The organism is Parabacteroides hominis (genome assembly GCF_014287585.1).
In the GTDB taxonomy this organism is placed as follows: domain Bacteria; phylum Bacteroidota; class Bacteroidia; order Bacteroidales; family Tannerellaceae; genus Parabacteroides; species Parabacteroides hominis.
Genome location: NZ_JACOOJ010000018.1, coordinates 1 through 57,671, shown reverse-complemented (window position 1 = coordinate 57,671; position 57,671 = coordinate 1). Strand labels below are relative to the sequence as shown.

Here is a 57,671-nt window from a genome sequence, read left to right as displayed (position 1 = left end):
CAAGTGCGCAAGGCGATATTTTTGCCAATACCAGCAGAGCTTTGCAAGCAAATGCAAAACATGCGTTCGGCGGTGTCAATCTGAAATATAGCTATCAGCAATTATTCGACATCAACCTGAAAGGTGTTTACAATAATTGGAACGTCGATGATATCGGAGCTGCTTACGGCAAACCCGAAATGGAATTGACAGCCGGCATCACCGTCCGCCCGATCAGCCAGGTAACTGCTTCTTTGGATTATTATTTAGCAACCGGACGTAAGGCTTTCTTAGGAATACCGGAAGGAGAAAAGATGAAAAACATCAACGAACTCAACCTGACCGGTTCCTACACCCTGAACGACACCTTCGGACTGTATCTGAAACTGAACAATGTCCTGTTCCAGAAATACGAACTCTATTACGGCTATCCGATGCAGAGTTTCAGCGCGATGATCGGGGTAAACATCAATTTCTGATAAAGCCATTGGCTCTCTTTTGCCGCCTGCTGAAACAGCCGGATTAATAAAATAGCAAAGCCGGATTCCTTCGTGGGTTTTAATCCCATTCAGGAATCCGGCTTTGTTTTATGCGTCTTAATAATAATCCCTGTTCCCGCACCTGATGCGGAAACAAGACAATTACCGTATCACCACTTTATACACCTTGTCCGCCACTCGGACCATATACAACCCAGCCGGCATTCCGATCTCCGCACTTCCCGTCACCCGTTGTTGCTTCAGCAGATATCCGGTGAGAGTATAAACAGAAACCCTTTCTTCTTTCGGAGTGTATATATATAAGGTAGAACCGGCTGCTCTCACCCATATATCTCCTTCGATCTCCGCATTTGCTGTCGGGTCCTCGTTCAGGACAATACCGGTGATAGAGACGGTAATGTCTTCCTCTACGTTGCTGATGCGATAGCGACCGTTGGCATCCGCTTCAAGCGTCTCGCCACGGCTGGTCGTGACTTTCGGGACGGAAAGGTCATACCCAGCATCGAGCGTCAGAGTGAAAGTGAAGTTGTAGCCCTCTTCGACCGTGTAGTCACCGGGACGTTTACTAAGCGTCACGCCTTTCACTGAAGGTAGAGTGACGGTGTAGTAAGTGGTAACCGGCGGGACGTAAGCCCTCAACACCAGCGGGATGCTCGTCTGGTTACCAGCCACGTCGGTGACGACAGCGGTATGCGTGCCAGAGGAACCAGTACTGCTATAGGTAGTTGCGCCGGGTACAAGAGGAATAACATCTCCATCGACTTTCAATGTCTTGACACCGCTGGTTGCATCACTGAAAGTGAGAGTGTACGCCAGATTGTTGACCTGGGCGGTAAGTATCGGGGCTGTCTTGTCGAGCTTCACGTTTGCCGTCTTTCCATACACGACCTGTGTCGTCGTGCGACGCAAGTTATAGGTGAGGGTGTAGCTGCCATCGGTGTCCCAAACAAAACTTTCACCATAGGCAGGCGTAGACTTCAAGTCGGAGCTTCCGGTCAGAGCTGCTTCGAAATTATCAGCCTTAAAGGTAATCTCGCTCTTATGCCAACCGTCATTACCGTCCGGAGTCAAAGTAACATCCACCGATGCGGGATCTTGATCGATATAGGTGAAAGTAACACCCGCAAGATTCAACACTGGCGTATAGTTATTGTCATCCGAAGCAAGCGTTCCCATCTCTATTGTCCAAGTGCCGCTACCGCCATCCGTCAAAGCCAGTGCACCCGTCAACGAAGGAGTATCCCCTCCTATTGCTCCCGTATAATCGTAAAGTACCGGCTCTCCTCTATAAAGGACTTGACCGGACTTCGGAGTAACAGTCAGTCCTGCCGGGTTGATGTTGAAGGTTACCTCTACCGGATCCCCATACAATGCACCCAATTCGGACGGAGTAACTGTAACCTTCCCTGTTCCCGCATTGGTGTTGTCACTGTACGCAAAGGTATAATCCGTAATTTCCGTATACGAATTAAGAGTAATCGCCGGTTCGATCACTGAGCCGGTATAGGTCTGATCATCTATTGCCTCTACCATATTGTTCTCTAAAAGCACCAGATCTATTATCGTACCTGTCAGCTTATCTCTCTCGCTTATCGTCCCAGCAGTCCGGATCGTCCCAGCATTAGTCAATGTCCCGTCATTCTTAAGCGTACCGATATTAGTCAGGTAGACCCCCGTATTCAGCGTTAAAGTCGTTCCCGCAGGAATTGTCAGTGTCGTATCTTTACCGATCTTGAAGTTAGACGTGAGAGTCTGGTCTCCATAGACCTGTCCAGTATTACCCTCTACAATAATACCCTCCCAAGCATTTTTATTGGTTTGATCTATACTGTTTGCAAAAATAACAGGATCGCCGGTTATCGTAGCCGTTCCGTTTATGCCCTTCATACTTCCTTTCCCTGTGGCCGTCACCACTCCTCCGGTTATAGTTATCGTTGCAGTGCTGCCGCCCCTACCACCAAAGCCAATGCCGGAACCGGCTGAACTATAAAACTCACCTCCGGTAGCCACCACTTTACCTCCGGTAATGGTTATTATTCCGCCATCACCAGCGTTTCCGCCACCAATACCGGCACCCTCGCCTGAACCTTCAGCAATCACGGTCCCTCCGTTGATCGTGATCGTACCACCATAGCCTCCGTTATTAGAACCGTTACCGCCGCCACCGATACCGGCAGCTCCCCCTATATCATATCCTTTCACTTCAACGTAACCGCCGTTGATGGTTATTTCACCTGCATTTTTTGCATTTGCTCCATTGCCGACTCCGATACCAGCTCCATATCCATTAGACTGAAGCAATAAAGTCCCGCTCTCAACCGTTACTTTGCCACAGGTCTCATCCCTATCTCCACCAATACAAGCTCCACCATTACTTAGACCTTTAATATTCAATTTTCCATTTCCTTTGACCGTCAGAGTCGCACCCGGCCGGACACGCACTCCAGGAGCATCAGAAATCAGTTTATTCTCCTTGTTTCCCAACGTCAAATTCACTGTTGTACCAGCAGATAAAGAAATAGGGGATAATCTTTCTTCCTCAATCTTAATATTCACCCCTTCCAATGTGATATCAGTACCACCTGCAGGGCTACTCAGTATTTGGATCGAATCACTGGTACTGTTATCAGCATCCGTTTGAATTATGGTATAAGCACCGGTATACGGGGTTATATCAATATCGTCACCTTGTTTATACCCTTGATCGGTAATCGTAATACAGCCATCATTAATGTCAAGTTGTTTATTTGTACCTTGCGCCCCCGCGCTGGCATGAAAAAAAGCGATGGCGAAAAGAAGTGCCATTGCCTTACGGATTGTTTGGATGTTGTTTGTTTTCATTATTCTTGTATGATATAAATTTGTTTTTTAATAATAGGTATATCAATCCTTACTTGAATAGGTATACCAATGCTTAGGTGAATTGGGGTATCCATGCTTAGCTTAATAGGTATATCCATGCTTAGGCAGATGGATATACCCATTAAAAAGATACCTCTACAGGCAGTTATAATTCGCCTGGGCGTTCCTCTTCTCCCCCATTGGGAATTAGTGTACCGTCGGTGCATTTCAACTGCGTGTTGCTAAAGGCTGTGCGAGGCGATTTCAACAACTGTGTCGTGTTACCGCTTGCGCTTGCCTGCGTGATATGCACCAACTGGTACATCTCATTTATCACCAACCCTCCGGGAACCATGAACATCAGGCGTTTCGGCTCATTGTTCAGGATAACGGTAGCCTTGATGCGGGTGTTGTCCGGTTCGCCCACCTGCTGAAGGTAGATGCCGACCGAGGGGTCGTCGCCTTTGATCGGGAGGTTAACGCCTTTCACTTCGAGCACCTGTGCGGAAGTGACACTCTTGTTTACTTCGCCGTTCACGGTGTTGATGATAGTGTCCATCTGGGCGTAATGCTGGGCGGGCCCCATGTTTTCCACCATTGTCTCTTCCATCGCCTTCCTTACGTCCGGTCCTACGGACATCGAGGCGGTGACCTCGTGCTTAGGCCGCATAAAGGCTTCGTTGGCAGAGTTGAAGACGCCTTTTACGCCGAACGCGAGGCGGAAGTACTCGTAGTTGATGTTGTTGCCCATCAATCCCATTTCGATACCCTTTTCTGCAATAAGGCGGAAATTTCGGATGATTTGTTCTTTGGAGTCGGTTGTCGTCCCGTCCTGAACGACCAGTTGCCCCAACTGATCCAAATCGTAGCTCATGCCGCCGATTATACTGAGCGTATAATCGTTTTCATCGGCTGTTAGGTTGTTCGGGTTCGTGTTGCCCCGGAGTTTGCCTGGTTTGACTTTTTTTGCCATGATCCTGATGTTTGAAATTTATATTAGAAATAATTTCCTCTGATAAAATGACTAATGAAAACGTACGTTTTTTTTAGTCATTTTTCGGGAGGTTTTATAAGGTTTACACCTTTAATTGGATAATTTCATGTAAGCATTGTAAATAAATGGTTTATATCAAATATTATCTTCAATATTTTTTGATTATCATAGACAAAATCATAACTTTGCAAATGACTAAAAAAAACGTACGTTTTCATTAGTCATTTCAAAACAGCTCTACAACCCGCATCAATACAGGGTTTTACCATCTTAAAACGACTTATTTTATACCCACTTTTTGAAAAGCTAACATACTGATAATGAGCATAGCGTTTTGGCGTATTTTGGGCATTTTGCAAAAACAGGGGTAATTTTGGGGTAAATCAGGCTATTTTTTAGGAGCGACTGATGGTAAACTATTACCCCATTCGTCATAACCAGATTGAGGGGAGTATAATTATTTTTTCCATAAACAATGGTATCTTTGCAGCCAAATACGAAACGAACATGCAAGGGACAAAAAATCTGACGGAAGGGCCTATTAAAAAACAACTATTCAACCTGGCGCTTCCCATCATGGGGACCTCTTTTATTCAAATGGCCTACAGCATCACCGACATGGCTTGGGTGGGACGCTTAGGTAGCGAAGCAGTAGCCGCTATCGGGGCAGTCGGGATCCTGACCTGGATGACGACTTCGATCTCCTACCTCAATAAGGTAGGGGCGGAAGTCAGCGTGGCACAAAGTATCGGGGCACGTGAAGAAGAAGGCGCCCGCGCTTTTGCTTCCCACAACCTTACGATTGCCTTGATTATCTCGATCTGCTGGGGCCTGTTGCTGTTCGTACTGGCAAATCCTGTCATCGGTTTCTTCAAGCTCGACACGGATATTTCCGCCCATGCAGTGTCCTATCTCAGGATTGTGGCGACAGGGTTTCCGCTCATTTTCCTGTCGGCAGCCTGCACAGGAATTTATAACGCGGCAGGACTGAGCAAAATCCCGTTCTATGTCAGCGGCAGCGGATTGATTATGAATATGGTGCTCGATCCGCTATTTATATTCGGATTCGGGATGGGGACGGATGGAGCAGCCTGTGCGACCTGGCTGTCGGAGGCGACCGTGCTGGCCATTTTTATCTACTATCTGAAAAAGAGAAACCGGCTGTTCGGAGGATTTCCATTCCTCATCCGGTTGAAAAGTCGCTATAGCAAACGAATCTTCCAGTTGGGACTTCCCGTAGCGTTGCTGAACAGCTTGTTTGCCGTTATCAACCTGATGATGGCGCGCACGGCATCCACCTATGGCGGGCATATCGGGCTGATGACGATGACGGCCGGCGGACAGATCGAAGCGATCGCCTGGAACACCTCACAAGGATTCAGCACGGCTTTGAGTACGTTCGTGGCGCAGAACTATGCCGCCCGGAAAAAAGAACGTGTCTTAGGCGCTTACCACACGACACTCCGGATGACGGCTCTGTTCGGAATCTTCTGCACGCTGCTTTTCGTGTTCTTCGGCAGCGAAGTGTTCTCTCTGATCATACCCGAAAAGGCCGCTTATGAGGCAGGAGGCGTTTTCCTTCGCATCGACGGCTATTCCATGTTGTTCATGATGTTGGAAATAACGATGCAGGGATTGTTCTACGGAACAGGCCGTACGATTCCGCCAGCCATCATCAGTATCACGTTCAACAGCCTGCGCATTCCGATGGCGATCGGGCTGACAGCCCTGGGACTGGGTGTGGCGGGTGTCTGGTGGGCAATCAGCATCTCCAGCATGCTGAAAGGAGTCGTCGCATTCGTCTGGTTCCGTATTTTACAGAAGAAGATATTGTGATACAAACAAACTATTCCTTATTTTTGCCGGATAATAACAAATACATAGTAAAACATTATCATAATGAACAATTCATTAAAGCCGGAAACCCTCTGCGTGCAGGGAGGCTGGCAACCGAAAAAGGGAGAACCGCGCGTCCTGCCCATCTATCAGAGTACGACATTCAAGTATGACACCAGCGAACAGATGGCCAAACTCTTCGACCTCGAAGAAAGCGGATATTTCTACACCCGCCTGCAAAACCCGACAAACGATGCTGTCGCAGCCAAGATCGCCGCTCTGGAAGGGGGCGTAGGCGCGATGCTGACGGCTTCCGGACAGGCAGCCAACTTCTATGCCCTGTTCAACATTTGCGAGGCAGGCGACCACTTGGTTTGCTCTTCCACGATCTATGGCGGGACGTTCAACCTCTTCGGCGTGACGGCCAAAAAATTAGGTATCGAGGTGACATTCGTCGACCCGGATGCTGCGGAAGAAGAAATCTCGGCCGCTTTCCGTCCAAACACAAAAGCATTGTTCGGCGAAACCTTGTCTAATCCGGGCATGAGCGTGCTGGACATCGAGAAGTTTGCCCGTATCGCCCACAGCCACGGTGTTCCTTTGATCGTCGACAATACATTCGCGACGCCGATCAACTGCCGCCCGTTCGAATGGGGAGCCGATATCGTGACGCATTCTACAACCAAATATATGGACGGCCATGCGACAAGCGTAGGCGGTGCTGTCGTGGACAGCGGCAATTTCGACTGGGATGCGCATGCCGACAAATTCCCCGGCCTGACCACTCCGGACGAATCCTATCATGGCCTGACCTATACAAAGGCTTTCGGCAAGATGGCCTACATGACAAAGGCTACGGCACAGTTGATGCGTGACCTGGGTTCTATCCAGGCTCCGATGAATGCCTTCCTGTTGAACTTAGGATTGGAAACATTACATCTGCGTATGCCGCAACATTGCAAGAACGCCCAGCAGGTTGCCGAATGGCTCGAAGCAAACGAGCAGGTTGCCTGGGTGAACTTCCCCGGATTAAAGAGCAATAAGTATTACGAACTGGCACAAAAATACATGCCGAACGGGACTTGTGGCGTAATCGCCTTCGGTCTGAAAGGCTCCCGTGAAGATGCGACCCGCTTTATGGATAACCTGAAAATGATCTGCATCGTAACCCACGTAGCCGACGCCCGTACCTGCGTCCTCCACCCCGCCAGCCATACGCACCGCCAGTTGACGGACGAACAGCTGATCGAAGCCGGAGTCGCTCCCGACCTGATCCGCCTGTCTGTCGGCATCGAAAATGCAGGCGATATTATTGCGGATATCGAGCAGGCTTTGAAATAAACAATCCATTTACGGTTCAAATTTGTCGATACTACAATAGATTTTAGAAAACGACTATCATACCATGCAGGTATGATAGTCGTTTTCGCAATCAATAACTTGTTTGCAGAATAATAGGACAATTGTAAGAAGGTTTGAAACAGCCGAATGGAGATTTACAATCGTCAAATCGATAACGATTTTCCTAACCGGCATATCCATCGGGTTGATAAGCGATGCCACAAGGAAGAATAGGTTTCCTCCATCAATAAGTCCGGGCGGAACTCACGCAGGATCAACCAATCCGCCTGCTTCACCCAATGAGAAAAAGCAAGATCCGGCTGATGTGTTTGCGACAGTTGCAACAAAGCATTCAGATCGAACAGATCCGCAATAACGCCTGCCCCGGCATGAACGGCGTCGAATGCATTGCAGGCTTGTTCGATATGAGTCGGAACCATCAGGACAGGTTTACCCAGGTACATGGCCTCGCAGACAGACTCGAAGCCCGCAGTCGTGGCATAGGCTTTCGCTCCTGCCATATAACGGACAAACAGCGTGTCATTTAATTGATGGAAAGAAAGTCTGGAATCCACTTTTACTTCGGGGAGCGCCTCTTTTTTATCCCAAAAGATATGCAGCTCGATACTTGGATGCGCCTTGTGCCAGGAGCGTATCTCTTCGCTGAATCCACTATTCAACAAATAGCCATGCAGGTAATCCCCTTTTGTCGGTGTCATTTCTAAAACTTCCTTACGCAAAAGAGGAGGAACCACCACGATTCCGCCAGCCGGAACCTCCCGCATCTTACGGAAAGACAACGCCAACTTCTTAGCGGCCCCGATAGCCGTAATACGGGTAAAGAACTTCAGGAAAGCAAGCGACAGACGGTTCTCTTTCGGAAAAACAAAATCCGGATGCAGGAATAAATACTGGTGCGCAATGCAAACCATGACAGCTTTTGGCCGGCAGAACAGATAAGTCAGCCCGGTCAAAAGCTCATAAAAGTTTACGACTACATCTGCCCCCGTCTCTTTTATCATCCGGTTGATATACCGGATACTGGACATATATTTGTGCAACCGGAAAACATTATAGGCTACGCTTTTAGCCAGATTGACCCGTTTATTCTTGGCGGAAGGCAGGAAGTTAGGACTTTCAAACGGATAAACAGGCACTTCGATCTTCTCGCTAAAGAAATCGGGAAGGCGGCGGGCAGGGCTTTTGCCAACCAGGACACCGACTATATCATGCCCTTCGTCCGTCAGTTTCTGACGGAGAGAAAGCGCCTGTGTCAGATGACCTCGGCCTTCACCTTGTATGATAAACAGTATTTTCATATCACTTCGGCATAGTGTAAGACGGAAAGTTGCATTTCTTCCGCTGCATACTCCTCCCTATTATAAGAAACAATATTCCACTCTCCTTGTTCATTTTCGACAAGTGCTGTAAGGCTTTCCACCCAGTCGCCGGAATTCAGATAATGGATATTCCCGTACCGGACATTAGCAGCCTGATGAATATGCCCGCAAATAATACCGTCCAGTTTCTTTACTTCCGCCAGTTTGACCAGCTCTTTTTCAAAATCCGAGATGTAGGAAACAGCGCTCTTCACTTTATGCTTGACATGCTGGGAAAGGGAGAAATAAGGCTTTCCGTTTTTTTCCCTCCGCTGGTTGTATATCCGGTTCAGCCACAACAGGAACGTATAGCCGATATCTCCCAACATCGCCAGCCACCGCATATTCGTCGTAACCGTATCGAATATGTCGCCATGTGTAACCAGATACCGCTTCCCGTGCGTATTCAAAATATAATCTTTCACGATAGATAAGTTGGAGAAAGAAAACGGAACGAGGTTATCCAGGAAGTCATCATGATTGCCACGGACATAGATAATCTCCGTCCCCTGTCTCTCCATCATCTTCATCAGGACCTTGAAGAAGTCGGTCTGCTGTTGCTTCCAGCGGCGACCGGACTTCTGAAGTTGCCATCCATCGATGATATCGCCGTTCAGTATCAGGCGGTCGCAGTTAACATGTTTCAGGAAATTCGTCACTTCCTCGGTCCGGGAATGTTCGGAACCCAGGTGAATGTCCGACAGGACAATGGTTGGATAGTACTTTCTTAGTTTCATGTTGTTTCTATTAACACGATACAAAAAAACGCACTTCATATTACGCCGTTGCAACAGCCGTATGAAAAAATAATGAAGGCCACTCCTTCACAGGGGCAGCCTTCATCCAATTTATAGAAAATCCAAATCAATCTTCTGCCTGAGTTGCCTCGTAAGCTTTCAACAGCTTATCCTGGACATCCGACGGAACCAGTTCGTAGCTGGAGAACTTCATCGTAAATGAAGCACGTCCACCGGTGATGGAACTCAAAGATGTCGAGTACGAAGACATCTCTTTCAAAGGTACTTTAGCCAACAGCTTTTCGTACCCTTTTTCACTATTCATACCCATAATGATGGCACGACGTCCCTGCAGGTCACTCATCACGTCGCCCAGATAATCAGCCGGAACCGATACTTCCACATCATAAACAGGTTCCAGGATCTTAGGACCGGCTTCTTTAAAGGCGGTACTGAAAGCATTACGGCCTGCCAGCATGAAAGAAATTTCATTGCTGTCCACCGGGTGCATCTTTCCGTCATAGACGATGATACGCACGTCACGGGCATACGAACCTGTCAACGGCCCTTGCTCCATACGAGCCATAATACCTTTCAGGATAGCCGGAAGGAAACGGGCATCGATGGCTCCACCAACGATACTGTTAATAAATACCAGCTTTCCACCCCAGTCCAAATCTATAGTCTGCGTATCACGTACGCTGATTTTATATTCTTGTCCGCCAAAACGATATGTATCCGGAGCCGGCATACCTTCGTAATACGGTTCGACGATCAGATGAACTTCACCGAACTGGCCTGCGCCACCCGACTGTTTCTTATGGCGGTAGTCCGCACGGGAAGCTTTCGTGATGGTTTCACGATACGGGATCTTCGGTTCGTAGAATTCGATCGGCAATTTGTCATTGTTCTCGATTCTCCATTTCAATGTACGAAGATGGAATTCTCCCTGGCCGGAAACGATTGTCTGTTTCAATTCCTTGGACTGTTCGATCATCCACGTCGGGTCTTCTTCGCGCATACGCATCAAGATTTCCATCATCTTTTCGGCGTCTGCTTCATTAACCGGTTTCACGGCACGGCGATACTTCGGGTCCGGATATTTGATAAAGTCGAAACGATAATCGCATCCCTTACCATTCAAAGTATTACCACGACGAACATCTTTCAGTTTAACGGTAGCGCCGATATCCCCGGCAACCATTTCGGTCACGGCATTACGGGTTTGTCCGGCAACAGAGAACAACTGTGCGATACGCTCCTTCGAACCGCGATCGGCATTCAGCAAATCGTCACCTTCTTTTACTTTACCTGATATCACTTTAAAATAAGAAACCTGACCGATATGCGGTTCTACAGTCGTCTTAAAGAAGAACAGGCTGGTCGGTCCGTTCGAATCGGGAGTCACTTCCACACCTTCGGTAGTAACCGGGCGCGGCATCTTGTCCGTACAAGGAACGACATTACCCAAGAATTCGAGCGTACGGCGGACGCACATGTCACGACCGGCGCATACACAGAATACCGGGAACATACCGCGGATAACCAGACCGGCACGGATACCGGCACGCATATCATCTTCACTCAATGTGCCTTCTTCAAAGAATTTTTCCATCAGCATATCGTCGTTTTCGGCGGCAGCCTCGACCAATGCTTTGTGGAGTTCCATTGCTTTATCCATTTCTTCTGCGGGGATTTCCAGTACATCGGGAACTCCGCCTTCAGGCTTCCAACGATACATTTTCATCTTCAGCACGTCGACAACGGCATTGAAGGATGCACCTGTAGAAACAGGATACTGGATGGGTACAACCTTGCTTCCCCACTGGTCGCGGAGCTGGGAGATCGTTCCATCATAATCAGCCTTATCGTTATCCAGTTGGTTCACGACAAAGATAACCGGCTTATGGAATTGTTCTGTATACCGGAACTGGTTGATTGTGCCGACTTCTACGCCATACTGCGCATTCAGTACCATCAGTGCCGTGTCTGTCACATTCAGAGCGGAAACTGCACCGCCGATAAAATCGTCCGAACCCGGACAATCAATGAAATTCAACTTTCTGTCTTGCCATTCTACACTGAAAACGGTCGAGAATACCGAGTAACCATACTCCTTCTCAACCGGGAAATAATCGCTCACAGTGTTTCCGGATTCCACACTTCCGCGACGTTTTATAACTCCACCCTCGTAAAGCATAGCTTCAGCGAGAGTGGTTTTCCCAGAGCCCGAACTTCCCAAGATAGAGATGTTCTTAATTTCATTTGTTTGGTATACTTTCATGATATCAAGGTATTAATTTGTGTTTAACAATAAAGATTGCCCCGCAAACCCTTTATTCACGGGACCGCAAATTAGAGATTGTAAAGGAGAAAAACAATTTAAAGCTCGGTGTTTGAGAACTATGTTGTTTAACATTCCAGTATCTAAAAACACAATATCAGGACTTTAGTATTGGTTATCACCCAGAATATCCTTATATTTGTAGTCCACATTAAATAGAATGCAACTATGACAACTATGGAATTAAAAGCACGAAAGATGGATCTGATGGAGCTTCTTCTGCAATTAGATGGCCAAAAACTGGCTCAAGTAGAGAGGGACAAAAAAAGCGATCCAGATAGTACAGTCTATTAATCAACATGTATCTTTACTCAAACAATTCCCATTAATGGGAACAATAGAAGAATGTACGACAGCACGGGAAGTTCCATATCGTTATTTAGTAGAAAAACACTGCAAAATATATTATACGGTAGAAGCAGACTTCATCTATATAGCACTAATATGGGATACCCGGCAAGATCCTAAAAAACTTTTTCAATATTTAGAATAATGGCAGGCTTATACATCCACATTCCCTTTTGCGCCAAACGGTGTCTGTATTGCGACTTCTTTTCCAATACGGAGATGAAGTTCAAGGAGCCGTATATCAATGCGATTATCCGGGAAATGGAATTGCGACAGGAATATATAGGAAAGGAGCCGGTCGAAACGATCTACTTCGGAGGTGGCACACCTTCACAATTACAAGCCGGGGACTTCGAACGGATATTCGAGGCGGCAAACCGTTTATTCGACACAAGCAACTGCAAGGAGATCACTCTCGAAGCCAATCCGGATGATATGACACCGGAATATATCACCTCCCTCCGTTCGCTGCCATTCAACCGCGTCAGCATGGGAGTTCAGAGTTTTAAGGAAAAAGACCTCCGCTTCCTGAACCGCCGCCATAACCGCGAGCAGGCATTTCGTGCTGTCGCCCTATGCAAAGAGAACGGCATACGAAATATCAGTATCGACCTGATATACGGACTGCCCGGACAAACACTGGCTGAATGGGAAACGAACCTGAATGAAGCCATCGGATTGGATATTCCCCATATCTCTGCCTACCATTTAATATATGAAGAAGGTACTGCCTTATATAAATTAATGGAAACCGGAAAAGTCACTCCTGCAGAAGAAGAGTTGAGCGTCACCCTTTTCTCTACATTAATATATAAGCTAACCGAAGCCGGATATCTCCACTACGAGATTTCCAATTTCGCCCGCCCCGGCCACCTGTCCCAACATAACAGTTCTTACTGGACCGGCAAAAAATATCTGGGCATCGGACCTTCCGCCCATTCCTACAACGGAGAGAGCCGGCAATGGAACATCTCTTCCCTTCCCCGCTACTTACAAGGGATCAAGACAGGCATTCCCGATATAGAAATAGAAAAATTGGATATCAATACGAAATACAACGACTTTATTATCACCGGACTACGCACAATGTGGGGAATCCGGACGACTGACATCCGGGAGCGTTTCGGAGAAGAAAAACAAGCCTATCTCGAACAGCAAGCAGCTACCTATTTGCGTCAAGGATTGCTGATTCACGAAAACGACACCTTGACACTCTCGAAAGAAGGCATTTTCATTTCCGACGGCATAATGAGCGACCTTTTATGGGTATAAAGGTATGTTGCAAGCGTTTGACAAAGCCATTAAATTACACCAAACCGCCTGTTTTTACAACGAACCGAGGGGTTATCCGTACATTTTCTGCACATTTTTACTATTTTTGAGAATAAAATTAACCAACATATAAAACTATTATCTATATTTGTCCCATCAAAAGACAGTAAGTAGTGCCATATCTATACATAATATCGGGATGCAACGGGGCAGGAAAGACGACAGCTTCCTTTACAATTCTCCCAGAGATGTTGAAGTGTAAAGAGTTTGTTAATTCCGACGAGATTGCCAAGGGGCTTTCCCCTTTTAATTCTGATAGTATCGCGGTAGCCGTTGAAGCCAGTCGTATTATGTATAAACGCATTAAAGAACTGATCGCCGCGGGCGAAACGTTTGCGATGGAAACTACGCTTGCCACCCGTTCAGGCGCAAACCTGATCCGGGAAGCACAAAGGGAAGGGTATTATGTGACATTGCTATATTTCTGGTTAAACACACCGGACTTAGCAGTGGAGCGAGTTAAAATGAGAGTGGCCGCCGGAGGGCATAACATTCCGGAGAGTACTATCCGCCGTCGTTACGAGGCAGGTATTCATAATCTCTTTGAACTATATATCCCCATTTGTGACTATTGGATGATTGCAGACAACTCTATGTCGCCGATGGAAGTAATCGCCAAAGGTTTCAGGAGTGATAAAAAAGAGATATATAATTCGGATATTTATACAAAACTTGAGCATCATGAGTGAACAAGAAGTTAGAGAATTTGAAGAGAATATAGTTAAAGGAGCCAATATCGCTTTCCAACGATTAGTAAACCAGAAAAAGAAAGAAGACGGTGAACTGGTCTTCTCGCGCAACGGATACATCTTCCGTGTAAAAGCTGCTGATTTGGAAAAAGGGATGTTTTAACTATTATATTGGATATACAAAAAAGGCTGATGAATCAAATTCACCAGCCCTTTTTGTATCCGGATGTTTCCTCTTCCAAATTATATGATTACTTTTGAATCCGCCCAAAAGGAAGAATTAGAAATATGGAAAATATCAAAGTAACAGGTGCTTACGAGAATAACCTCAAACATATCTCATTAGAAATTCCAAAGAAACAGATCACTATTTTCACCGGAGTTTCCGGTTCCGGCAAATCATCCTTAGTGTTGGACACCATTGCTGCCAGCTCCCGGCGGGAACTGAACGAGACTTTCCCCAGTTTCGTCCAGCAATATCTGCCGAAGTACGGACGCCCGCATGTGGACAGGATCGAGCATCTCCCCGTTGCCATCGTGATAGACCAAAAGAAGCCGGCCCCTAACGCCCGCTCTACCGTGGGAACTTACACGGACATCTATTCCCTGCTCCGGCTGTTATTTTCACGTGTCGGAAAGCCCTTTGTCGGCTATTCCGACACATTCTCTTTCAATCATCCGCAAGGGAGATGTCCTCGCTGCGACGGATTGGGAGAAGTGCGCGAATTGGATGTACACAAATTAGTCGACTTCAACAAGTCGCTAAACGATGAAGATACGATCCATTACGTCGCTTTCCACCGTGGCGGATGGCGATGGATCCGGTATGCTTGCAGCGGTCTGTTCGATCTGGACAAAAAGATCAAGGACTATACGCCTGAAGAATTGGAACTATTTCTCTATTCCCCCCAGATCCGGCTCAAGAACCCGCCGGCCGACTGGCCCCGGACCGCCAAGTATGAAGGATTGGTAACCCGTATGTACCGCAGCATCATCAACTCGGAAGAAGGCAAGCTGCATCAGAAATTGCTGGAACCGATGGTAACGATGGGCGTATGTCCGGATTGCGGAGGCTCACGCCTGAACCGAACCGTCCTTTCCTGCCGGATCGGAGGGAAAAACATTGCCGAAGTCACCCGCCTCGCCATTCCCGATATCCTCGACTGGCTATGGAAAATTGACGATCCTTTGGCTAACGACCTGAAGCAGGCCATCGGAAGCCGGCTGTCCGCCCTCGAAGAGATCGGACTGGGCTACCTGACACTCGACCGCAACATGGGAACGCTTTCCGGAGGCGAAGCGCAACGTTGCAAAATTGCCAAATATATAAATTCCGCCCTATCCGACATGTTGTATGTGCTTGACGAACCCAGTGTAGGACTGCACAGCCACGACATCCGCCTGCTCAAAGCCTCCGTACGGAAGTTGCGCGACCACGGCAACACGGTTCTTTTAGTAGAGCATCACAAGGAAATGATTCAGATCGCAGACCATATCGTCGATATGGGTCCCGGTTCCGGCATGGACGGCGGCAACATCCTATATGAAGGCAGCTATGAGGGCTTATTGGAAAGCGGCACGCAAACCGGATCGATGATCGCAGAGAAATCTCCTCTGAAAACAGACGTCCGTACTCCATCCGGCTGGTTTATGCTCGAACATGCGGGAGAACATAACCTAAAGGATCTGACAGTCAGCTTTCCGCTCGGCCTGTTTACGGTGATCGCGGGAGTTGCCGGTTCGGGAAAAAGCTCCTTGATGGAATGCTTCCGTCAAGCCTGTGAAGAAGACGTGATTTATATCAGCCAAAAAAATATTGGTATAAGCCTGCGTTCTACTCCCGCTACCTATATCGGAGTAGCGGATGACATACGCAAACTCTTTGCCCGGAATAGCAAAGCCGGATTGAGCATGTTCACCTTTAACGGAAAAGGCGGCTGCCCGGTATGCGGTGGAAAAGGCGTTATCGTGTCGGACATGGCTTTTATGGATTCGATCGAAACCGTCTGTGAAGCCTGTGGCGGATTACGCTATTCACAAGAAGCATTGCAATATACCGTCGACGGGCTGAATATCGCAGAAGTGATGGACTTGACCGTGCGAAAGGCTTCTCTCCGTTTTGCCGGGACAGAGATCGAAAAGAAATTGTTACCCCTGATGAGAGTAGGATTAGGCTACCTGCATCTCAACCAGGCACTTTCCACTCTTTCCGGCGGCGAACTGCAACGGGTCAAACTGGCCTCCTATCTCGATAACAAAGGAAAAATCTTCATCTTGGACGAACCGACCGACGGGCTTCACGTCAAAGACATACATCAAATCATCCAGCTCTTCGATTCGATGGTGGACTTGGGCAATTCGGTCTTTTTGATAGAACACAACCTGGATGTCCTGAAAGCAGCCGATTATGTGATCGAATTAGGTTCCGGCGGAGGCCAAATGGGTGGCGAATTGCTTTATTCCGGAACTCCGAAAGAAATGCTCTTCTGCAAGCAATCTGTCACAGCCGAATATTTAAAGAAAGAATTGACTGCGGGCAGCATTGCAAATAACAGATGAAGACCCGGTTCATTCCGTCCGGCTGATCGTCAATATCTCGGAAAACGAGATCGGCCATTCGATTGCATTCATCAATGTTTCGAATGCAATCCTTAAATTAAGAGAAACAGGCGTGTGCCCGGAATAAAGATCACATACGGTCAAAGCCAGCAACATCTTTTTGTTATAATGCATCCCCTTCAAAGTAACCAGACTTGACAATACCGAAACGGAACGCGCCCGTTCAAAGTCAGAATCGGTAATATCCGTTTTATCTCTCAACGATTGATAATGGCGGCAACTCTTTATATCGGCACTTGTGCCCATAGCTTCCACAATATCCAATAATACGCAACAGATTGCAATTTTCTCCGATTCTCCTGAGTTCATACTCAAATTATGCTGCCGCCCTGCTCCCCGATGTTTGGCATCTATATAATTAAAAAGCGTGGGAACTGTTAATTTATTATTTGAAACTGAGGTATCGCCAAACACCCATCGGACAAATAATAAACAACAGCCCACGCTCTATTCTATATACACGGGTATATATAACAAGCGTGAGCGTCCAGTTGTCTATTATCTTCGTCCGACTTGAAAGTTGGCGATTTTCAGTTCCAAAGATAATATCTTAAACGCTTAACGTTATCCATCAATAAAACTACCGAAAAGTCAAAGCCTCGACAGTCTTATGTCAATTGCAAAGATAAATAAAAACGGCAAACTATATTGTTTACAAAGAAACATTAACAGATACAAATCAAAGATTTTTGGCAACAAAAAGGGCGACCTTTTACAGCCGCCCCTTTCTAATCATTCCGATTACCAGAAAGTTTCCCAAAAAATATAATGTCTTTTATTTTTCAACCGTAAATTTATAAATACATTCGCTGAAATATTTCTCACCCGGACGCAGCACTACGCTCGGAAAACTCGGCTGGTTAGGAGTATCAGGATAATGCTGTGTTTCCAGACACAAAGCGCCGCGATGCGGATAGATCACACCTAATTTACCCTTATCGCCATCCTTCGTCATTGCATTTCCGGCATAGAACTGGATACCCGGCTCATTCGTATAAACTTCAAGCCCGATACCGCTTTTTGCAGAAACAGCTTTTGCAGCTAAGACATTGATGTCGCAATTATTATTCAACACCCAGTTATGATCGTAGCCTTTACCTCTTACCAACTGATCGAACGGATCATCGATATGTGCGCCAACAGCAACAGCCGTGCGCAAATCCATCGGAGTTCCTTCTACCGGATCAAGCGTACCGGTCGGGATCAATGTTTCATCAACCGGAACATAGGTATCTGCAGCAATCATAATCGAATGATCCAGTATCTGAGACCCCGGAACACCGGAAAGGTTGAAATAGCTATGGTTCGTCAGGTTCACGACAGTCGGTTTGTCTGTTGTAGCCTCGTATTTGATATCGACGGCATTGTCGTTCGTCAATGTATATGTAACTTTCAGGTTCAGATTTCCGGGGAAACCGGCTTCACCGTCTTTGGATAGATAGGTCAGCTCCACGCTCTGGTCATTTACCTGCTTGGCATCCCAAACAACCGTATGGTAACCATCCGGACCACCATGCAGGCAGTGTCCGTTGTTATTCTGCGGAAGCTGGTATTCAACACCGTCCAACGAGAACTTACCATTTGCGATACGGTTTCCGTAACGGCCGATCAACCCGCCATAGTTATTGTTTGGATTGTCCACATACTGTTGGATATTATCGTATCCCAGGACGACATCCGTCATTTTGCCATCCTTGTCAGGAACCATAACCGACACCAAGCGTCCGCCCCAGTTGGTGACACAGGCTTCCGCACCATTCTGGTTCTTCAACACATATAATGCAGTCGGCTTTCCTTGCACCTCTGATACGAAATTAGATTTCATCAGTCCAGAAAGAGTGGCTTCCTCTTTTTTCTCAGTACATGACAACAAAACACACATTGCCATGACAGCCATACATAGTCTCTTCATTTTCGATACTAATAAATTAAATGTTGTTAGATAGGCAACAAATATACGCTATTATTGTCAAAAACAAACGATGCTGTAGGATAATGTTGTTTAATACAAATCACTTTTGTACATTTGTATGCATTAATAGTGAAAAATGAAACAGTATTTAGAATTACTCGATCGTGTCCTCCGTGAAGGAGTTAAGAAAGAAGATCGGACAGGAACCGGTACATACAGCGTATTCGGACATCAGATGCGCTTCAATCTTGAAGATGGTTTTCCTCTGCTCACAACAAAGAAACTGCATTTGAAATCCATTATATATGAACTGCTTTGGTTTCTTCAAGGCGATACAAATGCAAAATACCTGCAGGAACATGGAGTGAGAATCTGGAACGAATGGGCCGACCCGGACGGGAATTTAGGACATATCTACGGTTTTCAATGGCGTTCATGGCCGGATTATAAAGGCGGAAGTATCGATCAGATCAGTGAAGCGGTAGAGACAATCAAGCACAATCCGGATTCACGCCGTATCATCGTCAGTTCCTGGAATGTGGGAGACCTGGACAATATGAATCTGCCTCCCTGCCACGCTTTCTTTCAGTTTTATGTGGCAAACGGCCGCCTGAGCCTGCAAATGTACCAGCGCAGTGCCGATATTTTCTTAGGCGTACCTTTTAACATTGCCTCGTACGCCCTGTTATTGCAGATGATGGCACAGGTAACCGGACTGAAAGCCGGAGATTTTGTCCACACGCTTGGTGACGCACATATATATACGAACCACCTTGAACAAGTGAAGTTGCAATTGACACGTGATCCGCGCCCACTTCCCCGGATGGAGATCAACCCGGATGTGAAAGACATATTCGGGTTCCAGTACGAGGATTTCAACCTGACGGGATACGACCCTCACCCTCACATCAAGGGTGAAGTTGCCGTATAAAGAATATAAAGATTAAAAACAGCAAGTTCTATTAAATTCGATAAGTTTATGAGTACTATTTCAATTGTAGCAGCGATTTCCGACAACAATGCGATCGGGAAGAATCTGGGTCTGCTCTGGCACATGCCGGCAGATATGAAGCGTTTTAAAGACCTGACAACAGGTCACGCCGTAATAATGGGACGTAAAACTTTCGAGTCTTTACCAAAAGGCGGATTGCCCAACCGTAAAAATGTCGTGCTGACCACCATGCCGGAGGCAGGCTTCATCAACTGCTTTGCCTGCGAATCCATGCATGACGCGCTGGACATCTGCGAAAAAGAAAAAGACATCTTCATCATCGGAGGTTCTTTGGTTTACAGACAAGGATTAGGGATTGCCGACAAAATGTATCTGACCCGCATTCACGGAGAGTTCCCGGATGCAGACGCATTTTTCCCCGTTGTCAACTGGGATCTGTGGGAAGAGGTGGAACGTCAGGAATTTCCTGCCGACGAGAAGAATCCGTACCCCTACACATTCCTGACTTACGTTCGTAAAAAATAAAATTACTCCTAATTAACGGTAATTTTACAACTTTTTGCTCTTTCTTTGTATCTATACTTGAAAGGATGTTTGTTTAACAAGTAAATCCATATAGATATGAAGATAAGAGCAATTATTGTTTTAGCCCTGATCGCATGCGGAATAGCATCTACAATATTCTACGTGAAAGCAAACCGGGCTTCAACCAGCGAAAAGGCTATCCTAGAAGCCATCCAGACGAAAAATACTCCGGCACTGATCCAGTCGCTTATTACCCGGATGAAAAATCAACTGGAAAAGGACACCGACACATTCCCGGAACTGATCAAAGAGGTGGAAACCTATGCCGGTACGTGTCCCGACTCCGCATCCGTTGCCGTACTCCACTCCATGATTGCGGAGATGTATAATAGCTATTATATGCAAAACCGCTGGAACATCAACCAACGGACCCAGTTAGCAGGCTATGTTCCCGATGATATCCGGGAATGGACCTCCAACCTTTTTAAAGAAAAGATCAAACAGGAACTGACCTTATCCCTCCGACCGGCTCCACTGCTGCAGCAGACACCGGTCAGCCAGTATAATCTGATCCTGAAGAAAGGGAAAGACTCTCCCGAACTTCGCCCTACCTTGTATGATTTCCTGGCTTTCCGGGCAATCGAGATACAGCCGTCGGTAAAATGGTATGAAGATTTGATCGCTTTCCGCCGTACGCAACCTGAGAAGAAAGCCTTATTGCTGGACGAACTGGACTACTGGCAATACAAATACGACAACCAGTCTGTAAGCACAACCGGCTATAGCGATACGCTGGACAGTCTATATAAGGTGTACGAAAAAGAACCCTTTGCCGCCGAAATACGGATTGCCAGTATGAATCTTCTCCAACGGGAACGTTACCAGGGAAACAAGGCCCACCAGGATTCCATCCAGGCACTCATATATAATCTTTGCAAAGAAAGCATCTCGCAATATCCTCAATACAGCCGCATAAACATTTTCAAGAACCAACTGAACCAAATGGAAACGCCTGTCTTGAATATCCAGACAGACAATAATGTTTATCCGGGCAAGGCCCTCACGTTGCAGATCAAGTACGTCAATACGCCTCAGCTGATCGTACGCATCTACAAAAGCCTCCGTCAACCGGAAGATGCCTGGCGCAATCTGTATAAGAACAGCAAAAGCATGCGGGGGGAACTGGTAAAAGAGGTCACATTCAAGATGAACCTCGCCAACTCCTACACCGAAGCCGATTCTACCCTGACCATCCCGATGGATAAGTTAGGATTGTACGAATATGTGATTACGGTTCCCGGCAAACAGTTGACCGTCTCCAACCGTTTCAGCGTCAGCCGCCTGGCGGCCCTTACCCGTAGTCAGACAAACAATTCGGAAGTACTTGTCACCGACCTGGAAAGCGGTAAACCGATCGAAGGGGCGACCGTCATCTATTACAAAACCAATATGATGAACGGGACCCTTCAACGACAGGGAGAAGTGAAAACAGACCGGTTAGGCATCGCCGTCCTTCCCGCCCGAAAGAAGATCGAACAAATACGCCCGGTGTTCCGTGAAGACACCTCCTCCATTATCACGAATGTATATCCATACGGTTCTTTCCCCTCCGGGCAGGAGAATGATAGGGTCGATCTGTCGCTATTCACCGACCGGGGAATCTACCGGCCTGGACAAAACGTATTCTTTAAAGGTATCGCTTATGTAAAAGATACGGACAATCCGCATGTCGTAGCCGGACGTACCTATACCGTTACCTTGCGGGATGCCAACTATAAAGAAGTGGCCAGCAAAGAATTCAAGACCGACCGGTTCGGTTCCTTCAACGGGGAATTCACCATCCCGGTACAGACCTTGAGCGGGAACTTCACGCTTGTTTCAGAAAGGACCCGTACAAACATCCGGGTAGAAGAATACAAACGCCCGACTTTCAAAGTCAGCTTCCTGCCAATCAAGGAAGAAGTGTCTTTCGGCAACCCGGTAAAGATAACAGGTGAAGCACAGACCTTCTCCGGTATAGACCTCCAGACCGGAGAGGTAAGCTGGACGATCACCCGCCGCCCGTTCTGGGCACGTTTTTATATGCCGAACCCGTTCGATTTTACATACAAGCAGGTTGCGAATGGAACGGCAAAGGTTGACGGCAAAGGCAATTTCACGATATCTTTCGTACCCGAACGACCCGAAACGGAAGATGTGCGCGCGGCTTACCAGAGCTACGAAGTTACGGCAACCCTGACCGACAGCAAGGGAGAAACGCAAGAAGCAAGCTATACTTTCTCCGTTGGCGATACAGGCATCCTGCTGGATATCCGAATGCCCGGACCGGAAATGGAGAACGATTCCGCCAAAGCTGTGATAACGGCTTATACGGTGAACAGTCAGAAAGCATCTGTGGAAGGAAGTTACACGATTTACTCCCTGTCGGACGAAAAGCCGGAAAAAGAGTTGTTCAGTGCAGACCGCTATAAAATCAATAAGCTGATGGCTGTAGGAACCTTCATTACAGGAGACGAAATATCGCCGACCGTATTCCGCGAACTTCCTGCCGGACGCTATCGCCTGGAAGTAAAATCGACCGACTCCAACGGGAAAGAAGTTTCCGCCAATCAAGACTTCATCCTATACAGCCGCCAGGACAAACGGCCACCCGTATTTATGCATACCTGGCTGATTAATGAGCACACGACCTGTGTACCGGGAGAAGAGGCTGCGTTTATATTCGGAACCTCCGACAAAGATACGCATATACTATATGAAATTTATACAGCTGCCAACAAATGCACGGAGCGTAAACAGATCCGGTTGAGCGATGAAAACCGGACATTCCGCATTCCGTTCAAGGAAACGGACGGGGAAGGTTTCACCGTGTCTTTCACGTTTGTCAAAGACGGCAAAGCGTATGTGACGCAAGTCCCGGTCTACCGCCGCCAGCCGGACCGAAGATTGACGATCCAAGCTGAGACATTCCGCGATCATTTATTGCCGGGAAGCAAGGAAAACTGGAAATTCCGTATTACAGATGCAGATTCCTCGACTGTCTCCGCAGAGGTTTTGGCGAGCATGTACGATGCTTCATTGGATAAGCTGTTGCCTTTCAAGTGGTCGTTTTCTCCTAAAAGAGATATTTACCTACATGCACCGCGCTTCTCGGAAGGAACCGCATTCACGAACAGCAGCCGGTACGAGTCAGGAGAAAGGAAAGGCTTGACCGTCCCGCAGTACCAATACGACCGCCTCGACTGGCAAGACGTATTGTCGTTGGGATACCGCTACGGACGCAGCAACCAGGTCTATGCAACCGGAGCCGTCATGAAATCGGCGGCAGCTCCGGCGGTAGCCGAATCGCTTAGTATCACCGATGACAGTGCACCGCTGGAAGAATCTGCCATACGGACGGAACAAGGCGTTGCTGTCATTACCGCAGAAGAAGAGGTAGAAGGCTCACCTCTATTCTGCAGAGCATTACAGGAACCGGTCGAACTTCGTGAAAACTTCGCCGAAACCGCTTTCTTCTATCCGGCATTAGTTACCGACGAAGCAGGCGATTTAGCGTTCAGCTTCACAATGCCCGAAAGCAACACGACCTGGAAACTGCAACTGTTAGCACAAACAGAAGACCTGAAATATGGCTATCTGTCCCGCGAAATCATCACCAATAAGCCGCTGATGGTAACTCCCAACCTGCCGCGTTTCCTGCGCCAAGGCGACGAAGTGACCCTCACGGCACAGGTCAGCAACCAGTCCTCCGCCACAATTGACGGACGTGCCAGCCTGGAACTGTTCGATCCGGACAACGACCAGCCTGTAATCTGCCTGACCAAATCGCAGAAGCCTTTCACCTTAGGGGCAGACAGTACCACGACAGTCAGTTGGTCATTCAAGGTTCCGTCCTCTACGGCCGGCGTTATCGGTTGCCGCATCATGGCCGATTCCAATAAAGGGAGCGACGGCGAGCAACACCTGATCCCGGTTCTTTCGAACGAGATATTGGTAACGGAAAGCACCCCGTTCTACCTGTTCGACAAGAGCGAAGAAGTGATCCGGTTGAAAAACGGCAAAGGAGTCAAACCGTTCCGCACGACACTGGAACTGACCGCCAACCCCATTTGGTACGCCGTACAGGCATTGCCGACACTCACCCAGCCGGAAAACGACAACATCATTTCCTGGTTTGCCTCTTATTACAGCAACACGCTGGCAAGCTACATCGCCACCGCCCACCCGCGCATCCGGCAGGTTATCAGCCAATGGAAAGCACAGGGCGGAAACGCTTCTACGCTCTATTCCAACTTAGAAAAGAACGCAGAGCTGAAAAACATCCTTCTACAGGAAACACCCTGGGTATTGGAGGCCGACAACGAGACGGAACAAAAACAACGCCTGTCTCTCCTGTTCGATATGAACCGGGCAGCCGGACAGCGGGAGATCGCCCTCCGCCACCTTCTCGACCTGCAAAGGCCTGACGGAGGCTGGGGCTGGTTCAAAGGCATGTATCCGAGCCAGGAGATCACACTTTATATATTGAAGGGAATGAGCCAACTGACAGAATTGAATGCGGTCGAATACAACCAGCAGGAAAAAGAGATGCAGATGAAAGCGCTCAAATTCGTAGACAAACAAATCCAATCCGATTACGAAGCGCTTCAAAAGATCAAGAACTGGCAGAAAAACGAAATTTCTCCATTAGAAATCGAATATCTGTTTGTCCGCAGCAACTACCGCGACATTCCGGAGCCCAGTTCGGCCCGTGAGGCGATCCGCTACTATACGGACCTGGCGGAAAAGCAGTGGAGCAAACAGTCCATCTACGGGAAAGGCGAAATAGCATGGCTCATGTGGCGAAACGGGAAGAAAGAGGTTGCCGGAAAGATTATCGCCTGGCTGCGCAAAACAGCTTCGACCTCTCCGGACAAAGGCATGTATTGGGCTAACAACCGGAGAGGGGCAAATACCTTTGCATCCCCGATCGACACCCATTGCCTGCTGATGGCTTTCTTCAATGAAGTTTCGCCCGACAAACAGGAAACGGACCGTATGAAACAATGGTTGCTCAGCCAGAAGCAGACACAGAACTGGGAATCCGTACCGGCAACGGTCAACGCTATTTATGCTTTGCTCCTGACAGGCAGCGACTGGTTGGACACAAACAACACTTGCACCGCCCGATGGGGCAAGCAAACCTATAGCACGACAAATGGCGAATTGGCCACCGGCTACCTGAAAGTAACGGTTCCGGATGAAAAAACAACCGCATCCGAAGGTAACTCCATCTCCATCCGGAAGGAAGGCTCGGCGCCTGCATGGGGAGCTGTCTACGAACAATATTTCCAGAACATCAACGACGTGAAAAAACAGAAAGGCGTCCTGAACGTAGAAAAGCAGCTATTCGTAGAAACGAATAACGGGACTGAACAGCAACTTCGTCCGGTCACCCCGGATGAGCCGCTCCGTGTCGGCGACAAAGTGGTCGTCCGTCTCGTGGTCCGTACCGATCGCGAAATGGATTATGTCTTCCTGAAAGACCTCCGTGCCGGATGTTTTGAACCGGCGAACCAACTTTCCGGTTCTATCTACAGGGACGGAGTCTGGTATTACCAGTCACCGACAGATGTTTCGGAGAATTTCTTCTTCGACCGCCTGCCCCAGGGGACTTTTGTACTGGAATATGCCGTATACGTGTCACGCACCGGTGAATATGCAGGAGGAATCAGTACGATCCAATGCCTGTACGCACCCGAATTCGTCTCGCATACGGAAGGGAACATTGTCAAGGTAGATTAAAACTCGTTTTTGTCATTTCGATAGCCCAAAAGAGGTTATTGCATCCAGAAAGAAACGTTAAAAAATATTACCCCTGCTACTAAATCGTTTTACATGCACTACTAATCCCATTTTCATGGGATGGTAGTGACATTTTGATAATTGTCAGTTTTTGGCGCACTCTCTGTATTATAAGAATTTTTTAATTCCTAATTGTCTATTTATAATTATCTTTGCATTCTAAACAATAGCTAAATAAAAAGAGAAAATGAAACAGATTATTTTTATTTTTATGGCGATCCTGCTGGCAACAGGAATGGCATCAGCTCAGAACAAAGCCGTAATCTCGGCAGATGAAACCTCCCACGATTTCGGAACGATCAAGGAAGCGAACGGAAACGTGTCGCATACTTTCAAGATAAAAAACACTGGCGAGGCGCCGCTGGTCTTGACACGTGTCATCGCCTCTTGCGGCTGTACGACGCCGGAATGGACAAAAGAACCGATCGCTCCGGGAAAAACAGGCGACATCAAAATCACCTACAACCCGAAAGACCGTCCCGGTCCTTTTGTCAAGACTATTTCCGTATACAGCAATGGTAAAACCGGCAGTTTTATCCTGACGATTCGGGGAGAAGTAGAATAATAACAGGAAAACCGAACGATAAAGAATGTTGAACAGAAACAAACTGGTCTTTATTCTTGCCGGTATACTGTTTGCCATAAACAGTATATCGGCACAAAATAACGCCCGAATCAGTGCAGACGAGCTGATCTATAACTTCGGTACGATAGGGGAATCCGATGGATTGGCAAGTCACATATTTACGATCAAAAACACAGGTAACGGCCCGCTTGTCATCACGCGGATCACGGCTTCCTGCGGTTGCACGCAACCCGAATGGACCAAAGAACCGATCGCTCCGGGAAAGACCGGAGATGTAAAAGTGACCTACAACCCGAAAGGACGTCCCGGTCCATTTTACAAGACCATATCCATCTACAGCAACGGCAAGAAAGGCAGCTTCACCTTGGGCATCAAAGGGAACGTGACTCCTAAAGAGGCTCAACCCATACTGATTTATCCTTATAGCATCGGCGACCTGAAGTTGCAAACCAAGAATGTCCTCTACAGCACAGTCCGTCCGGAAGAGACATTGGGAGAAAAGATCAGTATAATCAATGAAGGAAAGACATCTCTGAACATCCATTTAGGAAAAACGCCCCATTACCTGAACATCGTAGCCAATCCTACTAAACTGGCTCCGGGTGAAACAGGCGAAATATCCATCCTGATGAATGCGAAAGAGGCAAAACGGAAAGGCCGTGTGACAGCCGAAATCCCGGTAACGATCGAAAGCATCGGACAGAAGAAAGGGACAGAAGGCAAACTGCATGTCGCAGCCAATATCATAGACGATTTCAGCAAACAGACTGCAACGGAGAAGGCGAAAGCTCCGGTAGCCCAGCTATCCGGGACCTTGCTCGACTTCGGCAAGCTGCCCGATAAAAGCAGCTTTATCCCGCTGGTCGGCGGAAGAGTGAGCGGCACGATCGAGATCACCAACTCCGGGAAATCGCCGCTTGTCATCTACAGCGCGACCTGCGACGACGAACGTGTAGCCGTTTCCGGCGGCAAAAGAGAAATCAAACCGGGCACGACAGCCACTTTCAAAGTGACAGTCCGCCCGAAAGAGATAAAAACAAAACTGGAAGCCCTCATCAATGTCGTATGCAACGACCCGAACGGTCCGGTACGGCTTGTGAAGGTAACCGCAGAAAAATAAATTATGGAACATCCCGAAAACGACGATCTGTACAGAGGATTAAAGGTGAACAAGGGAGTCGCCGATGTACCGACCGTAAATCCGTACCTGAAAAAAAGGATCCAACGCAAAGAATATACGCCTGCCGAATTTGTGGAAGGGATCCTGAAAGGGAACATTACGATCCTCAGCCAGGCAGTAACGCTGGTGGAAAGCTCCAAATACGAACACCAGCAAGTAGCACAAGAGATTATCGAAAAATGCCTGCCGCATGCAGGAAAGTCGGTCCGCATCGGTATCACCGGAGTGCCGGGAGCCGGTAAAAGCACTTCGATCGATGCGTTCGGTATGCATCTGATAGGTGAAGGACGTAAACTGGCAGTGCTGGCGATCGACCCCAGCAGCGAACGCTCGAAAGGCAGCATCCTCGGCGACAAAACCCGTATGGAGGCTTTGTCCCGCGAAAAGAACGCCTTCATCCGCCCTTCGCCATCGGCAGGCTCTTTAGGTGGCGTCGCACGTAAAACACGCGAGACGATCGTGCTCTGCGAAGCCGCCGGATTCGATACGGTATTTGTCGAAACGGTCGGTGTCGGACAAAGCGAGACGGCTGTCCATTCGATGGTCGATTTCTTCCTGTTGATCCAGCTTGCCGGAACAGGAGATGAACTGCAAGGCATCAAACGCGGCATCATGGAAATGGCGGACGGGATCATCATCAATAAGGCGGATGGCGACAACCTGGAAAAAGCGAAATTAGCAGCCGCCCAGTTCCGTAACGCCCTGCATCTCTTCCCGGCTCCTGAATCTGGCTGGTTCCCGAAAGTATTGACTTATTCCGGTTACTACAACTTGGGGATTAAAGAAATCTGGGATATGGTCGGAGAATATATGGAATTCACCCAAAAGAACGGCTACTTCAGCTACAAGCGCAACGAACAGGCCAAGTATTGGATGTACGAAAGCATCAACGATACGCTCCGCGAAACGTTCTACCACAATCCGGCGGTAGAAAACATGTTGAACTTCACGGAGCAGCAGGTATTGAATAACGAGATCAGTTCGTTCGTCGCAGCCAAACGGATGATGGATCTGTTCTTGGAAAATCTGTCTGCAAAGAAATAAATAAATGGAAAAGAAAAAACTTATACTGCTATTACTAAGTTGTGCGGTAATCACGGAGGCTCATGCAGCCTATCAAGGCCGCGTGTATGTAGACTCCAACCGGAACGGAGTCTATGACAAGGGAGAGAAAGTATTAAAAGACATCCGGGTTTCCGACGGATTAAACGTGGTAAAAACGAATGCCGAAGGAGTTTATACACTTCCCGGACATGAACGGGAACGGTTTATCTTTATCACCACCCCATCCGGTTACAGGACAGACAATCAATATTACCGGCGGATCGACGGTACAGGACAAACATACGATTTCGGCCTGCAACCCTGGAAAGGACGTATCAAAACGGATGGCAGCCATAAGTTCATCCATATTTCCGATACCGAAATATTCAATACGGAGAATCAGGAAGACTGGGCGAATAACGTCCGGGATTATGCCGCCAACCAGGATATCGCATTTATCATCCACACCGGCGACATCTGCTATGAAAACGGATTGAAGAACCATATCCGTCTGATGAACACGTCGAATATGGATTGCCCGATGTTTTACTGCATCGGCAATCATGACCTGGTAAAAGGAAAATACGGGGAAGAAGTTTTTGAAAATGTTTACGGTCCGGTTTATTATTCCTTCGACTTCGGAAATGTACACTACGTCGTAACCCCGATGGCAGGAGGCGACCATCAGCCCGGCTATACAAAAGAAGACGTTTACCGCTGGCTCAAGAATGACCTGGCGCAGGTTCCGGCAGGGAAACCGGTCATCGTCTTTAACCATGACCTGCTGACTTCCGGGAACGAATTTGTTTTCGGCATCAACGATAACGAGAAGATCAACCTGAACGAACATAACCTGAAAGCGTGGCTGTACGGCCATTGGCATAACCATTTCGTGCGGAGACAAGGAGATGTCCTGGCTATATCGACAGCTACGCTCGACAAAGGTGGAATCGACCACTCGACATCCGCCTTCCGGGTGATAGACGTGGACCGGAAAGGAGATGTCCGGACCGCTCTTCGCTATACATATATAAATAAGTCCGTCGAAATCGCCTCTATTGCGAATGACGGATGTGCGGTCGCTACGGACGGGAGCGTCCCGGTATCGGTCAACACATACAATGCGGTTGCTCCGACCGTGCGCGTCACCTATAGTTGTACCGCAGACGATAAGACTGTTATTCCGGAAACACAGCTTACTCAAAATACAGACTGGAACTGGTCCGGAATGGCCAAGCTCCCGGCAAACTGCAAAGGCAAACGGATTTTCATGACAGCAAAAGCGTTGTTCAACAACGGAGAGGCAACCGTCAGCCGCACCTCTTTCCTGTACCAGCCGGAAGAAAGGGCCAAGACTCCGCAACTGGAATGGCTTCGCAACGTAAATGCCAATCTGTACTTCTCTTCTCCGGTCGTTGCCAGCGGCAAAGTGTATGTCGCTTCTCTCGATGAAGATTTGAAGGGAGAAGGCGCAGTCTTCGCTCTGGATGCAAAGACAGGTGAATTACAATGGAAGTATCCGGTGCGCAACTCCATCAAAAACACGATTGCCGTAGACGATGGGACCGTCTTCGCACAGGATGCGGAAGGCTATTTATATGCCATCGACGCACAGACCGGCAGACTGAAATGGGACAAAAAGATGAATGTCGCCGGCCTGCCTGTCCTGGTAGACGGATTGACGGCAACCAACGGCATCGTCTATGCCGGAAGCGGAAAAGCCTTCGGGGCTTATAACGGGAAAACAGGCGACCCGATCTGGCTGAACAAAGGTTGGCCGCAAGGAGAAGGCACGACATCGACTCCTCTCCTGGCAAACGGGGTAATCGTCTCCGGCGCGAACTGGCGAGGCTTCTACGGCAATGATGCACAAACGGGAGAACTGCTCTGGAAACTCGATAAAGACGGAATTACGGACAGAGGCGCAACGCCGGCGTGTATCGGCAACCTGCTTTATGTCGCTTCACGCCAGTCCTTATTCATTATCGACAGCCGTCCGGGGAAAGTGGTTGTCCGCAAAGAGTTGCCGTTCAATGTCCAGGTTAATTCCACACCGTTAGTCACGGATAACCTGATTGTTTTCGGCACACAGACTGACGGTCTGGTTGCACTCGATCGTGAAACATTCGAGGTCAGATGGAAAGCCCAAACATCTCCGGCACTGGTTTATACGGCTCCTTACTCCCGTCATCCCGCCGCTACTATCGAAACGAGTCCCCTGCTTGTCGGAGGAACGGTTTACTTCGGAGCATCCGACGGCATTATCTATGGAGTCAATCCGGAAAACGGACAAACGATCTGGAAACATAAAACTGGCGCTCCTCTGTTCTCGACATTGGCAACAGACGGCCGCATGATCTTCGCTACCGACTTCGGAGGAAATGTGTATGCATTCAGATGTAACGAATAAGTATAGCTGAACACTATATATAAAAAAGCCCCGCGAATAAAATATTCGCGGGGCTTTTTTATATGCTTGTCAATGACAAATCAAATAGAGGAAATACGAAGCGTATTCAATAATTCACGATTGATCGGCTTGTCATTCTTGATGGCCTTGGAGAAAGGAACGTAAACGATTTCATCGTTCTGAATCCCCATCATCACGTTGCGCTGGTCGTCCAGCAACGCATCGACAGCAGCTACTCCCATGCGGGTAGCCAAAATACGGTCCTGCGCCGTCGGCGAACCACCACGCTGCAAGTGTCCCAAAATCGAAACACGTACGTCGAACTGCGGATATTCGCGCTCCACACGTTCGGCGACTCCCATAGCGCCGCCCGTCACTTCGCTTTCCGCCACCAGCACGATACTACTGTTCTTGGATTTACGGAAACCGTTTTCGATCATTTCCGCCAACTGGTCCTTCTCTAAAGAAATTTCCGGGATGATAGCCGCTTCGGCCCCTGATGCAATTGCCCCGTTGAGAGCCAGGAAACCGGCATCACGCCCCATCACTTCGATAAAGAACAAACGGTCATGCGAGGTTGCCGTATCACGGATTTTATCGACACACTCCATGATCGTATTCAAAGCCGTATCATAACCGATCGTGATATCCGTACCATACAGGTCATTATCGATCGTACCGGGCAGGCCGACAATCGGATAATTAAATTCCTGCGCAAAGATACGGGCTCCGGTCAGCGTCCCGTCACCGCCGATGGCGACCAAGGCATCGATGCCGTGCTCCATCAGTTTGTCGTAAGCCTGCTTACGGCCTTCCGGTGTTTTGAACTCCGCACAACGGGCCGTCTTCAGGATAGTACCGCCACGCTGAATAATATTACTTACATTCTGAGTCTTGAAATCTTCAATTTCGTCGGTTATCAAACCTTTGTATCCACGATAGATACCTTTAACGGACATTCCGTTGTAAATAGCGGAACGTGTCACTGCACGAATGGCAGCGTTCATTCCGGGAGCATCACCTCCGGACGTTAAAATGCCAATACACTTAACTGCAGACATAGCGTCTTATATTTTATATGTTCACGGCAAAAGTAATAATTATTTGCCAAAAAGCTGTCTATTTTCCAAAACTTCATCAAATCTTAACCCGAAAAGTCAACGGTTGGCATTCAATTCGCGAATACGCACAGCCACCTCTTCCATCAGCCACTTCGGAGTGGATGTGGCTCCGCACACCCCGACACTGCTCACTCCTTCGGGCAGCGGCTCGATAATCTCCTTCGCTTCCGAGATAAAGACCGTGTTCGGGTTTGCCTTCCGGCATTCTTCCAGCAGCATCTTGCCATTGGAACTCTTCTTTCCGGCAACGAAATACACCCAATCATGCCTGGAGGCAAAGGTCTTGATGTTCGGTAAGCGGTTGGCCACCTGGCGGCAGATCGTATCGAAATACTCGAACCGAACTCCGTCCGCAATGCGCCGCCGGATCTCAGCCACGACTTCACGGAACCCGTCCAGCGACTTGGTCGTCTGTGAGAAGAGGCAGATGTTCCGGTTAAAATCCAACCGGTCGAGATCCTCCACCTTCTCGATAACGATGGCAGTCCCTTCCGTTTGTCCGACCAGGCCGTTCACTTCGGCATGCCCTTTCTTTCCATAGATCACGACCTGCGTATGACTGTCGCGCGTAGCCACGTAGCATTTATGAATCTTACGTTGCAACTGGAGCACCACCGGGCAGGTCGCATCCACGATCGTGATGTTGTTCCGCCGGGCAATCTCGTAGGTCGAAGGCGGTTCGCCATGCGCCCGGAGCAACACCTTTTCACCTTTCAGGCGGGTAAACTCGTCGTGCTCGATCGTCCGCAGCCCCGATTCCTCCAGCCGTTCCACTTCCAGGCTGTTGTGCACGATATCTCCGAGGCAATACAACCTGTCCGTATTTTTCAGTTCCCGTTCGGCACTTTCGATAGCTGTCACCACACCGAAGCAAAAGCCGGAACCTTTATCTATCTCGACTTCTATCATGGCTAATCCGTTACAACTACCTTTTCATACTGTTCCAGGAGCCAGGCCTTCTGCTCGGCAATCGTCAGATGCGAGTTATCCAACTCCAAAGCATCATCGGCTTTACGGAGCGGGCTTTCGGCACGCGTCATATCGATATGGTCACGCGTCTTCACATTTTCAAGGACTTCCTCAAAAGAAGCAGCCTCGCCTTTGGCTTTCAGCTCGTCCAAACGCCGCTGGGCACGCACTTCCGGGCTGGCTGTCACGTAAATCTTCAATTCCGCATCCGGGAAGACGACCGTACCGATATCGCGACCGTCCATCACGATCCCTTTCGCTTTCCCCATTTCCTGCTGCTTGGCAACCATCGCACGGCGTACAAAGCCCAGGGCCGCGATCGGGCTTACGCGGTTGGCAACTTCCATTCCCCGTATCTCTTTTTCCACTTTCACGCCGTTCAGATAGGTATCGGGACGTCCGGTTTCCGGGTTAAAGCGAAAAGAGATATCGATATCGTTCATGGCATCCTGCAACTTCCGCTCGTCGATGCCGTCGCTTGTAAAGAACCCGTGCTGCAAACTATACAAAGTGACAGCCCGATACATCGCCCCCGTATCGATATAGGTATATCCCAGTTCCTTTGCCAAATCTTTTGCCATCGTGCTCTTCCCGGTGGAAGAGACACCGTCTATCGCTATAATTATCTTTTTCATCACTACATATATATTAATGTAAAGGAAACGCAAATATACAACAGTTTATCGCTCCCTTCCTTATAAATTATCCTATTCATCCTTATATTTTATTGTTTTCCATTCAGTCCGTTGGTTGTCCGCCGGCCGCCGAACGATCGTTCGCTGGCCGGCGGACGATCGTTCACTGGCTGGCGGACAATCGTTCGCCGGCTGGCGGACAAGTTATGGAATACATCTAAAAAGCTAATCGATAGGGTAAGAAAAGACAAAACATACCGACGCCGAGGACAAATCCGCCACAAGCGCATTCTCCCCAACCTACAGGAAGTCCGGTTCAGTTAGAAATCGCTGATCGTAGTAGAAATACTCAGCATCATGGAAAGAGCCGAAGGATGATATTTGGCTACGGAAACGCCTACGTCGAACATCTTGATCCGCACACCGGCGCCACCGGAGAAACCGGCAAGAGCGTTACCACCCTGCAATTTCATGTCCAATGCCGTCTTAGGATTATATCCGATACCGAGCCAAAAATTGTCGGAAGGGACATAGTCGACGCCGATCACCAGGTGTTTCACAAAGGACTTGAAAAAATTATCCCCCGTATATTCCTTGTCGTAATCGTCCACATAGTCGACCTTCCACTTCGTCAGGTACTGCGCAGTAAGCGACAAGCGGATCGGCGCATGAGCCATCTGTTTGGTGATCCCCATCTGGATATCCCAGGGCATTTTCTGGCGCTCGTCTTCGTAGGCTTTCAGTTGGGCTCCGATATTTTTAAAAGCAAAGCCGAAAGAAAATCCTTTTTCAGAATTATAATAACTCAAGCCGGCATCGACAGCCATGCCGATCGAGGTATAATCGCCGATACCCGAATACAAAAACTTCAACGAAGCCCCGCCACGCCAGCGCTCGGAAAGGTCATACGAGAAGAAACCGTTCACACTGATGTCCTTTGCCGTAAAATCTCCCGTCGGAAGACCTTCCTCCGACATTCCCCGAATCTTTCCCTGGCTGAAAAACGAGGCTCCCACGCCCCAGGCGCCTTTTTCCTTATACGCTTTGGTGAAAAGGGCGCTTCCGACATTGATATCCGATATATAATTCAGGTAATTCAGGTTGACCATCTTATCCATCTCGGCCCCCAGCAAAGCCGGGTTATGAAAAATCAGGGAAGGGTCCCGTTCGATCAGGGACATCGTATTGCCTCCCATCGCATTGGCTCTTGCCGAAGAAGGATAGCGGAGAAAGGTATATCCGGTGTCGCCGGTTTGTGCGACAACAGCCTGTAACAAGAAAGAAAAGAAGAGTATAAATAGAATATTTCTCATATTTCTCTGGTAAAATGCTTACAAAGATAAATAAATACGGGTATATACGCCCCACTTACAGAAACGGGAAAAAGCCGAAAAAGGTATATGGGAGCTATTATTTTTATTCTCAGTCAAAAAAAAAGTAAAAATAGCGCATATTTAATACGAATTGTTCGGATTTAAAAAATAACTCCGTATATTTGTGGCAGAAGAAAAACACATCTTTAAACATTAAGAGATATGGAAGTTAAGAAATCACCAAAAGCGGACCTGGAAAAAGGTAAGATGATGGGTATCCTGATGGGTATGGTCGTCGGACTTGCAGTACTGTTCGTTGGCTTCGAATGGAGCGACCGTGAAATCACAATCGTCACAAGCGAGGGCGTTGCTGATATCATCGCGGAAGAAGAAGTTGAAATCACGAGACCGGAGGATGCACCTCCCCCTCCTCCGCCACCCCCTGCACCTGCTGTGGCAGAAGTATTAACCGTTGTGGAAGATGACGTCAAGCTGGACGATGTCGACATCGTTTCTTCGGAAGACGACGCCTCTTCAGCACAGGTCGAAGCTTATACTCCTCCTGCAGTAGTTGAAGAAGAAGAGGAATCTTCACAGCAGATTTTTACTGTTGTAGAAACAATGCCTGAATTCCCGGGCGGACAAGGCGCTTTGTTGCAATACCTGTCAAAATCAATCAAATATCCGGTTATTGCTCAGGAAAACGGTATCCAGGGTCGTGTATCCTGCTCGTTTGTGGTTAACAAAGACGGTTCCATCGTAGACGCAGAAGTTATCCGTGGTGTCGACCCGTCACTGGATAAAGAAGCTCTCCGTGTGATCAATGCCATGCCGAAATGGTCACCGGGCAAGCAGAGAGGTAAACCCGTACGTGTTAAATACACAGTGCCTGTTACATTCAGACTGCAATAATAACATGTAAATAGTACGAAAAGGCTGCTTCTATCGCAGCCTTTTTTATTTAAACAAATAATCTATGTTCGCTTTTAACGATATCCTACAGAAAATCGAGCAGGAAATTACCCGGCTCCAATTCACCTATCCTCCTAAAAGTTTATACGATCCGATCGAATACATCCTTTCACTCGGTGGAAAAAGAATCCGTCCGGCACTTGTACTGATGGCCTGTAATCTATATAAGGAAAATGTAGATGCAGCGATCAAACCGGCTTTGGGGCTTGAAGTATTCCACAACTTCACCCTTTTGCACGACGACCTGATGGACGAAGCCGATAAAAGAAGAAACAAACCGACCGTGCATAAAGTATGGAATGCCAACACAGCCATCCTTTCCGGCGATGCCATGCTGATCGCGGCTTATCAACTGATCGGCGAAACGGAACCCGAATCATTAAAAGAGATATTGGACCTGTTCACCGGTACGGCGCTTGAGATATGCGGCGGACAACAGTACGACATGGAGTTCGAATCGAGAACGGACGTAACGGAAGAGGAATACATCGAAATGATCCGGTTGAAAACGGCCGTACTGCTTGCCTGCGCCCTGAAGATGGGAGCGATCATGGGAAATGCGCCTGAAGCTGAAGCCGAAGCGCTGTATCAGTTCGGCATCAATATCGGGCTGGCCTTCCAGTTGCAGGATGATCTGTTAGATGTTTACGGAGACACCGCCACTTTCGGCAAAAATATCGGTGGGGACATACTCTGCAACAAAAAGACATTCATGCTGATCAACGCTTTCCGCCTTGCTTCGGATATCCAAAAAGCGGAGTTGAACAGCTGGATAGGCAAAAAGACATTCGATCCGGCAGAGAAAATCGCCGCCGTGACAGCCATCTACGACCAATTGCGGCTGAAAGAATTGTCCGAAGAAAAAATACACATGTATTATAATCAGGCAATGAACTGCTTAGACTCGTTAAGCGTAGCTCCCGAAAGGCTAAACATACTGAAAGAAGTCAGCGCCCGTTTAATGAACCGCCAGTCTTAAGATGAAACTGATCGACACACACAACCATCTATATTTAGAGGATTTTGATCCGGAACAGGATCAACTGGCCACTGTTGCGAAAGAGTCCGGCATAGACACCCTGCTCCTTCCGAATGTCGACACGACCACCATCGAGCGGATGCATGATTTATGCGACCGTTATCCGGGTTTCGCCTATCCGATGATGGGACTTCATCCGACCAGCGTAGACGGACACTATACCGAAAATCTGAAGATAATAGAGTCATGGCTCGGTAAACGTTCCTATTGCGGAATAGGAGAAATAGGCATAGACCTGTACTGGGACAAAACCTATCTGAAAGAGCAGAAAACCGTATTCGAAGAGCAGCTCAAGTGGAGCATCGACCTCGATCTGCCGGTTGCCATCCATACCCGTGAAGCATTTCCGGAAGTTTTCGAGTCTTTATATAAGGTAGGAGCCGATGCGCTCACCGGAGTCTTTCACAGTTTTACCGGCAATGAAAACGATTTGGAAGAAATCAATAAACTGAAAAATTTCAAAATCGGAATAAATGGGGTTATTACATTTAAGAACTCCGGACTGTCGGAAATAATCCGTCAGGCAGACATCAATAAGATCGTTTTGGAAACAGATGCGCCTTACCTCGCACCTGTCCCTTACCGGGGGAAAAGGAACGAGCCGGCTTATATCTGGAAAACGGCTGAAAAAGTAGCCCAGACCTATGGGCTGACACTTGAAGAGACCGTTGAAACCACACGGAAAAATGCTTTAAAACTATTTAAAATCGAGAATAAACCAATATCATGAGATATTTTCGCGCGTATTCAAAATTTATCCGTCAGATATTGTGCATATGTCAAGCAAAAACTATAGATTTGTGCACTGAAACGTTTGGATATGCGATTTTTTTCGTATTTTGCACCCGTTTTAGAAAAGCGGTGGCTTGTTTTTGGAGAGATGCTCGAGTGGTTGAAGAGGCACGCCTGGAAAGCGTGTAAACCCCTAAAGGGTTTCGCGGGTTCGAATCCCGCTCTCTCCGCTTTAAGATACCATGACGATTATTAATAACAAAAAAATAAAAACAAATAAGAGAATTATTAATCTTAAAAATTAAACACACAATGAAAAAGTATTTTGCAAAAACGTTCATGAGTTTATGTGCTCTTGGAATCTCTTCTGTAGCATTCGCGCAAGAAGCAGCCGAAGTCGCTGTTGAAGGTGGTATGTACCAGGCTTTGAAGACTAAGTTTATCGAAGGTGGTGCCAACTTCATGAGTTTGGTAGCTATCGCATTGATTTTCGGTTTGGCTTTCTGCTTGGAAAGAATTATTTATCTGAACTTGGCAGAAACAAACTCCAGCAAATTGCTGAAAGGTATTGAAGATGCGTTGGACAAAGGCGATGTAGAAGGTGCAAAAGCTATCGCTCGTGATACAAGAGGTCCTATCGCTTCTATCGCTTATCAGGGTCTGATGAGAATCGACCAGGGTATCGATGTTGTTGAAAAATCTATCGTTTCTTATGGTGGTGTTCAGGGTGGTCTTTTGGAAAAGAACATGTCTTGGATCACATTGTTTATCGCAATGGCTCCGTCATTAGGATTCTTGGGAACTGTAGTAGGTATGGTTATGGCGTTCGATAAAATCGAACAGGTTGGTGATATCAGCCCGACGGTTGTAGCAGGTGGTATGAAAGTGGCCTTGATCACAACAGTAGGTGGTTTGGTTGTAGCATTGATCCTTCAGGTATTCTATAACTATTTGCTGAGCAAACTGGAAGCTATCCTGAACCAGATGGAAGATGCTTCTATCTCATTGCTTGACATGGTTATCAAATACAACCTTAAATTCAAAAAATAATTAGACTTATGGCAGTTACTAAAATAAGAAAAGTATCCAGCTGGACACTGCTGATAAGCGCGCTTATCTCCATTGTCGTTTTGGGTATATTCTATGCCGGAGGTGTAACAAACCCCGGAGCAGAAATGGAAGAACCTGTCTATACAGGTTTATTGCTGAACTGGACTTCAATCTTGTTCTTCGGAACAATTATCAGCACTGTCCTTTTCGCATTGTGGCAGTTTGTTTCTCTGCTGAAGACAAGTCCCAAATCAGCTTTGATATCATTGGTTGTCCTCGTATGTTTCGCAGCTATGCTGTTCATTACATACGCTATCGGTGACCCGACTCCTTTAAAAGGGTTGAATGCGGATTCTCAAGAATTTAACATTCCCTTCTGGCTGAAAATAACAGACATGTGGATCAATTCAACAATTGTGTTGATGGTTCTGATCATCATTGCCGTTGCAGCAGGAAGCGTAAAGAAAATGCTGAACAGATAATTAGTAATAACGAATCGATAAAACAAAAAAAGCTATATGGCAAGAAAAAAGAGAAAAGTGCCTGCAATGAATGCGACTTCTTCAGCCGATATTGCTTTCATGTTGCTTATCTTCTTCCTTATTACTACATCCATGGATACAGATAAAGGTTTGGCAAGACGTTTGCCGCCTCCTGTTCCTAAGGACCAAAAAAAGGATGATGTTGAAGTTAACAAGAGAAATCTGTTAGTTGTATTGATCAATAGCAACAACCAGATTCTCTGCGGCGACAAGTTCGTCGACATCAAGCAATTGAAAGACGAGGTTAAAACATTCATTGACAATCCGTATAATGATGCGAATAAGCCCGAAAAGACAGAAGAGGACGTTCCTTTCTTCGGAAAAGTGATGACCGCTAAAAAACACGTAATTTCTTTGCAGAATGACCGTGGTACTGAATATCAGGCTTACATCAGTGTCCAGAACGAATTGGCAAAAGCATATAATGAACTGCGTGATGACGTTTCCAGAAAGAAATTCGGAAAAGTATTCGCAGATCTGGATGAAGAACAACAAAAGGCTGTGCAGCAGATTTATCCGCAAAAGATTTCTGAAGCAGAACCTAAAAATTATGGAGATAAGAAGTAATGGGAAAGTTTAGTAAAGCGGGCGGACGTGAAATGCCCGAATTGAATACGTCATCATTACCTGACTTGGTGTTCGCTTTCTTGTTCTTCATCATGATGGTAACATCCATGCGTGAAGTAACATTGATGGTGCAATTCCGCGCTCCACAGGCTACTGAACTTCAGAAGCTGGAAAAGAAATCGTTGGTTACATTCATCTATGTTGGAAAGCCCAATCAGGAATTTCAGGCTAAAATGGGTTCTGAAGCCCGCTTGCAGTTGAACGACAAGTTCGCTGAACCATCGGAAATTCAGGACTACATTGCTCAGGAAAAATCCAGTATGAAAGAAGAAGATGCTCCGTTTATGACAGTGTCTATCAAGGCCGACAAGGATACCAAGATGGGTCTGATCACAGATGTTAAGCAGGCGCTTCGTGAAGCATACGCATTGAAGATTAGTTATTCTGCCCGTCAGGCTGCTGACTGATCTCAGGATATACGCAATAAAAAAGGCGAGGTTTTAAACCCCGCCTTTTTTATTGCCTTTCAGTTATGATCAGATCCCTTTTACTCCATATACATTCTTGTGCAGGCAATTCTTCACCTGCTCGAAAGAATGCTCCAGATCAACATCGCCATACGTCATAAGCCGCATCTCCAGCCATTCTCCACCACTTCGGTAAGGAGGCTGGTGATAAACATGCCCGTCGAGTTTAAAGCCCAAACGCTCATAGAAACCAATCCTGCGCTTGCTCATCTCATCGGCAGGCATTTCCACCTCTAAAACAACCGGAGTTCCGCAGAAGGCCAGAAATTGCTTCATAGCCTCGGCTCCTATTCCTCCATTACGGGCCGCCGGATCGATTGCAAAATGCTCTGCATAGGTATAGCCATCAAAAAGCCAACCGGTGATGAAGCCGACATACCGGTCTTCCTTTGATAAAGCATACACAATAAACCGAGGTTCGTCTCTAACCAAATTGCGAACAAGCGAAAAGTCACGGCGTTCCACTTCCGGAAAAGATTCCGTGTATGTTTTCTCTATCAGGTCCAATACCGGATCAGAAAAATCTTTTACAGACCTACATACTACTATTGATCGTAAACTCATAAAACTATAAAATTGAAGATTATTATTACTAAAGGAACTTACAAACTAAAATATTCCACTAAAAAATAGGGGTTAATCATTAGAGATTATTTATATTTGTATTAAGATTGTAAGAACTGATTATACTGATATACAAATATACATAAATTATGGCACACCATCAACTGGATGAACTTGACGAGAAGATATTAAAACTAATCATAGGCAATGCCCGTATGCCTTTCCTCGAAGTCGCACGGGAGTGTAATGTATCGGGTGCAGCAATACACCAGCGCATACAAAAACTTACCAACCTGGGCGTAATCAAAGGGTCCGAATTCATCGTCGACAATACAAAAGTAGGCTATGAGACTTGTGCATACATGGGTCTGTTCCTCAAATCTCCCGGACAGTTTCCATCAGTGACGGAAGCTCTGAAAGAAATCCCGGAAGTGGTTGAATGTCATTACACGACAGGACAATATGACTTGTTTATAAAGATATATGCGAAGAATAATCAGCATTTATTAAACATTATCCATAATAAATTGCAACCGTTAGGCCTTGCCCGAACCGAATCGCTGATCTCTTTCAAGGAAGCATTCAAACGGCAAATTCCAATCGACCTGGAAGATGAAGATTAAATAAAAAACTCCGCATAGAACATTCAAGACTATGCGGAGTTTTTTTAATTCTATGCGAAATTAGAAATCTGCATTCTTCGGTGTACGCGGGAAAGGAATCACGTCGCGAATGTTTGTCATACCTGTCACAAACAACAGCAAACGTTCAAAGCCCAAACCAAAACCTGAATGAGGAACTGTACCGAAGCGGCGAGTATCCAAATACCACCACATATCCTTCATCGGAATATCCATTTCATGGATGCGGTTCAACAGTTTGTCATAGTCGGCTTCACGCTCGGAACCACCGATAATTTCACCGATTTTCGGGAACAATACATCCATGGCACGAACAGTCTTGCCATCTTCATTCTGCTTCATATAGAAAGCTTTGATCTCTTTCGGATAGTCAGTCAGGATTACCGGACGTTTAAAATGGTCCTCAACCAGGAAACGTTCATGTTCTGAAGCCAGGTCGACACCCCAATATACCGGGAATTCAAACGTATGGCCATTAGCAACAGCCTCTTCCAGGATCTTGATTCCTTCCGTATAAGACAAACGGACGAAATCGTCTTTCAGCACTCCCTGCAAACGTTCGATCAAACCTTTATCGAACATATCGTTCAAAAATTTGATATCGTCCATGCAGTTGTCCAAAGCCCATTGTACACAATACTTGATGAACTCTTCCGCCAACTGCATATTGTCCAGGATATCATTGAAAGCCACTTCCGGTTCGATCATCCAGAACTCGGCCAAGTGACGCGGAGTATTGGAGTTTTCCGCACGGAAAGTCGGGCCGAATGTATAAATCTGTCCCAAAGCCGTAGCGGCCAATTCACCTTCCAACTGTCCGGAAACAGTCAGGCTCGCCTGTTTGCCAAAGAAATCATTTTCATAAATGATAGATCCGTTTTCATCCTTCTTCAGATCGTACAGGTTCATGGTTGTCACCTGGAACATCTGGCCTGCACCTTCACAGTCAGAAGCTGTAATCAGCGGTGTATGGAAATAGAAGAACCCTCTGTCATGGAAAAATTTATGAATGGCATAAGCCATGTTATGACGAATACGGAACACTGCACCGAATGTATTCGTACGTGGACGGAGATGAGCGATCTCACGCAGGAATTCCATCGAATGACCTTTCTTCTGCAAAGGATAAGTATTCGGATCGGCAGAACCGTAAATTTCTATTTCAGTAGCCTGGATCTCCACATTCTGGCCTTTGCCCTGTGACTGCACCAACGTACCGTTTACACTGATACTGGCACCTGTTGTTATCGGCTTCAGAAATTCTTCGCCCAGCTTATCCACGTCTACAACGATCTGAACATTATTTATTGTAGAACCGTCATTCAGGGCTATGAAACTAACCTGTTTACTACCACGGCGGGTACGCACCCAGCCCTTCACGTTAACGGTCGTACCGAAAGCATCGCTTTTCAGCACGTCTACAACCTTTGTTCTTTTAATTGCTTCCATGTTTATATTTTTATTCTTAGGTAATCAAAACAAGTTAGCCGGCTTTTCCGACCGGCTAAACTCTATATTATTCAAAAGCACCCATGCGGAGCGCGTTCACCTCACGTTCGTTCAGATAACGCCACTTTCCACGTCCCAGGTTCTTTTTTGTGAGACCGGCAAAATATACACGATCCAGTTTAACCACATGATAGCCCAGTGATTCGAAAATGCGACGAACGATACGGTTACGTCCTGAGTGAATTTCGATACCGACCTGGCTCTTATCGTCTTCGCTTGCATAACTGATAGCATCAGCATGGATTTCTCCGTCTTCAAGCTCAAGCCCGTTAGCGATCTTTTCCATATCTTCGATAGATACGTTCTTATCCAACCACACATGGTAGATCTTTTTCTTCTTGAAAGAAGGATGTGTCAGCTTGGAAGCCAGATCACCATCGTTAGTCAGAAGCAGTACACCTGTCGTGTTACGGTCCAGACGCCCTACCGGATAAATACGTTCCTGGCAGGCGTTCTTTACCAAATCCATAACAGTCAGACGTTCCTGAGGATCGTCGGAAGTTGTCACACAGTTCTTCGGCTTATTCAGAACGATATACACTTTACTTTCGATCTGAACCGGTTGGTCTTTGAACAACACCTTGTCCTGACGGGTAATCTTCGTTCCCAATTCAGTTACAACCTGATCATTTACCTGGACAACACCTGCCTGGATAAATTCATCAGCCTCGCGACGCGAACAAACACCAGCATTGGACAAGAACTTATTCAAACGGATCGGTTCGTTCGGATCAGCCAGCACTTCCTTATACTTCAACTGCTTCTGGAAGTTATACTTGGCATTCGGATTGTAATCACCGGTACGGCGATTATTGTTCGGACGTCTGTTGTTGTTGTACCCGCCACGTCCGCCGCCACTGTTTCCATAACGGTTGTTGTTATTACCGTATGAAGGTCTGCCACCACGATTATCGCGGTTGTCGTAAGACGAACTTACACGGGTATCACCAACACGCGGTCTTCTTTTCTTTACACCATCACCCGAAGCACCATCGCCGGACGGAGTGGCAGAATAAGCCTTTCCTCTGTCTTCATAGTTCGGGCGAGACGGACGATTGTACGGACGATCGTTCCCATAAGAACGATCATTGCCGTAAGAAGGGCGATCGCTGCTACCATAAGAACGATCGTTGTTGCCATAAGAACGATTGTTACCATAAGAAGGTCTGCTGTTATAGCCACCTTCACGATTAGAGTTACCATAGCTACGGTTTCCACCATTATCGCGGTTATACGGTTTATTGTAACCGCCATCACGGTTATCATACGTACGTGGGCGACTCGGTCTGTCTCCATAAGAGCGGTTATCCCCATAAGAATTATAACCTCCGCGGTCATCCCGGTTAGGACGGTTATATGGTCTCCGTTCATAGTTGTTTCCTTCAGGTCTGTTATAACCTTGATTGTAAGGTCTTCTTTCAGAATCCTGGTCTGTGTTTTCCCGTCTGATACTTGGTATCACCTTTCTTGGACGCGGTTGAGATTCATCTCTTTCTTCTGTGCTCATTTGATGTAAATTAAATGATAATTAACTACTTGGTAACCTCACGGCTACCCATTGTTTCTCACTAAATACCTGTATAATTATGCGGCGTTATCGCCTTTAATTCAGCTTTAACAGCATCACTGACTTGCAACGTGTCAATAAAATTACTGATCGATCCGGCAGTGATACCTTCATTCGTACGGGTCAAGGCTTTCAATGCTTCATAAGGTTTCGGATATCCTTCACGACGAAGAATAGTCTGAATTCCTTCGGCCACTACAGCCCAGCAGTTATCCAAATCCCGATACAATGCTTTTTCGTTTAATAACAATTTACCCAGCCCTTTTGTTAAACTTTTGAATGCGATTTCGATATGAGCCATCGGTACGCCAACATTACGAAGGACTGTAGAGTCTGTCAGGTCACGCTGCAAACGTGAAATCGGCAACTTGGCAGCCAAGTGTGTCAGGATAGCGTTTGCCATTCCCAAATTACCTTCCGCATTTTCAAAGTCGATCGGATTCACCTTGTGCGGCATAGCAGAAGAACCTACCTCACCGGCTTTGATCTTCTGTTTAAAATACTCCATGGAAACATACTGCCAGAAATCACGGCACAAATCGATCAGGATCGTATCGATACGTTTCATCCCGTCAAAAATAGCAGCCATGTTATCATAGTTGGAAATCTGTGTCGTCCATTCCTCACGGCTCAGTCCCAACACTTCATTCACAAACTTATTTCCAAAAGCTTTCCAGTCATAATCCGGATAAGCCACATGGTGCGCATTGAAATTACCGGTTGCTCCACCAAACTTAGCGGAAACAGGAGTCGCTTTCAACAGCTTCACCTGCTGTTCCAAACGGTAAATAAACACCATCACTTCTTTTCCCAAACGGGTAGGAGAAGCCGGCTGTCCATGTGTTTTGGCCAACATGGGAACATCCGCCCAGTCTTCGGCATATTTCTTCAATATGTCGATCACTTCCTGCAAACCGGGGAAATACACTTCATTCAGCGCATCCTTGATAGACAATGGAACAGATGTATTGTTAATATCCTGGGAAGTCAATCCGAAATGGATAAATTCCTTGTATTCCTGCAAAGACAACAAATCGAATTTTTCTTTTATAAAATATTCAACAGCCTTTACATCATGATTGGTCACACCCTCGATCTCTTTAATACGGGTAGCGTCCTCAACCGAAAACTCGCGGTAAATTTTCCGCAAAGCCTCTTTATTCTCCACAGTCGCCAACGCGCGAAGCTGCGGTAAGAATTCAGACAGAGTAATAAAATACTCGATCTCAACCTGCACTCTGTATTTAATGAGCGCATACTCTGAAAAGTAAGCCGCCAGGTTCTCGGCTTTATTTCTGTATCGCCCGTCTACAGGCGAAATTGCTGTCAGTGTCGAAAATATCATATACATTATTAATATAGAGCTGCAAAGTTACTATAAATCTTAATACATATAGGCAGAGATGAAGTTTTTTTCTACTTTTTCTCAAAAATATTTGGAGGTAATAAAAAAAGCCGTATCTTTGCAGCGCTTTAGAGAGATAGAGCGTATCAAACTTAATGAATAAATGAAAGGGCGTTTAGCTCAGCTGGTTCAGAGCATCTGCCTTACAAGCAGAGGGTCGGCGGTTCGAATCCGTCAACGCCCACCTTTCATAACGAATTGATTTCACTTTGGGCGTTTAGCTCAGCTGGTTCAGAGCATCTGCCTTACAAGCAGAGGGTCGGCGGTTCGAATCCGTCAACGCCCACTCATTACCAAAATGATTTCACATTCGGGCGTTTAGCTCAGCTGGTTCAGAGCATCTGCCTTACAAGCAGAGGGTCGGCGGTTCGAATCCGTCAACGCCCACCTCTTTTTAAGAGCAATCATGATTAGCATGGTTGCTTTTTTTATTTTCCCAACCAACACAAAAAAAACACCTTATTCTCCCACTATTTTTTAAGAGAAGGCTAACACAACAAAAAAGGCAGGAATAGCAATTCCCGCCTTTTTTGTTTCCTTTCGTATGCAAGTATATAACCTCATCGTTTCTTTTTCGATAATGCAAAGGATATGATATGATCGATAGAAAATTTACCAGGCCCTGTTATATACATCAGCACAAACACCACCAGATAAATAAAGGCCAATTCCTTCACGGCAAACGGATCATTCCCATGTATCACAAAAAAGGCCATTCCCATTGTAAAGATCATCGGGATCATAGCCAAACGATAAAACGCCCCGAATATAAAACCTACGGAACAAAATACTTCCCCGAAAATAGCCAGCCCCAACGACAACGTACTTCCTACGCCCAACGGGTCCGGGAAAGATCCCGACATGGCACTAAAATTCGTCCATTTCTGGATGCCATGCGAAAGCAGCAATACTCCGAAAAGGATACGCAACGCTAACAAAAAAAGGGAAAACGCATTTCCTTCCGGCTTGGAAGGAAAAAGAAATTTATAAACCACTGACATAATCTTTGTTCTTTCTTAAATTAGTTATTCATTTATAAAACATAAATAAAAAAGAAAAGTTTACACGCAGGCCCATAAAAAAAGGACTTCCAACACTTGGAAATCCTTTTGTGACCAGGGTGGGATTCAAACCCACGACCTTCAGAACCGGAATCTGACGCTCTATTCAGCTAAGCTACCCAGCCAAAGACAGCGCAAAAGTATATATAATCTTGCAGGAAAACAAATGAACGGGCAAAAAAAGATCATTTTTGATATTTTGCAAGCATCCTAACGACAATCACTTCCATTTTGCAAATAAAAAAAGGCACACAATTGCTATTTTGCCATTAATTAGTATCTTTGCCACGCATTATTTACAAACATAAAGCACAACAAGTATATGAGCTACTTAATTAAACCAGCAGGATATAAGGCTTTATTGAACTTATCACAGACCGAGATGGGTATCAAAAAGATCAAAGACTTTTTCCAGCAAAACCTGTCTTCCGAATTACGGTTACGGCGCGTCACAGCTCCATTGTTCGTTTTAAAAGGGATGGGAATCAATGACGACCTGAACGGTACGGAACGCGCTGTCACGTTTCCGATCAAGGATTTGGACGATGCGAAAGCAGAAATCGTCCATTCGCTTGCCAAATGGAAACGCCTTACCCTTGCCGATTATCAAATCGAAAAAGGTTACGGTATCTATACCGATATGAACGCTATCCGTTCCGACGAAGAGTTGGGGAACCTCCATTCTTTATATGTCGACCAGTGGGACTGGGAACGTGTCATGGGAGCCGAAGAACGGAATGTGGACTTTCTGAAAGAGATCGTACGCCGCATCTATGCAGCTATGGTCCGTACTGAATACCTGGTCTATGAGATGTTCCCAGAAATCCGTCCGGCACTACCACAGCAAATCCATTTCATACACTCCGAAGATTTACTGCAAAAATACCCGACCTTCACGCCGAAAGAACGGGAAGATGCGATTACAAAAGAATACGGAGCTGTTTTCATCATCGGTATCGGTTGCAAGTTAAGCAACGGAGAGAAACACGACGGACGCGCCCCGGACTACGACGACTGGTCGACAGTTGCGGAAAACGGACAAGTCGGATTAAACGGCGATCTGCTCGTCTGGGACGAAGTGCTTAACCGTTCGCTCGAACTATCTTCCATGGGTATTCGTGTAGATAAAGAAGCCTTGCTCCGCCAACTGGAGATTTGCAACGCGGAAGAAAAGAAAGAACTATATTTCCACAAACGCCTGTTGAACAGCGAACTGCCCCTAAGTATCGGGGGAGGTATCGGACAGAGCCGCCTGTGTATGTTTTACCTCCGCAAAGCCCATATCGGGGAAATCCAGGCAAGTATATGGCCGGAAGAAATGCGCCGTGAAGCCCGTGCTGCCGGCATGTACCTGATTTAATTGAAAATTAAGAATTGAAAATTGAAAATTAGGATGGATTATTGATAATTATTTCTGATATTCGCGTGACAAAGATAATTTCTAATTTTCAATTTTCAATTACCATTATGGACGTCAAGATAGAACAGAGCTGGAAAGAACGATTAAGTTCAGAGTTTGAAAAAGATTATTTCAGCCGGCTGATCACATTTGTTAAGGAAGAATACCGCCAAAGAACCATCTATCCTCCCGGTCCCTGTATCTTCAGTGCGTTCGAACACTGTCCGTTCGACAAGGTCAAAGTAGTCATTCTCGGACAGGACCCCTATCATGAACCCGGACAGGCACACGGACTCTGTTTCTCCGTCCAGGACGGGACACCCTTTCCCCCGTCACTCGTCAATATCTTCAAAGAAATCGAAAGCGATTTAGGCAAACCCGTTCCGCAGACCGGTAATCTGCTCCGTTGGGCTGACCAGGGCGTCCTGCTTCTCAACGCAACCCTGACTGTTCGTGCACACCAGGCCGGTTCACACCAAAATAAAGGCTGGGAAGAATTCACGGATGCCGTGATCCACCGCCTGGCAGAAGAGCGTAACCATATCGTTTATATCCTGTGGGGGTCGTATGCGCAGCGGAAAGGCGCCTTCATCAACGCTTCCCGCAACCTGGTATTGAAATCGGCCCACCCGTCTCCCCTCTCCGCTTATCGTGGATTCTTTGGGAACAAGCATTTCAGCAAAGCAAACGATTATCTGATCGCAACCGGACAAACTCCTATCGAATGGTGATTCATCAATCCCATTTCTGTCCGTCACGATAGTTGCTGCTCTGGCGCCATTTCAGGTCTTTCAGCAAAGACGAACTTACTGCGATATTAAAGGTATAGGACTTATAAGGCCCCACCGGCACAAAACTGGCAGTCATTTGCCAGCAATGCAGGTCGCGGGTTATGTTACAAGTCATATATGATATCTTATGCGTATCGAAGTCATAGGTGGCATTAAAGTTAAAACGCCAGTTCTTCGTCGGCTGGATATTACCGTTAAAGCTCAACGCATGTGTCAACTTGTACTTATATTCGAGCTTGCTCGGATCGAAGTCTCCATAACGCAATTGCATGCTATAGCTGAATGAAAGGCTCCAGGGCACCTTATTGATCATATAACCATACGAATCGAATTCACCCGTATCTTTCTTGGCGCCACGCAAACGGCCACCTTCCGTTTTACCCTGTTGGTCCCCTTCTTCTCCCGGAGAGATTTGTTCGAACTCCGGATCGTTCGATGCATTGGGGTCTGCCGGAGGATTGTTGGAATCATCGTTGTTACCTTTCTTGCCGAACCATTTGCCGAACGTATCATTATTAAAGGTATAAGAGAAACTCGTACCGGTCTGGCGCAAGCGGCCTAATCCTTTACCTGCCTGCCAGCGCGGAATATCCAACCGGCGGACTGTCTTCGTCGCTTCATCGTAGCCATAGGTATAGGTATCGAAGACACCGTTCAGGTTCAAAGTATAGCTCTTGGAGAACTTAATACGCAAACCGACGCTCAGGTCACTCCATTTGAACGAATCGGCCGCCATATTATAGCTCATACCCAACGACAACTTATCGATCAGACTGATCTTGCGCTCTCCCGTCGAATCGCGATCCGACTTGATCTTCATCTCTATATTATTATCCAACTGGAAACTCAGACTCCCGGACTTTCCATTAGGAGACGTCCCGAACATCCCAGATGCGAAAGGCGAATAGGAAACATACTGTTCCTGTCCATACTGGTCTTCATAGGTGAGATCTTTCCAGAAGCCATATTTGGCAGCACCGAAATCAGGCGTATAGCTCAAGGTTACCGAAGGTTCGAAACGATGGCGGATCATCTTGACCTTGTCACCCAAAAACGGTAGCGGCTTGTAGAAACCATACAAAGTAGTGGAAGCCGAAACCGAAGTACTGTAATCGAATACACGGTAGAAACCATAAGTCGTATCCCGGTCTACCACCTGCTTCTTCTGCATATCGTATGCTTTTTCCACTTTATTGGTGTACCAACGTTCGGTATAGTTGAACGACGGCGAGATATTCAGATACTTGAACAAAGAGAAAGTCGCACTCACCGGAATCTGGTGCTGCATGGCATTCCGCCAGTCCTTCACCAGGCTCGACTTGAACAATTTGTCTTCTTTCGTATCGATGCTGTTACGCAGGTAACCGTTGTAACTCATGGAAATCTTTTCATACCAACGTTCTTTGCCAACCGCACTTTTCCGCTTGAAAGGGAAGATACGGCTCATCGTAATCGTAATATCGGGCAAAGTCAACGAAATCGTCGAGTCTTTCGAACGCTGGTTCACGTTCATGGTAGCCGAAAGGCTGAACGGATTATTCGGGAAACGCTGCGTTATACTGATACTGGACCCCTTGGTATTCTGGTTCGCATCCGCAAACCCCTGCGAACCCGGATAGAAACTGTTCAGGTTGTTACGGTCGTAGCTGCTGGTCGCAAAGTTCACACTTGCCGAGAAAGTCCGGTACGGATTGGCTTTCGGGTCTTGCGAATGTGTCCAGTTCAGCTTGAAGTCCTTAGACAAACTATAGTCGGGAAGCCCCTTGTCGCCCAAGCGGGTAACCAGGTAGGAAGCATTGAAGCTGCCCGAAAACTTATACCGCTTCCGGTAAGAAGAACGGGCCGACAATCCCCAGGAACCTTTCGTATAGATTTCACCTGTCAGAGCCAGATCCATATAATCGCTCAACGCAAAATAATACCCTCCGTCGCGCAGGTAGAAACCACGCGAACTTTCATCCCCGAAAGTAGGCATGATAATACCCGAAGAATAAGAACTTGAAAACGGGAAGAAACAGAAAGGCAGGCCGATCGGATAAAGCGGGACATCCTCGAACACCATATAGACAGGCCCTGTCACGATATTCTTCTTCGGACGGACTTTCGCCTTCGTCATCTGGATATAGAAGTGGGGATGATCGTGCTCGTCGCAAGTCGTATAACGTCCCCCCACCATATTCAGGACATCGTTGTCCATCTTTTTGGTACGTCCGGCTGTCACATAGCCTTCGCCTTGTTGCGTGATTACATCCGTGATGTATCCTTTTTTCGTACCGAAATTATAGCGCATCGTCTTGGATTCATACTGCTGGTCGCCATCTTTGAAAAGCGGATAGCCGAATTCTTCCCCGATCGAGTCGAGGCCGAAGGTAGCATACACCAGGCTACTGTCCATATTCATCTCGATTTTCTCGGACTGGAGTTCGATCTGTTGATATTTCACATCGCTTTCCCCGAACAGATAAGCCCAGTTCGCCCCCGTCATGATGATGGAGTCTTTCGCCTGGTAGGAAACCGGCGCGTCCAACCCGGTCTGCTTCTTCGGTACGCTGTCCAACGCAAACACACTATCCTGTCCGGCGGGTACGATCGTATCTCCCACAACAGCCATCACGGTATCGGTCGGGGCAATAAGTTCCTGCGCCTCAGTCATCATGTTTCCGGTGAGGAAAAGCAACAAAATAATCAGGCATTTGTATTTCAAAAACATTCCGTCGTTATTTGCAGTGTGTTACAGCGGGCAAATGTATAACAATTTAGCGAGCCAATCCCTTTTTATTCCCCTAAAAAGAGTTTACACCAGTTATCAAACCGTTCGACAGTTTCGTTTCCGTACTTGGAGAGGCCTTGTTTTACCTTTTCGACAGATTTTTCTTTGTCCAGTTTCGTTTTGCTGTAAAACTTGTCGGCGAAACAAATCAGTTGTTCTTCCAGGGTTTCAGGCATAAAGTCCCGGTGCGGAAGGGGCAGATCGCGTTCTTCGATCATTGCCTGCGTGATACCCGTTCCGGTATGCCGTTCGCACACACGGGCATGGCGGGGATAGCCTTCCGCCCGCATCAGTTCGGCCCCCAGATAACCGTGGCAAATATACTCCGCATCCCCATGACAATCGATGTCGGGAGCATTACAACGGAAAATACCGATATCGTGCAGCATGGCTGCTTCTTCTATGAAGGTAAGGTCAAGATTCATCTCCGGATGCATCCGGGCTATAGCCAAAGCTTTATCCGCCACACTTCTACTATGAATAACCAAAATCCGGTACGCCTCCGTGCCTGCCGGGTAATATTTGGCAATAATATCTAAAGGGTTCATAACATTCAATCGCTTTATTGAGGGGCAAAGATACGCAATAAACAAAAAGAATCGTTACTTTTGCAGAAACAAATAGTAAGGAATGAGTCTATGAGAACAGTTATCAGGTGTGCCTTCTGGCTGTTAAGCCTGTTCTTAATGTCCGAAATCCAGGCCGTCACTCCCCGGAAAGAACCTCTAAAATTGGGGGCCGAACGTATGGACGTCGTTACCCGTCTGTTGAAAGACAAACAGGTCGGATTAGTTGTGAACCAAACCTCCATCCTCGAAAAGCAGCAGAAGCATTTGCTGGATGCCTTGCTGGAAGAAGGCGTTGACGTAAAGAAGGTGTTCGCTCCCGAACACGGTTTCCGCGGGACAGCCGATGCAGGCGCAGAGATCAAAGACAGCCGTGACGTAAAAACAGGAGTTCCCATCATATCCCTATACGGAAAAAACAAGAAGCCGACAGCCGAGCAACTGGCCGGCCTGGACGTGGTCGTATTCGACATTCAGGATGTCGGAGCCCGTTTCTATACCTACATCAGCACCATGCACTATGTGATGGAAGCCTGTGCCGAAAGCGGTATCGAGTTTATCGTCCTCGACCGCCCCAACCCGAACGACTTCGTCGACGGCCCTGTCCGCCAGAAAGGATTCGAATCGTTTGTCGGCGTAGACCCGTTGCCCGTTCTGCACGGCCTGACGGTCGGCGAACTGGCTTGGATGATCAACAAGGAAGGCTGGTTGAAAAGCACGCCCGACACTTGCAAACTGCATATCGTCAAAATGGAAAACTGGCGCCACGGCGATCCGTACTGGTTGCCGGTAAAGCCCTCTCCCAACCTGCCGAACGACCAGTCGATCCGCCTCTATCCTTCGCTCTGTTTCTTCGAAGGGACCAATATCAGTGTTGGGCGCGGGACCTATTACCCGTTCCAGATACTGGGAGCACCCGACCCCAGATACGGAGATTTCACCTTTACGCCCGCCTCGCTGCCCGGCTTCGACACGAAACCGCTGCATAAGGACAAGGAATGCTACGGCACAGACTTGAGGGAATATCCCTTTACCGGAGGGTTGACGCTGAAATTCCTCCTCGATTTCTATAATAAAGCCGGCAACGACCAGGCCTTTTTCTTCACCCGCCCGCAATGGTTCGACCTGCTTGCCGGGACAAAAGAGTTGCGTTTCCAGATTGTCCGCGGCTTGAATGAGGACGAAATACGCGCAAGTTGGCAACCGGCATTAAACGAATATAAGAAAATCAGAAAGAAATATTTATTATATCCCGATTATCGTTAACTTTGAAGGCTTTTTACAAAACAGTACAGGTACAATTGATAAGTGTTTTTTTCTTGAAAATACATCTATACATAACGATATTAATTGTGATCCTTTGTTTTCCGCGTGAAGCAAAGGGTTCCTCCGATAAAAAGGGGAAGGATCTGTTTAATGTCCTTGTCATACAGTCGTACAATCAGAGTTTGAGTGCCTACTCCGAGTTCGACAAACTGTTGCACGAGGAACTGGAGGAAGAACAGGTATTCTCCACCATCCATACATTCTATCTGGACTGCGAGCGTTATTTTGCCGCAGACGAAGAAGCCCTGATGTATTCTTTCCTCGACACCTTAAGTTTCAAACCGGACATCATCATTTCCAATGACGACCAGGCCACCTACACCTTGATGGCCTGCAACCATCCGCTCGGCAAGACGGTCCCTGTTGTCTTTTCAGGTGTCAACTTCCCCAACTGGGAACTATTGGAACAGCATCCCAACTTCACCGGCTACTGGGACAAGCCTGAATACCTGAAAAACATACAACTGATCGAAAAACTATACGGAAGGTCAAAAATACTGATCTTCAAGACGAAAGATTTTATCGGCAGAAAAGCGTTCGAAGCGTTGATGGATAATATCCAGGGACATGGAATAGCCGTTTACGAAGGGCTATATCAAACAAGGCCCCAAACGACTTCCACGGAAATCCAGCCGGGCAAAGAAGGCGCTTCCGCCTTATATACGACCTCGACGGCAAACCTGACCGCCCGCCAACTCCTTTGGGTGTTTGAAGACAAACCCTATACCGCCTGCATGCAAATCATCCTCGATTTCAATGTCCTGACCGTCGGACGCCTGGCCAACGTGCCGAACTTCACGGTCATTAACAACGGGTTCAACGACAACAAAGGGATCACCGGAGGCTATTTCACTACCTTGCAAATCCAGGCGGATTGTGTAGCCAAAACAGCCGCCCGCATCCTGAAAGGCACTTCTCCAAGCGAGATTCCTATTGTAGAAAGCCCCAAAACATTTGCTTTCGACTGGAAAGAAATGCAGCGTTTCAACATACGGCTGGATGATCTGCCACAGGGAAGCGTCATCTATAACATGCCGTTGGAAGTCCGTTACCGGAACTATATTATTGCAGGCGGAATCCTGCTCGTCATAGCGTTCGTCTATATCATCCTCCACCTCGTTTACATGTACCGCCGCGAAAGCGAACGGAAAAGGCAGGTACAACTCCGGTTGATCGAAGAAAAAGAGCGGGCTGAAGAAGCCAATAAGATGAAATCGGCGTTCCTTGCCAACATGAGCCATGAGATACGCACGCCGTTAAATGCGATAGTCGGTTTCACCAACCTGCTGCAAGACGAAAAGGATCTGACCGATGACGAAAAGGATCTTTTCCGCGATACGATCAACAAAAACAGTAATCTGCTGCTGAAACTGATCAACGATATTCTGGAACTCTCGCGCATCGAGTCGGGGCGGATGTCTTTCACTTTCGACGATTGTTCCCTGAACGAGCTGTTGGAAGAGATTTACCAGACGCATCACCTGCTTATGCCTTCGAATATCCGTTTCCTGAAAGAGTTCCAGAAATCGGAACTTGTCATTCATGTAGACCGTTTCCGGTTTACGCAGGTGATTACGAACTTCATCAACAATGCCGTCAAGTTCACTACCAAAGGTCACATCCTGTTAGGATATGTCTATAAGAAGGAGGAGAAAGAAGTTCATATCTTCGTCGAAGATACCGGAAAAGGCATGTCGGAAGAGGCCCAGAAGAAAGTGTTCGAACGTTTCTTCAAAGCGGACGAATTTGCACAGGGAACCGGGCTGGGCCTATCGATCTGCCAAACCATCGCCGAACGCCTAAACGGACGGATCACCCTCTCTTCCCAGGAGGGCAAAGGCAGCCGCTTCACGCTGATCATCCCTTGCAGGCCGAAATAAAAAAGGCGGCCCGTCAACCGGAACCGCCTTTCAAACATTTCACAATGGAAATTACTTCTTTTCGATTACCATCAGTTTGGTATTGTCCGTGCCATATAAAGCGATTTTATTGACAGGTTTCGCATCTCCTTCCGCTTCAAAGCGAACGACTTTATCCAAAGCCTGCAACAACTCACGCTCACCGCTCATATCCGGACAAGCCATACGCGTTGTCGCAACCTGCGGGAATTTAATGATATTCTTGTGGGAATCGCTGTATTCGATCTGTCCCATCATCCGGTTGCATCCGGCCTTTCCGGAAAGGGAATGACGGGCCACGTCGAACTCGATGACCTGGTTCGTCCCGGCAGGATTCAACGCCTTGCCGTTCAACTCGACAATATTCCAACTGCCATCCAGGTCGGAGAAAGTCGCTTCCACACCCTTTTTCGCCTTACAGGAAGCAAAGATACCGATGCTCAACGCAGCAAGGCAAAGATAAATGTACTTCTTCATTTCCGTCCAATTAGTTTTTTGACAAAACCATCAATACATTACCGTTAGCATCGACCAGCAGCATTTCATTTTCGGACTGGCCGGTTTTCACGCCTTTCACGTCTCCCATAGCTTTCAGGATCGCATCTTCGGTCTCCATATCCGGACAAGCCATCATGGTAGTGGCTGCGGGATTGATCGTGATGGAAGAAATATCCTGGTCGTCCAGCACGACAGTCGAATTAAAGATATTACATCCGGCATTACCGTGGACTTTATTATCTTTCATATCAAACTCCATATTGGGCAAACCTTCTTTCAATATTTTTTCTCCTTTTACTTCCACAATATTCCATTTACCTTCCAACTTCTTTGCATCTGTTTTGACTTCAGAGCAAGAAAACAACATCCCGACAAAAGCAGGAACCATCAAAAGTGTCAAAATAGCTTTTTTCATCTTTTACTTTTCATTTATAATTATCACTCGTAAAGATAAGACGTCGAATCACTGCAAAAAGTTCCCGAAGGGCTTGTTATTTAACGCTTCTTAACCATGTTCATACCCCACCAACAGCTTGTATCATGCTATTTAACAAGAACTTATTATAAAAGGCGGCATCGACATCCCCCCCTGAGAAAAGGTGAAACATCCAAATGATGATTATCGGTAAGCTAACAAACGAGGCTGCACCTCGTGCCGCAAGCTCTCTTTTGGAAGGTGTCTGAAAAGGATGCCTTCTTTTTTTGTTATGCCGCCCGTTTATTATCCATTTTTATTTTTAAAACATCTTTGGTCTTCTCAATTGTCTCTCTTCGGGAAGTAATCCTACAGAAATAAGTAAAAAATAAAAGAGAACTG

At 47.0% G+C, this 57,671-nt stretch carries 48 protein-coding genes and 5 tRNA genes (1 of these 53 running past the window's edge); 32 read left to right on the top strand and 21 right to left on the bottom strand.

Annotated features, from left to right (window positions below):
- Positions 1-458: the end of a TonB-dependent receptor gene (locus H8S65_RS11255; RefSeq protein WP_186930075.1), read on the top strand. 1,294 nt of this gene lie to the left of the window's left edge; only the last 458 of its 1,752 coding nucleotides appear in the window; the start codon falls outside the window, past its left edge; its stop codon occupies positions 456-458.
- 162 nt (positions 459-620) lie between these two features.
- Here H8S65_RS11255 and H8S65_RS11250 read toward each other — a convergent pair whose 3' ends face one another.
- Together H8S65_RS11250 and H8S65_RS11245 are read right to left on the bottom strand one after the other, a co-directional pair.
- Positions 621-3,320, bottom strand: coding sequence for a hypothetical protein (locus tag H8S65_RS11250; protein WP_186930074.1), 2,700 nt, complete (start codon positions 3,318-3,320; stop codon positions 621-623).
- Positions 3,321-3,486: 166 nt separating this feature from the next.
- Positions 3,487-4,293 (bottom strand): DNA-binding domain-containing protein, encoded by an 807-nt coding sequence (locus H8S65_RS11245; protein ID WP_186930073.1) that lies wholly within the window; start codon positions 4,291-4,293, stop codon positions 3,487-3,489.
- A 528-nt stretch (positions 4,294-4,821) separates the two neighbouring features.
- On the opposite strand from H8S65_RS11245, the gene H8S65_RS11240 reads away from it, so the two are divergent.
- Together H8S65_RS11240 and H8S65_RS11235 are read left to right on the top strand one after the other, a co-directional pair.
- Entirely contained in the window at positions 4,822-6,150 is a 1,329-nt protein-coding gene (locus H8S65_RS11240) for an MATE family efflux transporter (protein ID WP_186930072.1), read from the top strand.
- Positions 6,151-6,213: 63 nt separating this feature from the next.
- A complete protein-coding gene (locus H8S65_RS11235; protein ID WP_186930071.1) occupies positions 6,214-7,491 on the top strand; it encodes an O-acetylhomoserine aminocarboxypropyltransferase/cysteine synthase family protein in 1,278 nt (425 codons plus the stop codon).
- Positions 7,492-7,655: 164 nt separating this feature from the next.
- Here the strand turns inward: H8S65_RS11235 and H8S65_RS11230 are convergent, their stop codons facing one another.
- The 3 genes from H8S65_RS11230 to fusA2 form a co-directional block, all read right to left on the bottom strand.
- Positions 7,656-8,810 (bottom strand): glycosyltransferase family protein, encoded by a 1,155-nt coding sequence (locus H8S65_RS11230; RefSeq protein ID WP_186930070.1) that lies wholly within the window; start codon positions 8,808-8,810, stop codon positions 7,656-7,658.
- On the bottom strand, positions 8,807-9,607 hold the full coding sequence (locus H8S65_RS11225) for a UDP-2,3-diacylglucosamine diphosphatase (protein ID WP_186930069.1): 801 nt from the start codon (positions 9,605-9,607) through the stop codon (positions 8,807-8,809). The genes H8S65_RS11230 and H8S65_RS11225 overlap by 4 nt, the downstream gene beginning before the upstream one ends.
- Positions 9,608-9,734: 127 nt before the next feature.
- Complete coding sequence (gene fusA2 / locus H8S65_RS11220; protein ID WP_186930068.1) at positions 9,735-11,891, bottom strand: elongation factor G2; 2,157 nt, start codon at positions 11,889-11,891, stop codon at positions 9,735-9,737.
- Positions 11,892-12,119: 228 nt separating this feature from the next.
- Between fusA2 and H8S65_RS21045 the strand changes: the two genes are divergently transcribed.
- From H8S65_RS21045 to H8S65_RS11195, 6 genes are all read left to right on the top strand, one after another.
- Complete coding sequence (locus H8S65_RS21045; protein ID WP_255489176.1) at positions 12,120-12,245, top strand: hypothetical protein; 126 nt, start codon at positions 12,120-12,122, stop codon at positions 12,243-12,245.
- 34 nt (positions 12,246-12,279) lie between these two features.
- Positions 12,280-12,444 carry a hypothetical protein gene (locus H8S65_RS11215; RefSeq protein ID WP_186930067.1) on the top strand — a complete coding sequence of 55 codons (165 nt, stop codon included), beginning with the start codon at positions 12,280-12,282 and terminating at the stop codon, positions 12,442-12,444.
- Positions 12,444-13,571: a radical SAM family heme chaperone HemW gene (hemW, locus tag H8S65_RS11210; protein WP_186930066.1), complete on the top strand. Its 1,128-nt coding sequence runs from the start codon at positions 12,444-12,446 to the stop codon at positions 13,569-13,571. Before H8S65_RS11215 ends, hemW begins: the two co-directional genes overlap by 1 nt.
- Positions 13,572-13,744: 173 nt before the next feature.
- On the top strand, positions 13,745-14,320 hold the full coding sequence (locus H8S65_RS11205) for an ATPase (RefSeq protein ID WP_186930065.1): 576 nt from the start codon (positions 13,745-13,747) through the stop codon (positions 14,318-14,320).
- Positions 14,313-14,483 (top strand): DUF8506 family protein, encoded by a 171-nt coding sequence (locus H8S65_RS11200; RefSeq protein ID WP_005637232.1) that lies wholly within the window; start codon positions 14,313-14,315, stop codon positions 14,481-14,483. Before H8S65_RS11205 ends, H8S65_RS11200 begins: the two co-directional genes overlap by 8 nt.
- Before the next feature lie 125 nt (positions 14,484-14,608).
- Entirely contained in the window at positions 14,609-16,879 is a 2,271-nt protein-coding gene (locus tag H8S65_RS11195) for an ATP-binding cassette domain-containing protein (RefSeq protein ID WP_186930064.1), read from the top strand.
- 9 nt (positions 16,880-16,888) lie between these two features.
- On the opposite strand, the gene H8S65_RS11190 is transcribed toward H8S65_RS11195, so the two are convergent.
- Both H8S65_RS11190 and H8S65_RS11185 read right to left on the bottom strand, forming a co-directional pair.
- Entirely contained in the window at positions 16,889-17,248 is a 360-nt protein-coding gene (locus tag H8S65_RS11190; protein WP_186930063.1) for a hypothetical protein, read from the bottom strand.
- 466 nt (positions 17,249-17,714) lie between these two features.
- On the bottom strand, positions 17,715-18,851 hold the full coding sequence (locus tag H8S65_RS11185) for an aldose epimerase family protein (RefSeq protein ID WP_186930062.1): 1,137 nt from the start codon (positions 18,849-18,851) through the stop codon (positions 17,715-17,717).
- Positions 18,852-18,987: 136 nt separating this feature from the next.
- Between H8S65_RS11185 and H8S65_RS11180 the strand changes: the two genes are divergently transcribed.
- From H8S65_RS11180 to H8S65_RS11150, 7 genes are all read left to right on the top strand, one after another.
- Complete coding sequence (locus H8S65_RS11180) at positions 18,988-19,782, top strand: thymidylate synthase (protein ID WP_186930061.1); 795 nt, start codon at positions 18,988-18,990, stop codon at positions 19,780-19,782.
- A 48-nt stretch (positions 19,783-19,830) separates the two neighbouring features.
- Positions 19,831-20,328: a dihydrofolate reductase gene (locus tag H8S65_RS11175; RefSeq protein ID WP_186930060.1), complete on the top strand. Its 498-nt coding sequence runs from the start codon at positions 19,831-19,833 to the stop codon at positions 20,326-20,328.
- Between the two features lie 96 nt (positions 20,329-20,424).
- The gene (locus tag H8S65_RS11170; RefSeq protein ID WP_186930059.1) at positions 20,425-26,112 is read left to right on the top strand and encodes an alpha-2-macroglobulin family protein; all 5,688 of its coding nucleotides are present in this window, start codon (positions 20,425-20,427) and stop codon (positions 26,110-26,112) included.
- 247 nt (positions 26,113-26,359) lie between these two features.
- Complete coding sequence (locus H8S65_RS11165; protein ID WP_186930058.1) at positions 26,360-26,737, top strand: DUF1573 domain-containing protein; 378 nt, start codon at positions 26,360-26,362, stop codon at positions 26,735-26,737.
- 25 nt (positions 26,738-26,762) lie between these two features.
- The gene (locus H8S65_RS11160; protein ID WP_186930057.1) at positions 26,763-27,878 is read left to right on the top strand and encodes a DUF1573 domain-containing protein; all 1,116 of its coding nucleotides are present in this window, start codon (positions 26,763-26,765) and stop codon (positions 27,876-27,878) included.
- Positions 27,879-27,881: 3 nt separating this feature from the next.
- Positions 27,882-28,982 (top strand): methylmalonyl Co-A mutase-associated GTPase MeaB, encoded by a 1,101-nt coding sequence (meaB, locus tag H8S65_RS11155; RefSeq protein WP_186930056.1) that lies wholly within the window; start codon positions 27,882-27,884, stop codon positions 28,980-28,982.
- A gap of 4 nt (positions 28,983-28,986) precedes the next feature.
- Complete coding sequence (locus H8S65_RS11150; RefSeq protein WP_186930055.1) at positions 28,987-31,392, top strand: outer membrane protein assembly factor BamB family protein; 2,406 nt, start codon at positions 28,987-28,989, stop codon at positions 31,390-31,392.
- An 80-nt stretch (positions 31,393-31,472) separates the two neighbouring features.
- Here H8S65_RS11150 and pfkA read toward each other — a convergent pair whose 3' ends face one another.
- The 4 genes from pfkA to porQ all read right to left on the bottom strand — a co-directional run bounded on the left by pfkA (position 31,473) and on the right by porQ (position 35,430).
- Complete coding sequence (pfkA, locus tag H8S65_RS11145; protein ID WP_186930054.1) at positions 31,473-32,453, bottom strand: 6-phosphofructokinase; 981 nt, start codon at positions 32,451-32,453, stop codon at positions 31,473-31,475.
- A 96-nt stretch (positions 32,454-32,549) separates the two neighbouring features.
- Complete coding sequence (locus tag H8S65_RS11140; RefSeq protein WP_186930053.1) at positions 32,550-33,422, bottom strand: 4-hydroxy-3-methylbut-2-enyl diphosphate reductase; 873 nt, start codon at positions 33,420-33,422, stop codon at positions 32,550-32,552.
- Between the two features lie 2 nt (positions 33,423-33,424).
- Positions 33,425-34,117, bottom strand: a complete 693-nt coding sequence (cmk, locus tag H8S65_RS11135; RefSeq protein ID WP_186930052.1) for a (d)CMP kinase — start codon at positions 34,115-34,117, stop codon at positions 33,425-33,427.
- A 320-nt stretch (positions 34,118-34,437) separates the two neighbouring features.
- Positions 34,438-35,430 (bottom strand): type IX secretion system protein PorQ, encoded by a 993-nt coding sequence (gene porQ / locus H8S65_RS11130; RefSeq protein ID WP_186930051.1) that lies wholly within the window; start codon positions 35,428-35,430, stop codon positions 34,438-34,440.
- Positions 35,431-35,652: 222 nt separating this feature from the next.
- Between porQ and H8S65_RS11125 the strand changes: the two genes are divergently transcribed.
- The 8 genes from H8S65_RS11125 (at position 35,653) to H8S65_RS11090 (ending at position 40,799) form a co-directional block, all read left to right on the top strand.
- A complete protein-coding gene (locus H8S65_RS11125; RefSeq protein ID WP_186930050.1) occupies positions 35,653-36,342 on the top strand; it encodes an energy transducer TonB in 690 nt (229 codons plus the stop codon).
- 64 nt (positions 36,343-36,406) lie between these two features.
- Complete coding sequence (locus H8S65_RS11120) at positions 36,407-37,381, top strand: polyprenyl synthetase family protein (protein ID WP_186930049.1); 975 nt, start codon at positions 36,407-36,409, stop codon at positions 37,379-37,381.
- Between the two features lies 1 nt (position 37,382).
- Entirely contained in the window at positions 37,383-38,171 is a 789-nt protein-coding gene (locus H8S65_RS11115; protein ID WP_186930048.1) for a TatD family hydrolase, read from the top strand.
- Between the two features lie 144 nt (positions 38,172-38,315).
- Positions 38,316-38,403 (top strand) — tRNA-Ser (locus H8S65_RS11110).
- Between the two features lie 82 nt (positions 38,404-38,485).
- Positions 38,486-39,223: a MotA/TolQ/ExbB proton channel family protein gene (locus H8S65_RS11105; protein WP_186930047.1), complete on the top strand. Its 738-nt coding sequence runs from the start codon at positions 38,486-38,488 to the stop codon at positions 39,221-39,223.
- 8 nt (positions 39,224-39,231) lie between these two features.
- The gene (locus tag H8S65_RS11100) at positions 39,232-39,705 is read left to right on the top strand and encodes a hypothetical protein (RefSeq protein WP_186930046.1); all 474 of its coding nucleotides are present in this window, start codon (positions 39,232-39,234) and stop codon (positions 39,703-39,705) included.
- 36 nt (positions 39,706-39,741) lie between these two features.
- Positions 39,742-40,332, top strand: a complete 591-nt coding sequence (locus H8S65_RS11095; RefSeq protein WP_186930045.1) for an ExbD/TolR family protein — start codon at positions 39,742-39,744, stop codon at positions 40,330-40,332.
- Positions 40,332-40,799, top strand: a complete 468-nt coding sequence (locus tag H8S65_RS11090) for an ExbD/TolR family protein (protein ID WP_186930044.1) — start codon at positions 40,332-40,334, stop codon at positions 40,797-40,799. The genes H8S65_RS11095 and H8S65_RS11090 overlap by 1 nt, the downstream gene beginning before the upstream one ends.
- A gap of 69 nt (positions 40,800-40,868) precedes the next feature.
- Here H8S65_RS11090 and H8S65_RS11085 read toward each other — a convergent pair whose 3' ends face one another.
- Positions 40,869-41,423 carry a GNAT family N-acetyltransferase gene (locus tag H8S65_RS11085; RefSeq protein WP_186930043.1) on the bottom strand — a complete coding sequence of 185 codons (555 nt, stop codon included), beginning with the start codon at positions 41,421-41,423 and terminating at the stop codon, positions 40,869-40,871.
- A gap of 149 nt (positions 41,424-41,572) precedes the next feature.
- On the opposite strand from H8S65_RS11085, the gene H8S65_RS11080 reads away from it, so the two are divergent.
- The gene (locus H8S65_RS11080; protein ID WP_186930042.1) at positions 41,573-42,046 is read left to right on the top strand and encodes an Lrp/AsnC family transcriptional regulator; all 474 of its coding nucleotides are present in this window, start codon (positions 41,573-41,575) and stop codon (positions 42,044-42,046) included.
- Between the two features lie 60 nt (positions 42,047-42,106).
- Here H8S65_RS11080 and asnS read toward each other — a convergent pair whose 3' ends face one another.
- From asnS to purB, 3 genes are all read right to left on the bottom strand, one after another.
- Positions 42,107-43,513 (bottom strand): asparagine--tRNA ligase, encoded by a 1,407-nt coding sequence (asnS, locus tag H8S65_RS11075; protein ID WP_186930041.1) that lies wholly within the window; start codon positions 43,511-43,513, stop codon positions 42,107-42,109.
- A gap of 67 nt (positions 43,514-43,580) precedes the next feature.
- Positions 43,581-45,080, bottom strand: a complete 1,500-nt coding sequence (locus H8S65_RS11070; protein WP_186930040.1) for a pseudouridine synthase — start codon at positions 45,078-45,080, stop codon at positions 43,581-43,583.
- 61 nt (positions 45,081-45,141) lie between these two features.
- Positions 45,142-46,485 (bottom strand): adenylosuccinate lyase, encoded by a 1,344-nt coding sequence (gene purB / locus H8S65_RS11065; protein WP_186930039.1) that lies wholly within the window; start codon positions 46,483-46,485, stop codon positions 45,142-45,144.
- 169 nt (positions 46,486-46,654) lie between these two features.
- On the opposite strand from purB, the gene H8S65_RS11060 reads away from it, so the two are divergent.
- From H8S65_RS11060 to H8S65_RS11050, 3 genes are all read left to right on the top strand, one after another.
- A tRNA-Val gene (locus H8S65_RS11060) sits at positions 46,655-46,729 on the top strand.
- Between the two features lie 27 nt (positions 46,730-46,756).
- A tRNA-Val gene (locus tag H8S65_RS11055) sits at positions 46,757-46,831 on the top strand.
- Between the two features lie 26 nt (positions 46,832-46,857).
- Positions 46,858-46,932: transfer RNA gene (locus tag H8S65_RS11050), tRNA-Val, on the top strand.
- A gap of 173 nt (positions 46,933-47,105) precedes the next feature.
- On the opposite strand, the gene H8S65_RS11045 is transcribed toward H8S65_RS11050, so the two are convergent.
- Both H8S65_RS11045 and H8S65_RS11040 read right to left on the bottom strand, forming a co-directional pair.
- Positions 47,106-47,546, bottom strand: coding sequence for a DoxX family protein (locus H8S65_RS11045; protein WP_186930038.1), 441 nt, complete (start codon positions 47,544-47,546; stop codon positions 47,106-47,108).
- Positions 47,547-47,657: 111 nt separating this feature from the next.
- Positions 47,658-47,731, bottom strand: a tRNA-Arg gene (locus H8S65_RS11040).
- A gap of 197 nt (positions 47,732-47,928) precedes the next feature.
- Here H8S65_RS11040 and asnA point away from each other — a divergent pair.
- Positions 47,929-48,966 carry an aspartate--ammonia ligase gene (gene asnA, locus H8S65_RS11035; RefSeq protein ID WP_186930037.1) on the top strand — a complete coding sequence of 346 codons (1,038 nt, stop codon included), beginning with the start codon at positions 47,929-47,931 and terminating at the stop codon, positions 48,964-48,966.
- A 107-nt stretch (positions 48,967-49,073) separates the two neighbouring features.
- Positions 49,074-49,736 (top strand): uracil-DNA glycosylase, encoded by a 663-nt coding sequence (ung, locus tag H8S65_RS11030; RefSeq protein ID WP_186930036.1) that lies wholly within the window; start codon positions 49,074-49,076, stop codon positions 49,734-49,736.
- A 4-nt stretch (positions 49,737-49,740) separates the two neighbouring features.
- Here the strand turns inward: ung and H8S65_RS11025 are convergent, their stop codons facing one another.
- Both H8S65_RS11025 and H8S65_RS11020 read right to left on the bottom strand, forming a co-directional pair.
- Positions 49,741-52,506, bottom strand: coding sequence for a putative LPS assembly protein LptD (locus H8S65_RS11025; protein WP_186930035.1), 2,766 nt, complete (start codon positions 52,504-52,506; stop codon positions 49,741-49,743).
- 65 nt (positions 52,507-52,571) lie between these two features.
- Entirely contained in the window at positions 52,572-53,114 is a 543-nt protein-coding gene (locus tag H8S65_RS11020; RefSeq protein ID WP_186930034.1) for an HD domain-containing protein, read from the bottom strand.
- A 138-nt stretch (positions 53,115-53,252) separates the two neighbouring features.
- Between H8S65_RS11020 and H8S65_RS11015 the strand changes: the two genes are divergently transcribed.
- Both H8S65_RS11015 and H8S65_RS11010 read left to right on the top strand, forming a co-directional pair.
- Complete coding sequence (locus tag H8S65_RS11015) at positions 53,253-54,398, top strand: exo-beta-N-acetylmuramidase NamZ family protein (RefSeq protein ID WP_374046331.1); 1,146 nt, start codon at positions 53,253-53,255, stop codon at positions 54,396-54,398.
- 53 nt (positions 54,399-54,451) lie between these two features.
- Positions 54,452-56,338, top strand: a complete 1,887-nt coding sequence (locus tag H8S65_RS11010; protein ID WP_255489175.1) for a sensor histidine kinase — start codon at positions 54,452-54,454, stop codon at positions 56,336-56,338.
- A 51-nt stretch (positions 56,339-56,389) separates the two neighbouring features.
- On the opposite strand, the gene H8S65_RS11005 is transcribed toward H8S65_RS11010, so the two are convergent.
- Positions 56,390-56,833 (bottom strand): META domain-containing protein, encoded by a 444-nt coding sequence (locus tag H8S65_RS11005; RefSeq protein ID WP_186930031.1) that lies wholly within the window; start codon positions 56,831-56,833, stop codon positions 56,390-56,392.
- Positions 56,834-56,843: 10 nt separating this feature from the next.
- Entirely contained in the window at positions 56,844-57,269 is a 426-nt protein-coding gene (locus H8S65_RS11000) for an META domain-containing protein (protein WP_186930030.1), read from the bottom strand.
- Positions 57,270-57,671 lie beyond the last annotated feature (402 nt).

Excerpts from the sequence above, each read along its gene's own strand:
- H8S65_RS11005 (WP_186930031.1), bottom strand. The coding sequence starts at position 56,833 with ATGAAGAAGTACATTTATCTTTGCCTTGCTGCGTTGAGCATCGGTATC.
- H8S65_RS11070 (WP_186930040.1), bottom strand. The coding sequence starts at position 45,080 with ATGAGCACAGAAGAAAGAGATGAATCTCAACCGCGTCCAAGAAAGGTG.
- H8S65_RS11045 (WP_186930038.1), bottom strand. The coding sequence starts at position 47,546 with ATGTCAGTGGTTTATAAATTTCTTTTTCCTTCCAAGCCGGAAGGAAAT.
- H8S65_RS11165 (WP_186930058.1), top strand. The coding sequence starts at position 26,360 with ATGAAACAGATTATTTTTATTTTTATGGCGATCCTGCTGGCAACAGGA.
- asnA (WP_186930037.1), top strand. The coding sequence starts at position 47,929 with ATGAGCTACTTAATTAAACCAGCAGGATATAAGGCTTTATTGAACTTA.
- hemW (WP_186930066.1), top strand. The coding sequence starts at position 12,444 with ATGGCAGGCTTATACATCCACATTCCCTTTTGCGCCAAACGGTGTCTG.
- H8S65_RS11085 (WP_186930043.1), bottom strand. The coding sequence starts at position 41,423 with ATGAGTTTACGATCAATAGTAGTATGTAGGTCTGTAAAAGATTTTTCT.
- H8S65_RS11020 (WP_186930034.1), bottom strand. The coding sequence starts at position 53,114 with ATGAACCCTTTAGATATTATTGCCAAATATTACCCGGCAGGCACGGAG.
- H8S65_RS11175 (WP_186930060.1), top strand. The coding sequence starts at position 19,831 with ATGAGTACTATTTCAATTGTAGCAGCGATTTCCGACAACAATGCGATC.
- H8S65_RS11000 (WP_186930030.1), bottom strand. The coding sequence starts at position 57,269 with ATGAAAAAAGCTATTTTGACACTTTTGATGGTTCCTGCTTTTGTCGGG.
- H8S65_RS11250 (WP_186930074.1), bottom strand. The coding sequence starts at position 3,320 with ATGAAAACAAACAACATCCAAACAATCCGTAAGGCAATGGCACTTCTT.
- H8S65_RS11190 (WP_186930063.1), bottom strand. The coding sequence starts at position 17,248 with ATGAACTCAGGAGAATCGGAGAAAATTGCAATCTGTTGCGTATTATTG.
- H8S65_RS11160 (WP_186930057.1), top strand. The coding sequence starts at position 26,763 with ATGTTGAACAGAAACAAACTGGTCTTTATTCTTGCCGGTATACTGTTT.
- meaB (WP_186930056.1), top strand. The coding sequence starts at position 27,882 with ATGGAACATCCCGAAAACGACGATCTGTACAGAGGATTAAAGGTGAAC.
- H8S65_RS11195 (WP_186930064.1), top strand. The coding sequence starts at position 14,609 with ATGGAAAATATCAAAGTAACAGGTGCTTACGAGAATAACCTCAAACAT.
- H8S65_RS11240 (WP_186930072.1), top strand. The coding sequence starts at position 4,822 with ATGCAAGGGACAAAAAATCTGACGGAAGGGCCTATTAAAAAACAACTA.
- purB (WP_186930039.1), bottom strand. The coding sequence starts at position 46,485 with ATGATATTTTCGACACTGACAGCAATTTCGCCTGTAGACGGGCGATAC.
- cmk (WP_186930052.1), bottom strand. The coding sequence starts at position 34,117 with ATGAAAAAGATAATTATAGCGATAGACGGTGTCTCTTCCACCGGGAAG.
- H8S65_RS11120 (WP_186930049.1), top strand. The coding sequence starts at position 36,407 with ATGTTCGCTTTTAACGATATCCTACAGAAAATCGAGCAGGAAATTACC.
- H8S65_RS11015 (WP_374046331.1), top strand. The coding sequence starts at position 53,253 with ATGTCCGAAATCCAGGCCGTCACTCCCCGGAAAGAACCTCTAAAATTG.
- H8S65_RS11200 (WP_005637232.1), top strand. The coding sequence starts at position 14,313 with ATGAGTGAACAAGAAGTTAGAGAATTTGAAGAGAATATAGTTAAAGGA.
- H8S65_RS11125 (WP_186930050.1), top strand. The coding sequence starts at position 35,653 with ATGGAAGTTAAGAAATCACCAAAAGCGGACCTGGAAAAAGGTAAGATG.
- H8S65_RS11080 (WP_186930042.1), top strand. The coding sequence starts at position 41,573 with ATGGCACACCATCAACTGGATGAACTTGACGAGAAGATATTAAAACTA.
- H8S65_RS11095 (WP_186930045.1), top strand. The coding sequence starts at position 39,742 with ATGGCAAGAAAAAAGAGAAAAGTGCCTGCAATGAATGCGACTTCTTCA.
- H8S65_RS11100 (WP_186930046.1), top strand. The coding sequence starts at position 39,232 with ATGGCAGTTACTAAAATAAGAAAAGTATCCAGCTGGACACTGCTGATA.
- H8S65_RS11090 (WP_186930044.1), top strand. The coding sequence starts at position 40,332 with ATGGGAAAGTTTAGTAAAGCGGGCGGACGTGAAATGCCCGAATTGAAT.
- fusA2 (WP_186930068.1), bottom strand. The coding sequence starts at position 11,891 with ATGAAAGTATACCAAACAAATGAAATTAAGAACATCTCTATCTTGGGA.
- H8S65_RS11235 (WP_186930071.1), top strand. The coding sequence starts at position 6,214 with ATGAACAATTCATTAAAGCCGGAAACCCTCTGCGTGCAGGGAGGCTGG.
- H8S65_RS11225 (WP_186930069.1), bottom strand. The coding sequence starts at position 9,607 with ATGAAACTAAGAAAGTACTATCCAACCATTGTCCTGTCGGACATTCAC.
- ung (WP_186930036.1), top strand. The coding sequence starts at position 49,074 with ATGGACGTCAAGATAGAACAGAGCTGGAAAGAACGATTAAGTTCAGAG.
- H8S65_RS11230 (WP_186930070.1), bottom strand. The coding sequence starts at position 8,810 with ATGAAAATACTGTTTATCATACAAGGTGAAGGCCGAGGTCATCTGACA.
- H8S65_RS11025 (WP_186930035.1), bottom strand. The coding sequence starts at position 52,506 with ATGTTTTTGAAATACAAATGCCTGATTATTTTGTTGCTTTTCCTCACC.
- H8S65_RS11140 (WP_186930053.1), bottom strand. The coding sequence starts at position 33,422 with ATGATAGAAGTCGAGATAGATAAAGGTTCCGGCTTTTGCTTCGGTGTG.
- H8S65_RS11150 (WP_186930055.1), top strand. The coding sequence starts at position 28,987 with ATGGAAAAGAAAAAACTTATACTGCTATTACTAAGTTGTGCGGTAATC.
- H8S65_RS11215 (WP_186930067.1), top strand. The coding sequence starts at position 12,280 with ATGGGAACAATAGAAGAATGTACGACAGCACGGGAAGTTCCATATCGT.
- H8S65_RS11170 (WP_186930059.1), top strand. The coding sequence starts at position 20,425 with ATGAAGATAAGAGCAATTATTGTTTTAGCCCTGATCGCATGCGGAATA.
- H8S65_RS11105 (WP_186930047.1), top strand. The coding sequence starts at position 38,486 with ATGAAAAAGTATTTTGCAAAAACGTTCATGAGTTTATGTGCTCTTGGA.
- H8S65_RS11115 (WP_186930048.1), top strand. The coding sequence starts at position 37,383 with ATGAAACTGATCGACACACACAACCATCTATATTTAGAGGATTTTGAT.
- H8S65_RS11180 (WP_186930061.1), top strand. The coding sequence starts at position 18,988 with ATGAAACAGTATTTAGAATTACTCGATCGTGTCCTCCGTGAAGGAGTT.
- H8S65_RS11185 (WP_186930062.1), bottom strand. The coding sequence starts at position 18,851 with ATGAAGAGACTATGTATGGCTGTCATGGCAATGTGTGTTTTGTTGTCA.
- asnS (WP_186930041.1), bottom strand. The coding sequence starts at position 43,513 with ATGGAAGCAATTAAAAGAACAAAGGTTGTAGACGTGCTGAAAAGCGAT.
- H8S65_RS11245 (WP_186930073.1), bottom strand. The coding sequence starts at position 4,293 with ATGGCAAAAAAAGTCAAACCAGGCAAACTCCGGGGCAACACGAACCCG.
- pfkA (WP_186930054.1), bottom strand. The coding sequence starts at position 32,453 with ATGTCTGCAGTTAAGTGTATTGGCATTTTAACGTCCGGAGGTGATGCT.
- H8S65_RS21045 (WP_255489176.1), top strand. The coding sequence starts at position 12,120 with ATGACAACTATGGAATTAAAAGCACGAAAGATGGATCTGATGGAGCTT.
- porQ (WP_186930051.1), bottom strand. The coding sequence starts at position 35,430 with ATGAGAAATATTCTATTTATACTCTTCTTTTCTTTCTTGTTACAGGCT.